Annotated in this window: 39 protein-coding genes (2 of these 39 only partly in view); 27 read left to right on the top strand and 12 right to left on the bottom strand. The window is 65.7% G+C overall.

Annotated elements, in window-relative coordinates; all coding sequences use genetic code 11:
• Positions 1 to 3, top strand: the final stretch of a protein-coding gene (locus FRC96_RS00315; RefSeq protein ID WP_146972053.1) for a type I polyketide synthase. 6,975 nt of this gene lie to the left of the window's left edge; the window shows 3 of its 6,978 coding nt (coding positions 6,976-6,978); its start codon lies off the left edge, out of view; it ends in the stop codon at positions 1 to 3.
• On the top strand, positions 1 to 6,839 hold the 3' portion of the coding sequence (locus FRC96_RS00310) for a beta-ketoacyl synthase N-terminal-like domain-containing protein (protein ID WP_146972052.1). Its footprint begins 1 nt before the window's first position; the window shows 6,839 of its 6,840 coding nt (coding positions 2-6,840); the start codon is cut by the window's left edge — 2 of its three bases fall inside, at positions 1 to 2; its stop codon occupies positions 6,837 to 6,839. Before FRC96_RS00315 ends, FRC96_RS00310 begins: the two co-directional genes overlap by 4 nt.
• On the top strand, positions 6,836 to 12,022 hold the full coding sequence (locus FRC96_RS00305; protein ID WP_146972051.1) for a biotin carboxylase N-terminal domain-containing protein: 5,187 nt from the start codon (positions 6,836 to 6,838) through the stop codon (positions 12,020 to 12,022). The genes FRC96_RS00310 and FRC96_RS00305 overlap by 4 nt, the downstream gene beginning before the upstream one ends.
• A 393-nt stretch (positions 12,023 to 12,415) precedes the next feature.
• The gene (locus FRC96_RS00300; RefSeq protein WP_146972050.1) at positions 12,416 to 13,363 is read left to right on the top strand and encodes a hypothetical protein; all 948 of its coding nucleotides are present in this window, start codon (positions 12,416 to 12,418) and stop codon (positions 13,361 to 13,363) included.
• A gap of 461 nt (positions 13,364 to 13,824) precedes the next feature.
• A complete protein-coding gene (locus tag FRC96_RS00295) occupies positions 13,825 to 14,367 on the top strand; it encodes a PAS domain S-box protein (RefSeq protein WP_146972049.1) in 543 nt (180 codons plus the stop codon).
• Complete coding sequence (locus tag FRC96_RS00290; protein ID WP_349632742.1) at positions 14,286 to 15,338, top strand: PAS domain-containing sensor histidine kinase; 1,053 nt, start codon at positions 14,286 to 14,288, stop codon at positions 15,336 to 15,338. Before FRC96_RS00295 ends, FRC96_RS00290 begins: the two co-directional genes overlap by 82 nt.
• A gap of 225 nt (positions 15,339 to 15,563) precedes the next feature.
• Here FRC96_RS00290 and FRC96_RS22560 read toward each other — a convergent pair whose 3' ends face one another.
• The gene (locus FRC96_RS22560) at positions 15,564 to 17,585 is read right to left on the bottom strand and encodes a hypothetical protein (RefSeq protein WP_146972047.1); all 2,022 of its coding nucleotides are present in this window, start codon (positions 17,583 to 17,585) and stop codon (positions 15,564 to 15,566) included.
• A 202-nt stretch (positions 17,586 to 17,787) separates the two neighbouring features.
• On the opposite strand from FRC96_RS22560, the gene trhA reads away from it, so the two are divergent.
• The 3 genes from trhA (at position 17,788) to FRC96_RS21600 (ending at position 23,493) form a co-directional block, all read left to right on the top strand.
• A complete protein-coding gene (trhA, locus tag FRC96_RS00280; protein WP_146972046.1) occupies positions 17,788 to 18,441 on the top strand; it encodes a PAQR family membrane homeostasis protein TrhA in 654 nt (217 codons plus the stop codon).
• Between the two features lie 354 nt (positions 18,442 to 18,795).
• The gene (locus FRC96_RS00275) at positions 18,796 to 20,814 is read left to right on the top strand and encodes a pre-peptidase C-terminal domain-containing protein (protein WP_146972045.1); all 2,019 of its coding nucleotides are present in this window, start codon (positions 18,796 to 18,798) and stop codon (positions 20,812 to 20,814) included.
• Positions 20,815 to 21,540: 726 nt separating this feature from the next.
• Complete coding sequence (locus FRC96_RS21600; protein WP_230469681.1) at positions 21,541 to 23,493, top strand: DUF7305 domain-containing protein; 1,953 nt, start codon at positions 21,541 to 21,543, stop codon at positions 23,491 to 23,493.
• A gap of 442 nt (positions 23,494 to 23,935) precedes the next feature.
• Here the strand turns inward: FRC96_RS21600 and FRC96_RS00265 are convergent, their stop codons facing one another.
• On the bottom strand, positions 23,936 to 24,370 hold the full coding sequence (locus tag FRC96_RS00265; protein ID WP_146972044.1) for a hypothetical protein: 435 nt from the start codon (positions 24,368 to 24,370) through the stop codon (positions 23,936 to 23,938).
• Between the two features lie 378 nt (positions 24,371 to 24,748).
• Between FRC96_RS00265 and FRC96_RS00260 the strand changes: the two genes are divergently transcribed.
• A complete protein-coding gene (locus FRC96_RS00260) occupies positions 24,749 to 25,870 on the top strand; it encodes an RCC1 domain-containing protein (RefSeq protein ID WP_230469680.1) in 1,122 nt (373 codons plus the stop codon).
• Positions 25,871 to 26,495: 625 nt separating this feature from the next.
• Here FRC96_RS00260 and FRC96_RS00255 read toward each other — a convergent pair.
• On the bottom strand, positions 26,496 to 27,431 hold the full coding sequence (locus FRC96_RS00255) for a LysR family transcriptional regulator (RefSeq protein WP_146972042.1): 936 nt from the start codon (positions 27,429 to 27,431) through the stop codon (positions 26,496 to 26,498).
• 167 nt (positions 27,432 to 27,598) lie between these two features.
• Between FRC96_RS00255 and FRC96_RS00250 the strand changes: the two genes are divergently transcribed.
• The 3 genes from FRC96_RS00250 (at position 27,599) to FRC96_RS00240 (ending at position 30,215) form a co-directional block, all read left to right on the top strand.
• Positions 27,599 to 29,152 (top strand): hypothetical protein, encoded by a 1,554-nt coding sequence (locus FRC96_RS00250; protein WP_146972041.1) that lies wholly within the window; start codon positions 27,599 to 27,601, stop codon positions 29,150 to 29,152.
• Positions 29,153 to 29,724: 572 nt separating this feature from the next.
• Positions 29,725 to 29,952, top strand: a complete 228-nt coding sequence (locus FRC96_RS00245) for a hypothetical protein (protein WP_146972040.1) — start codon at positions 29,725 to 29,727, stop codon at positions 29,950 to 29,952.
• Positions 29,953 to 29,975: 23 nt separating this feature from the next.
• The gene (locus FRC96_RS00240) at positions 29,976 to 30,215 is read left to right on the top strand and encodes a hypothetical protein (protein ID WP_146972039.1); all 240 of its coding nucleotides are present in this window, start codon (positions 29,976 to 29,978) and stop codon (positions 30,213 to 30,215) included.
• A 16-nt stretch (positions 30,216 to 30,231) separates the two neighbouring features.
• Here FRC96_RS00240 and FRC96_RS00235 read toward each other — a convergent pair whose 3' ends face one another.
• On the bottom strand, positions 30,232 to 31,206 hold the full coding sequence (locus tag FRC96_RS00235) for a sigma-54 interaction domain-containing protein (protein WP_146972038.1): 975 nt from the start codon (positions 31,204 to 31,206) through the stop codon (positions 30,232 to 30,234).
• A gap of 258 nt (positions 31,207 to 31,464) precedes the next feature.
• On the opposite strand from FRC96_RS00235, the gene FRC96_RS00230 reads away from it, so the two are divergent.
• The 5 genes from FRC96_RS00230 (at position 31,465) to FRC96_RS00210 (ending at position 34,425) form a co-directional block, all read left to right on the top strand.
• On the top strand, positions 31,465 to 32,376 hold the full coding sequence (locus FRC96_RS00230) for an MBL fold metallo-hydrolase (RefSeq protein WP_146972037.1): 912 nt from the start codon (positions 31,465 to 31,467) through the stop codon (positions 32,374 to 32,376).
• A gap of 3 nt (positions 32,377 to 32,379) precedes the next feature.
• A complete protein-coding gene (locus tag FRC96_RS00225; RefSeq protein WP_146972036.1) occupies positions 32,380 to 32,826 on the top strand; it encodes a YeeE/YedE family protein in 447 nt (148 codons plus the stop codon).
• Entirely contained in the window at positions 32,823 to 33,245 is a 423-nt protein-coding gene (locus FRC96_RS00220) for a DUF6691 family protein (RefSeq protein WP_146972035.1), read from the top strand. Before FRC96_RS00225 ends, FRC96_RS00220 begins: the two co-directional genes overlap by 4 nt.
• A 192-nt stretch (positions 33,246 to 33,437) precedes the next feature.
• Positions 33,438 to 33,905 (top strand): hypothetical protein, encoded by a 468-nt coding sequence (locus FRC96_RS00215; protein WP_146972034.1) that lies wholly within the window; start codon positions 33,438 to 33,440, stop codon positions 33,903 to 33,905.
• Between the two features lie 58 nt (positions 33,906 to 33,963).
• On the top strand, positions 33,964 to 34,425 hold the full coding sequence (locus FRC96_RS00210; protein WP_146972033.1) for a hypothetical protein: 462 nt from the start codon (positions 33,964 to 33,966) through the stop codon (positions 34,423 to 34,425).
• A gap of 264 nt (positions 34,426 to 34,689) precedes the next feature.
• On the opposite strand, the gene FRC96_RS00205 is transcribed toward FRC96_RS00210, so the two are convergent.
• Positions 34,690 to 35,748 carry a hypothetical protein gene (locus tag FRC96_RS00205; RefSeq protein ID WP_146972032.1) on the bottom strand — a complete coding sequence of 353 codons (1,059 nt, stop codon included), beginning with the start codon at positions 35,746 to 35,748 and terminating at the stop codon, positions 34,690 to 34,692.
• Between the two features lie 673 nt (positions 35,749 to 36,421).
• Here FRC96_RS00205 and FRC96_RS00200 point away from each other — a divergent pair.
• Both FRC96_RS00200 and FRC96_RS00195 read left to right on the top strand, forming a co-directional pair.
• On the top strand, positions 36,422 to 36,856 hold the full coding sequence (locus FRC96_RS00200) for a YciI family protein (protein WP_146972031.1): 435 nt from the start codon (positions 36,422 to 36,424) through the stop codon (positions 36,854 to 36,856).
• A gap of 324 nt (positions 36,857 to 37,180) precedes the next feature.
• On the top strand, positions 37,181 to 37,885 hold the full coding sequence (locus FRC96_RS00195) for a hypothetical protein (protein ID WP_146972030.1): 705 nt from the start codon (positions 37,181 to 37,183) through the stop codon (positions 37,883 to 37,885).
• 40 nt (positions 37,886 to 37,925) lie between these two features.
• Here the strand turns inward: FRC96_RS00195 and FRC96_RS21595 are convergent, their stop codons facing one another.
• The gene (locus FRC96_RS21595) at positions 37,926 to 38,522 is read right to left on the bottom strand and encodes a hypothetical protein (RefSeq protein WP_230469679.1); all 597 of its coding nucleotides are present in this window, start codon (positions 38,520 to 38,522) and stop codon (positions 37,926 to 37,928) included.
• 32 nt (positions 38,523 to 38,554) lie between these two features.
• On the opposite strand from FRC96_RS21595, the gene FRC96_RS00185 reads away from it, so the two are divergent.
• The 3 genes from FRC96_RS00185 to FRC96_RS00175 all read left to right on the top strand — a co-directional run bounded on the left by FRC96_RS00185 (position 38,555) and on the right by FRC96_RS00175 (position 43,146).
• Entirely contained in the window at positions 38,555 to 39,523 is a 969-nt protein-coding gene (locus tag FRC96_RS00185; protein WP_146972028.1) for a M23 family metallopeptidase, read from the top strand.
• A gap of 107 nt (positions 39,524 to 39,630) precedes the next feature.
• Positions 39,631 to 41,670 carry a hypothetical protein gene (locus FRC96_RS00180; protein WP_146972027.1) on the top strand — a complete coding sequence of 680 codons (2,040 nt, stop codon included), beginning with the start codon at positions 39,631 to 39,633 and terminating at the stop codon, positions 41,668 to 41,670.
• A gap of 567 nt (positions 41,671 to 42,237) precedes the next feature.
• A complete protein-coding gene (locus FRC96_RS00175) occupies positions 42,238 to 43,146 on the top strand; it encodes a universal stress protein (RefSeq protein WP_146972026.1) in 909 nt (302 codons plus the stop codon).
• A 21-nt stretch (positions 43,147 to 43,167) separates the two neighbouring features.
• Here FRC96_RS00175 and FRC96_RS00170 read toward each other — a convergent pair whose 3' ends face one another.
• The 3 genes from FRC96_RS00170 to FRC96_RS00160 all read right to left on the bottom strand — a co-directional run bounded on the left by FRC96_RS00170 (position 43,168) and on the right by FRC96_RS00160 (position 48,714).
• Complete coding sequence (locus FRC96_RS00170) at positions 43,168 to 45,342, bottom strand: protein kinase domain-containing protein (protein WP_146972025.1); 2,175 nt, start codon at positions 45,340 to 45,342, stop codon at positions 43,168 to 43,170.
• Positions 45,343 to 45,378: 36 nt separating this feature from the next.
• A complete protein-coding gene (gene glpK / locus FRC96_RS00165; RefSeq protein WP_146972024.1) occupies positions 45,379 to 46,857 on the bottom strand; it encodes a glycerol kinase GlpK in 1,479 nt (492 codons plus the stop codon).
• 348 nt (positions 46,858 to 47,205) lie between these two features.
• Positions 47,206 to 48,714 carry an Rne/Rng family ribonuclease gene (locus FRC96_RS00160; RefSeq protein WP_146972023.1) on the bottom strand — a complete coding sequence of 503 codons (1,509 nt, stop codon included), beginning with the start codon at positions 48,712 to 48,714 and terminating at the stop codon, positions 47,206 to 47,208.
• 683 nt (positions 48,715 to 49,397) lie between these two features.
• On the opposite strand from FRC96_RS00160, the gene FRC96_RS00155 reads away from it, so the two are divergent.
• From FRC96_RS00155 to prfA, 3 genes are all read left to right on the top strand, one after another.
• Positions 49,398 to 49,922 (top strand): hypothetical protein, encoded by a 525-nt coding sequence (locus FRC96_RS00155; RefSeq protein WP_146972022.1) that lies wholly within the window; start codon positions 49,398 to 49,400, stop codon positions 49,920 to 49,922.
• Between the two features lie 406 nt (positions 49,923 to 50,328).
• A complete protein-coding gene (gene rho, locus FRC96_RS00150) occupies positions 50,329 to 51,576 on the top strand; it encodes a transcription termination factor Rho (RefSeq protein WP_146972021.1) in 1,248 nt (415 codons plus the stop codon).
• Between the two features lie 103 nt (positions 51,577 to 51,679).
• On the top strand, positions 51,680 to 52,747 hold the full coding sequence (gene prfA, locus FRC96_RS00145) for a peptide chain release factor 1 (protein WP_146972020.1): 1,068 nt from the start codon (positions 51,680 to 51,682) through the stop codon (positions 52,745 to 52,747).
• Positions 52,748 to 52,769: 22 nt separating this feature from the next.
• On the opposite strand, the gene FRC96_RS00140 is transcribed toward prfA, so the two are convergent.
• From FRC96_RS00140 to FRC96_RS00130, 3 genes are read right to left on the bottom strand one after another with little or no spacing between them, the layout of a single operon-like run.
• Entirely contained in the window at positions 52,770 to 54,971 is a 2,202-nt protein-coding gene (locus FRC96_RS00140; protein WP_146972019.1) for a hypothetical protein, read from the bottom strand.
• A 22-nt stretch (positions 54,972 to 54,993) separates the two neighbouring features.
• Positions 54,994 to 55,680, bottom strand: a complete 687-nt coding sequence (locus FRC96_RS00135; RefSeq protein WP_146972018.1) for a hypothetical protein — start codon at positions 55,678 to 55,680, stop codon at positions 54,994 to 54,996.
• A complete protein-coding gene (locus FRC96_RS00130) occupies positions 55,677 to 56,297 on the bottom strand; it encodes a hypothetical protein (RefSeq protein ID WP_230469678.1) in 621 nt (206 codons plus the stop codon). Before FRC96_RS00130 ends, FRC96_RS00135 begins: the two co-directional genes overlap by 4 nt.
• Between FRC96_RS00130 and FRC96_RS00125 the strand changes: the two genes are divergently transcribed.
• Positions 56,296 to 57,483: a hypothetical protein gene (locus FRC96_RS00125; protein ID WP_230469677.1), complete on the top strand. Its 1,188-nt coding sequence runs from the start codon at positions 56,296 to 56,298 to the stop codon at positions 57,481 to 57,483. The genes FRC96_RS00130 and FRC96_RS00125 overlap by 2 nt on opposite strands.
• The last annotated feature ends 188 nt before the right edge of the window (positions 57,484 to 57,671 follow it).

The raw sequence follows: 57,671 nt of genomic DNA, 5'->3' as shown, positions 1-57,671 counted from the left end.
TGAGTCGCCCCACCCCCGTGGCCATCGTTGGTCAGTCTTGCGTCTTCCCCGGATCGCTCTCGCCAGAGGCGTTCTGGCAAAACCTTCTGGCGGGCCGCGATCTTCTCAGCCCTCCTGACCCGGAGCGCTGGCGCGCCGAGCCCGCCCGCGTGATGGGTAAGCCGGGCTGGAACAACCCCGGGGGCTATGTCACGGGCTTTGACGAGGTCTTCAACCCGGAAGACTACGCGCTGGACGCCGAGGTGATGCGCCACATCGACCCTCTGGTGCAGTGGTCGGTGCACACCGCGAAGTTGGCCTACCTTCAGGCCAGAAAACGTGATGAAGGCCGCCTGGCGATCTTTTTAGGCAACCTCTCGCTCCCCAGCGAGGGGATGGCAAAGAGCGTCGAAGAAGACCATCTCCCGGAGGTTTTGCGCGACGCGCGCCGGGCCTCGCGAAGCGACGCGGCGAACTTCTCCCGGCGTCTCGACCGCCATATGAGCGGACTTCCGGCCCATCTTATCGCCCGGGCGCTGGGCCGCCCCGAGGCGCCGGCCGCAGCGCTGGACGCGGCCTGCGCCTCCTCGCTCTACGCCATCAAGCTGGGCATCGAGCGGCTGCGCTCCCACCAGAGCGATCTGGTGCTGGCCGGGGCGGTCAACCGCGCCGACCCCCTCTTTTTGAACATCGGCTTTCATGCCCTTCAGGCGCTCAGCCCCACCGGGCAGAGCCGGCCCTTTCACCGCGACGCCAACGGCCTTGTGCCCACCGAGGGTTGCGCCTTTGTGGCGCTCAAACGCCTCGACGACGCGGTGGCCTGCGGCGACACCATCTTAGGCGTCATCCACGAGGTGGGGCTCTCCAACGACGGACGCTCCGACGGGCTGCTCGTGCCCAGCAGCGAGGGGCAGGTGCGCGCGCTGCGCGCCGCCTACCGCGACCTCGATCTTCGCCCGGACGACATCGGCTACATCGAGTGCCACGCCACCGGCACCTCGCTGGGCGACGGGCGGGAGCTTAAGAGCCTGCAGGCCCTCTTCCCGGATCGCCACGACGAATCGCTGCCCATCGGCTCGCTCAAGTCCAATATGGGCCACGCCATCACCGCCGCCGGCATGGCCGGGCTTCTAAAAATCCTGGCGTCGATGCAGGCCAACATGCTCGCGCCGACCATCCACTGCGACCAGCCCCTCGACGCCCTCAACCAGAGCGCGTTTCGGGTGGTGCGCAGCCCGGAAGCCTGGGAGCCCACCCGCCAGGTGGCCGCGCTCTCGGCCTTCGGGTTTGGCGGAAACAACAGCCATCTTCTCGTCGAGTCCTGGCCCTCCTACGCCCGCGCCTACCCCGAGGCAAAGGCAGGCAACACCTCGATCAGCCGCACCCACAAAGAACTTCCTACAACCCAGGGTCACCCGCATACCCCGCAGGACGCCGAGCCGGTGGAGGTCGCCGTCGTCGGCCTGGCGACCCTTTTGCCCCACGCCCGCACCCCCGGCGAGTGGGCTGCCTCGCTGCTCAACGCCCCGACCGAGGGTCAGAATGGGAGCGAGACGGGCGGCAAACTCCACACGCTGACCCTCCCCTTCAAAGGGCTGCGCTTTCCCCCCCGTGACCTCGAAGTCTCGGCGCCGCAGCAGGTCGCGATGCTTCAGGTCGCTCAAGAGGCCACCGCGCAGGCCGGGGAGCTCAACCGCGAGCGCACCGGCGTGTTTGTGGGTATGCAGACCGACCCCGACGTGGTGCGCCACGGGGTGCGCGCCCGTCAGGCGCACCTGAGCGAGGCCGAGAAAGATGCGATCGCCCCACCCCTCTCCGCGGCCGCGGTGATCGGGGGGCTCCCCAACATCGTGGCCAACCGCATCAACGCCCACCTCGACCTGGGCGGCGCCTCGCTGACCTTGAGCGCTGAGGAGCACTCCGGCGTCGTCGCGCTCGAAGAAGCCGCCCACGCCATCCGGCGCGGCGAGCTCGACGCGGCAGTGGTGGGCGCGGTCGAAGTTGCTGACGATCTTCAGGACGACGCCGCGGTGGCGCTGGTCTTAAAGCGCTCCGATCTCGCGCGCGAGCAGGGAGACACGATTCTAGCCACGCTCCCGACCGAGGCGGACCTGCGCGACGCTGTGTCGCTCGACGCGCATCTTCCCGAGTGCGGCAGCGCCCGCGGACTTCTGGCCATCGCCGCGGCCATCGCGCTCCCGGAGTTCGCCCTGAAGCGAGGTGGAGAAGCCACCGGCCTGCGCGCCTCCGCCGTGATTGCGACCTCCGCCACCGAGGCCGCGCCGCGACGCAGCGCCATCACCCGTTCGCCACTCCCCGTCGCCCTCGACGCCCCCCAGATCCACCGCGTCGACGGCCCCACACCCGTCTTTATCGTCGCTTCCACCCCCGAAGAACTCGCCGACAAACAACGTCGCCTGGCCCGTTTTCTCATGAGCGGCGAGCCGCTCGGCGAGGGCATCTACCCGATGGAGGCGATGGATGGCGAGGTCGCCCAGGTCTTCACCGGGGCGGCGGCCGCCTACCACGGCATGGGGCAGGGGCTTGTGCTGGCCTTCCCCGATCTTCTCGAAGATCTGCGCGCGCGCTTTACGCGCGTCGATGCGGCCACCCGCTGGATGACCCACCCCGACCCGAAGGCCGCCGCAACACCGCTGGACAAGCTCTTTGCGGCCTCCACCCTGGCGCAGCTGCATAACGATCTGACGACCGAGTTTCTGGGCATCGACTTCGACGCCGCCATCGGCTTTAGCAGCGGGGAGACCAACGCACTCTTTGCCACCGGAGTGTGGCGCGACTTCGACGCGCTCTACGACCAGTTCTCCAGCAGCGGCACCTTCACGCGCGCGCTGGGCGGCACCTTCGATGTGTTGAAAAAAGCCTGGGCCGAGCACCTGAGTGAAGACGAAGCGCCGCAGTGGGAGACCTGGCGGGTGGTCGGCCCGCGCCAGGCGCTCGAAGAGGCCCTGTCCGCAGAGCCTCTGGCCTACCTCACGCTCATCAACGCCCCCGACGACCAGACCATCGGGGGGCACGCCCCGGCGATCGCGCGCGTGCTTCAACGCCTTCCCGACCACCGCGCGAGCCACCTCGACTACGACATCGCCGTGCACATCCCCGAGGTCGCAGGTTTTCAGGAGCGCTGGCTCAAGCTGCACACCCGCGAGAGTTTTTCGACCCCACGACGCCTCTACAGCCACGCCTTCCAGAGCCACTACGAGCCCACCAGCGTCACCGTGGCGCAGGCGCTGCTGGGCCAGGCGCTGCGCACGGTGGACTTCCCGGCGATCATCAACGCCGCCTACGACGACGGCGTGCGCATCTTCGTGGAGCACGGCCCCCGCACGACCCTCGGCCCCTGGATTCGCCAGATTCTTGGCGAGCGCCCCCATCTCTGCGTCTCGCTCGATTCGGCGGCCGACGCGGGGATTCGGCCCCTGGCCAACGCGATTGCGCGCCTGGCCGCGGCCGGCGTCTCCGTCGATCTGGACGCTTACAACGCCCGGATGGAGCGCGCTCAAAACCACCCCCTCTTTACGACCCCGGGTCAGCCCTCGACCAGCAACGACGCCACCTTGAGCTTCCCGGCGCACTGGCCCACCTACCAGCTCTCGCCAGCGACGCCCCCCTCCCGGGACGCGACGCAGGCTCCCACATCCGCTCCCTCTTTTGCCCCCGACCCGCCGATGTCGAAGACCACCATCCTGCCCCCTGCGCCTGCGCTTCCCCGGGTCACCGACGCGGCGATTCATGCCCCCGCCCGGGTGCAACCTCCCCTCAGCACGTCAACTCCCGGGCAGGCCCAACCCTCGACTTCGGCTCAACCCTCGGTCGACGCTGCGCCGCAGGCATCCGGCGCACCTTACGCTGCGAGTCCGGCGATGCCTTCGACCTCGGCCTCAAGCCTGCCGCCTTATTTTGAGCTGCAGCGTCAGGCCTATGAGCGCTACCTGGGCGTGCTCGCCACACAGGCAGAAGTTCATAAAGCCTTCTTGGCGCACTCTCAGCGGGCCTGGCAGATGGCGAACCAGCCGGGGCATCACCCGGTGCATCACCCGGCTCAGACGACCCAGGGTCACCTCGGCGCAAGCAATGGCGCCGAATTTTCGAGCGCGGTAGCCGGCGATGTGTCGCACTCCTACCCCGCAAACGCCTCGTCCATGCCCGCGTCACAGACGACCGTAGGTCAGGTGGCGCAGACGCCCCAGGGTCATAGAAACGCGACCCTCGGTCACCCCGAAAACACGACCCTGGGTCACGATTCGGCGACCCTGGGTCACCCCGAAATGACGACCCTGGGTCACCCCGAAAACACAATTTTTGGTTACCCCCCGGAGACGACCCAGGGTCACCCCACCGCTAGCGATAGCGCCGAATTATCGAGCTCACCGCCTGCCCCCACCCCCATCGGCCCCACCTTCGATCGCGGTGATCTGGAGGTGCTCGCCAGTGGCAACATCTCGCAGGTCTTCGGGCCACTCTTCAGCATCCAGGACGACTTCCCCCGTCAGGTGCGCATGCCCGAGCCGCCCCTTCTGCTGGCGGACCGCGTCACCGGCATCGACGCCGAGCCCGGGGTCGTGGGCACCGGCACCATCTGGACCGAGACCGACATCACCCCGGACGCCTGGTATCTGCACCGCGGACACATCCCGGCCGGCATCATGATCGAGGCCGGCCAGGCCGACCTCCTACTCATCTCGTGGATGGGCGCGGACTTCCAGAACCGCGGCGAACGCATCTACCGCCTCCTTGGCTGCGAGCTCACCTACCGCGGGGGCCTGCCGCAGGCCGGCGACACCTTGAGCTACGACATTCACATCGACGGCCACGCCAACCAGGGACCGATCCGCATCTTTTTCTTCCATTACGACTGCCGCGTCGGCGACGGCATCCGCCTCTCGGTACGCGAGGGTCAGGCGGGCTTCTTCTCGGATGCGGAGCTGGCCGAGTCGATGGGCGTGTTGTGGACGCCGGAGAAAGAAGAGCTCGATGAGGCCCCCGAGCACATCACCTCGCTCGTCTCACCGGAGCTCGTCCCCTCAAACTTCAGCGCCGCACAGGTCCAGGCCTTTGCCGACGGCGAGCCGGCCGCCTGCTTCGGGGCGGGCTACGAGCGCCTGCTCACCCACACCCGCACCCCGTCGATCCACGAGGGGCGCATGTGCTTGATGGGCGAGGTCGAAGAGCTGGATCCACAGGGCGGGCCCTGGGGACGGGGCTATCTGCGCAGCCGCCTCGACATCACCCCCGACCAGTGGTTCTTCGACGGGCACTTTAAAAACGATCCCTGCATGCCGGGCACCCTGATGTTTGAGGCCGGCATGCAGGCGATGAGCTTTTATATGGCCGCCTGCGGCCTGACGCTTCACCGCGACGGCTGGCGTTTTGAGCCCGCTCCGGACATCCCCTACCAGCTTCGCTGCCGCGGCCAGGTCACCCCCACCTCAAAAGTTCTCACTTACGAGATCTTTGTCGAGGAGCTCCACGACACGAGCACCGGCGGCCGCCCTGCCCTGCGCGCGCATATTCTGGCGACGGTCGACGGCCTCAAAGCCTTTCACTGCCGCTCAATGGTCATGCACCTCGTCCCGGACACGCCGATGGGCGAGCGCATTGCGTGTGAGGGCACCCCGGAGGAGCGCGATCGGCGGGCGGTGGAGCGCGGAGGCGTGATCCACGACCGCTTCGCCCTGGAGGCCACGGGCATCGGCCCGGCCACCGCCTGCATGGGACCGCTCTACCAGCGCTATGAAGACGCCGGGCGCATGCCGCGCCTCCCGGGCGATCCCTTCCAGTTTATGACCCGCGTCACCAACTTCAGCGCCCAGCCCGGCCACAGCGCCCCGGGCGATGAGGCGGTGGTGGAGTACGATCTTCCCGAGGACGCCTGGTACTTCGATCATAACGATCGCCCCGTCGTCCCCTACGCGGTGCTTCTGGAGGCCGCGCTGCAGCCCTGCGGCTGGCTCTCGCTGACCTCAAAAGCGTTCACCGACGCCGCTCAGCCCCTCTATTACCGCAACCTCGACGGGCAGGCGACGCTGCTGCAGGAGCTTGTGCCGACCGGCGGCACCCTGCGCACACACACGCGCATGACCAACCAGTCGATCTCCGGCTCGATGATCATTCAGAGCTTCGAGGTGCAGTGCACCATCGATCATGTGCCGGTCTACGAGCTCACGACGACCTTCGGATTCTTCCCGCACGCGGCGTTGCAGAACCAGGTCGGGCTGCCGCTCACAGACCTCGATCGCGAGCGGCTCTCCGCGCCCCCCGAAGTGACGCTCGACCGCGAACTGCGGGCCTCATGGTCAACCCAGGGTCGCAGCGAGGACGGTCGGAGCGCAGAGTTGGAGTTACCCCCGGTGGTCGATCTGACCACACCACCCGACGCCGAGCACCCCGGGCTCTGGCCCGACGCGATGCTGCGCATGATCGATCGCATCACCTCCTGGGAGGAATCGGCCACCGGCGTGCGTGTTCGCGCCGAAAAAGACGTCGACCCGGCCGAGTGGTTCTTCAAAGCCCACTTCTTCCAGGATCCCGTCCAGCCCGGCTCGCTCGGCGTGGAGGCGATGATTCAGACGCTGCGCTACGCCCTGCTGCGCCTGGGACTGCATCGCCGCTTTGAGCGCCCGGTGATTGAACCTCTGGCACTTCACCAGGCGCTGACCTGGAAGTACCGCGGCCAGGTCATCCCCGAAAATAAGAAGATCTCCATCCTCCTCGATCTCCACACCGTGGAGGAGCACGCCGACGAGACCCTCCTGGTCAGCGAAGCCTGGCTTCTGGTCGACGGCCTGAAGATCTACCACACCTCCAACCTGGCGTTGCGCGTACGCGAGGATCGCTCATGACTCACCCCGCCCCCCCCATCCCTCGTGTGCTCACCGGTGCGTTTCGGCGCGTGGCGATTCTCAACCGCGGCGAAGCGGCGATGCGTTTTATTCGCGGCGCCAAGACCTGGAGCCGCCGCGAGCGCGTTCCCCTGGAGACCATCGCGCTCTACACCGCCGCCGACGCCGACGCGCCCTTTGTGCAGGCCGCCACCCACGCCGTCGCGCTGCCCGATTCGGCCCCGGGAGCGCCCTCCCCCTACGTCAACATCGAGCTCTTGCTGGACGTCGCCCAGGCCGCCGGCGCCGACGCCATCTGGCCGGGCTGGGGCTTTGTCTCCGAAGATCCTGCGCTGGCGGATGCCTGCCACACGCGAGGCCTGATCTTTTTAGGTCCCCCCGCCTCGGCCACCCTCCAGATGGCCGACAAAGTCAGCGCCAAGCAACTCGCTGAGCGCTGCGACGTGCCCGTGGCGCCCTGGTCCAAAGAGCCCGTCGCCGACGCAGGCGTCGCGCTCCAGGCCTTAGAAACCATCGGCTACCCGGCGCTTCTCAAATCTGCAGCCGGCGGCGGCGGGCGCGGCATCCGCCTTGTGCACGCCCCCGACCAGGTCGAAGACGCCTTCCAAAGCGCCTCAACCGAAGCCCTGAACAGCAGCGGTAACCCCGCCCTCTTTATTGAGCGCTACATCACCGAGGCCCGCCACGTCGAAGTTCAGGTGCTCGCTGACACCCACGGCAACGTCTGGACGCTGGGCACCCGCGACTGCTCGGTGCAACGCCGCAACCAGAAGCTTCTCGAAGAAGCCCCCGCCCCCGGACTTCCCCCGGAGCTCAGCCAACGCCTGGAGTCCTGCGCGCGTCGCCTCGCCAGGGCCTGCGGCTACGTGGGCGTGGGCACCGTCGAGTACCTCGTCCTGCCAACGACCCTGGGTCACACTTCACCCCCGGATTTCGCGACCTCTCACACGACCCTGGGTCACACTTCACCCCCGGATTTGGCGCCCTCTCACACGACCCAGGGTCATCCTTCCCCAACAACCCAGGGTCACCCTTCACGAACAACCCAGGGTCACCCTTCACCTTCACAGAACAAGGGCGATCTGACCTTCGTCTTCCTTGAGATGAACACGCGACTTCAGGTCGAACACACCGTCACCGAGGCGATCTTCGGCGTCGATCTGGTCGCCGCCCAGATCGACGTCGCCCGCGGCCTGGACCTGAGCTCCAGAACCCGCCCCGAGCCGCGCGGCGTCGCCGTAGAGGCCCGCCTCAACGCCGAAGATCCCGACGACGGCTTCGCGCCGCGCACCGGGCAGATCCTGCGCTTCGTCGCTCCCGACGGCCCCTGGATCCGCGTGGATACCGGATACGCCGAGGGCAACACCATCCCCTCGGCCTTCGACTCGAATGTCGCTAAAATCATCACGTGGGGCATCAACCGCCGCGATGCGTTGGCCCGCCTGCACAGCGCCCTGGACGACACGGTGCTCGCCCTGGAGACCGGTCTCTCCAACCGTGCGCTGTTGCGAGAACTTGTGGCGGACTCCGACTTCCACGATGGCCCGGTGACCACCGCCTGGCTCGACGCATTTCTGGCAAACAGACCGGGGGCTCACCAGCGTCACGAGCTCGCCATCGCGCTGGCCGCCGCGGCGATCGGCGATCATCTGGCGACCCGCCGCCAGGAGCTGCGCCTCTTCTTCGCTCAGGCCCTCACCGGCCTTCCTCGGCGGCTCTCCGCGCCCGGCCCCCGAGAGCTCAGCTACCGCGTCGACGGCACCCCCATCGACATCACCATCGCCACCCTCGCTCCGATGACCTACCTGGCCTCCAGCGGGCCCTGGGAGGCTATCATTGAGGCCCGCCCCACCGGCAACGCCCACATGGTCCTGACCATCGGCACCGACACCTACCAGGTCATCCGCGTCGCCCGCCCCGACCATGTGGTGCTCGAAGTCAACGGGGTGGCGCATCGCCTTGAAAAGCGCTCCGACGGCAACATCACCGCCCCCATCCCGGCAGCGATCAGCCAGATTCACATTGCGCCCGGCCAACATGTCAGCTCCGGGCAGCGCCTCATCACGCTGGAGGCGATGAAGATGGAGTTTCCCGTCGTCGCTCCGATCGATGGCGTTGTAGACAGCATCCTCGCCGCGCGCTCGGCCTCGGTTGAGGCGGGCCAACCCCTGCTTCGACTGCAACCCGACAGCGACGCCTCCTGCGACGAGGGCTCCGACGTCTCGCTGACGCTGCCTGCCCTGAGCCGCCGCGCGCTGAGCACCGCCGAGGTCCTGCACGCCCAACTGCTCGGCTACGACGTCGATCCGACGCTGGCCGCCGCCGCGCTCGACACCCTGCTCGACCATCCCGATCGCCTGAAGCGTGACGAGCTCCTCGATCTCTTTGCGACCTATTGCGCCGGCGAGTCCCTCTTCTGGCACGGCCGTGAAGACGACGCGGCAAACTCCGCTGGCGAGTCCAGCGCCGACCAACTCGCCCGCTTTCTGCGTCAACGTCACCTGGACGACGAACATCTCTCCGGGCGCTTTACGGCCAAACTTCGCCTCTATCTGGCCTCGCACGGCCTCAAACGTGACCACGAATGTCGCCCCGGCGAGCGCCTCGATCACGCGTTGATGCGCCTGTTGCAGGCGCGCAAAGAGCGCAAACTTCGCGACCGCCTGGCCACCGAAGTGCTGCGCACCCTGATCAACCCGACGCGCCACACCGAAGACCTCAGAGCACCGTCGCTGCTCCAGCAGCACTTCGGCGCCCTGCACACCTCCCTTGCCACCCTTCTGGAGACCCTGGCCGGTGACACCACCCGACGACGTCGCTGGGAGCTCGCCGCGCTCGTCTGGCAACTTCGCCACGCTCTGGAGTCGACCGCGAACGCCGCACCAACACCGGCCCGGCCGACCTTCTGGGACGACCCGACTCCGGCGCTCACATCCCCCTCGTTCCACCTCACCCCCACACAACCGGGGGTTGTGGCATCGCCCGATATGGCGCTGCGATCGTGGGCCCTCAGCACAGCCGAAGCTCCCGATGACCATCGCCTCTGGGTCGAGGTCTGTGTGGCCCCGACAGCCGGAGATGGCCTCGATCTCCTCTGCCTGAAACGGGCCTTTTTGCAGGCCGCCACGACCCTGCGTCATCACATCGCACATGCCACCGCGCCCCCGTCGTTCAACCGTATCATCCTCAGTTACACGGGCGATCTTCATGCCACAAGCGCCTCGATCACCGAGCTGGCGGAGCAACTCAACGCCCAGAGCGCGGACCTTGACCTCGAGCTGACGCTGCTGCGCTCCAGCGCCGCGATGACGCTCAGCACCCGCCCCTGCAACGCCATCATCTTCGGTCCGGCAACCGGCCTGGGTCCCTCCTTTGCGAGCGTCGAGAAGCTCCCCCCGGCGCCCCTGCTGACCCCGGCGGATCGCGGCGCGCTGCAGGCCCACCGCCGAGGCCTTTTTCACCCCTCGGAGGTCATCACCTGGCTGACCGGGGGTCAGACCTCACCCAGTGTTCATGCGGCAATCGCGCTATCCTCACCGTATACAGGCACGTTTCAGGAGTGGGATCTCGACACCCAAAACACGCTCGCTCCCACCTCCCGAGCTCCGGGCCAGCATCGGGCTAACCTGGTCGTCGGCCTCATCACCAATCAGCTCTCCGAGGGCACAGCGCTAACCCGCGTGCTCATCATCGGCGACGCCACCCGCACCATGGGCTCACTTGGAGAGGCGGAGTGTCGCCGCATCTGCCTGGCTCTCGACCTGGCCCGCGAGCGCAACCTGCCCGTGGAGTGGGTCGCGCTGAGCTCCGGCGCGCGCATCGCCATGGACTCCGGCACCGAGAACCTCGACTGGACCGCACGCGTGCTGCGCCGCATCGTCGAGATGACCCAGGACGGCCATCCCATCCACGTCATCGTCGATGGTCCCTGCGTCGGCGCCCAGTCCTACTGGAACGCCGAGGCCACCATGCTCATGCACTGCAAAGGTGCGCTGATCATGACCCCGCGCGGCTACATGATCCTCACCGGCCGCAAGGCCCTGGAGTTCTCCGGCTCGGTCAGCGCCGAGAGCAACACCGCGCTGGGCGGCGCTCCGATCATGTTCCCCAATGGCGAGGCGCAGTACGAAGCCGATGACCTCATCGACGCCTACCGACTGCTCTTCACGCACTATCGCCTGACGCGGCCGAGCGGTGGGGATCACCGCGCGACTTCGACCCCATCCGCAACCCCCGGTCATCCGGGACAGGCCGAGATCTCGCCGCCACCGTCAACCCAGGGTCGTCCCGGACCGGCCGAATCCAGCGGCGACACAACCCGTTCTACACCATCTTCCGACGCGTCCATTAACGAGCTCGACGCGATCTTCGATCCCGCCTTAAACCCCGGCAAAAAGAAGCCATTTGCGATCCGCACCTTGATGCAAGCGGTGCTCGACCCGGGCGCGCCCACCCTGGAGCGGTGGTCCGATCTGCAGGGGGGCGAGTCGGCGGTGGTGTGGCTGGGAGAGCTCAGCGGGCAATCGGTGACGATGATCGGCGTTGAGTCTCAACCCATTCAGCGCCGTGGACCGGCCCCGGTCGATGGCCCCGACACCTGGATGAGCGGCACCCTCTTTCCCCACTCCTCGCGCAAGATCGCGTGCGCCATCCATGCCGCAAGTGGGGTGCACCCCCTTGTGATCCTCGCCAACCTGAGCGGTTTCGACGGCTCTCCCGAATCCCTGCGCGAGCGCCAGCTCGAGTGGGGGGCCGAGATCGCCCGCGCCGTCATCAACTTTAAAGGCCCCATCCTCTTTAACGTCGTGGCGCGCTACCACGGCGGGGCCTTTGTCGTCTTCTCGCAGGCGCTCAACGAGAACCTCCACGCCACAGCCCTGGAGCACACCTTTGCCAGCGTCATCGGTGGGGCTCCGGCCGCGGCGGTCGTCTTTCCCGGCCTCGTTCAACGCAGGTTAGTCGCCCATCCCGACTACCCGAAGGCCGAGGCCCACGCGAACCCCGCGCAACGCCGCGCCGCCATGCACGCCCTGCGCGCGCGCATCCAGGCCGAGCTCGCCAGCGAGTTCGATCAGATTCACAACGTCCATCGTGCCCGAGAGGTCGGCTCGATTCACGACATCATCGCTCCCCATCGGCTCCGCGCGCATCTTATCGACCGCCTGAGCGACTGGACAAAATAACATCCTCGATACAACCGGGGGTTAGTGATCGTAGCATCATTCGCCGATCTCCCGACGCAACCGAGGGTTGGCGGTCGCAGCATCATTCGCCGATCTCCCGACGCAACCGAGGGTTGGTGGTCGCCGAAAATACAACATCCTCGATACAACCGGGGGTTGGCGATCGCAGCATCATTCGCCGATCTCCCGACGCAACCGAGGGTTGGCGGTCGCCGAAAATACAACATCCTCGATACAACTGGGGGTTGGCGATCGCCCCGTCATTCCGAGGCGACCCGCCTCTCTCTCCCTGCGTCCCATCGCAAAAATAACGTTCTTCAGGCAACTCCTGCAGCGATTCATCGATAATAGAACCTCGTGGTACCACACTGACCTACACCACGGAGCTCATCGATGACGCTTCCTCGACGCCAACTGCCCAACGAAGTCGTCTCCCTTGTCCGTCGCACCCACCGACGCGAATACACGCTCACCCCCGGCGACATGACCAACGAAATCGTTGCCTATCAGATGGCAATCGCTGCCTCAGAGCACCAACAGAGCGTTCATGCGGTCGTGGCCATGTGCAACCACATTCACACGATCGTCCACGATCACAACGCCACACGAAGCGACTTCATGCGCGATTTAAACGCGGGTATCGCGCGCGCGATGAACCGCTCCCTGGGAACCTTTGGCAGCTTCTGGGACAGCGATGGCTACGGCGAAGTGCTCCTGCTCAACCTCACCGCCATCGAACAACAGATCGTCTACACCTGCCTCAACCCCGTCGCCACCGGCGAGGTCGACTCCCTCGATGAGTGGCCCGGATTCATCGTCCGTCCTCGAGACTGGGGCAAACCTGTGCGAGTCTCAAAACCCGAGTGTTTCTACGGCGATGATCGACCCGACGTCGCCGAGTTCACCCCTCAACCGCCTCCCGGCTACGAGAACCGCTCGCTCGACGAGGTGATCGAGTACTTTGAGAATCTGATTGAAGAGGGCCGCCAGAAGCTCCTGGCAGCCCGACCCGAAGCTCGGCCCAAAAAGAAACCATTCACTCCTCCGGCGCCCCATGAGGCCCCCTCAACGCCTGTGTCGCGTGAGCGAACACGTCCTCGCTTTGCGGCAGGCGATCCGGCGCTTATCGCGCAGGCCAGAGAACAATATCGAGGCTTTCTGGAACTCTATCGTCGTCAGCGTAAGAAGTGGCTTAAGGGCGCCAAACCCAGACGGTGCGTCTTCCCCCCGGGAACAGTCTGGTTGCGCAAACACTCTCCCGTGCTCTGCGCGCCTCCTCCTCCGGTCTCACTGGGCGTCTTTCCTCCCCGCCCAACGGAAGCGCCGCCAGTGGCAGCCTGATCGTCAGCAACGAACGCAGGTGGCCCACGGGTAGCGGGCGTCGCTCGTCGGAAGAACGTTCCACAATCAGGACTTCTCAGGTCGCGAGTCGCTTCAGAAGCGAGTTGCCCGGCACATCTCTGCCCGCTGGGAGGGTGCCTTCTCAGAATCCGGGCACAAACGAGACTCCCAGAGCATCAGTTTCCAGCGTTTTCCCCCGCAACAACCTACCTTACGGTCAATTCTAAGACGCCCCCTCATAACAACCCTCGGTCAACCTCCTCCCAACCCACGGTCGCATGCCCCCTCGCGAAACAACCCAGGGTTAGTCGTCGTTGAAAACCCAACAACCCAGGGTTGGGCAACGCACTCCCAACCCTGGGTTGGATAACGCCACGGAAACTCTCTCAGATTTGCCCACCCTTTAACATATTGTTACAATCGCGTTGTAGCTCCTCTCTACCCCTCCCGAGTACACCGCCTTGTCCAACCTCCTCCACTGGCAATCCATCGCCGATGCCTCCCGCGACCCCGCCATCGTCATCGATCGCGACGCCTTCATCCGCTATGCCTCCGCCTCCGCCCGCGAACTCTTCGGTCTCAACCAGCGCCCCGCCCATTCGCGCCCCTTCACCGACCTGCTCCCCACCGATCTCCACGAGATCTTTCTCCAGTCCTACCACGACTTCTTCGAAATCCCCCGCCCTCTCCTCACCAGCGAACTCGCTCCGGTCCGCGGCATCAAACGCGACGGCTCCGAGTTCCCCGCCTACGTCTCCCTCTTCCCACTGGTCATTGCGGGTAAACTTCACGCGCTGGCCACCGTCCGAGACGTCTCCACCCTGATCGAAGCGCAACGCGCCCTGGAACTCTCTCAGAAGTCCCTTCGCGACCTCATCGAAGCCCTCCGGATGGGGTCGCCGTCCACAGCGACGACCGCGTCCTGCTGGTCAATCAACGCCTCGCAAGCGACCTCGGCTACGACTCCCCGGGCGAACTCATCGGGACCCGTCTCAGCGATCTGATCCATCCCACCCATCGCGCCAACGCCTCCGCACGCCTCACCCACATGAACCAGTCCGGCATCTCACTCCCGCCCACCGCCGGGCAACTCATTCGCAAAGACGGCACGATCATGGAGGCCGAAGTTCGCGCCCAGCCGGTCGTCTTTGAAGGCAAAAATGCCTTCGTCGGCATCGCCAGCAACCTCACCTACAAACGGAAGTTTCTCGCTCACGCCATCCGCGCAAACCGACAACTCGCCCTGGCCTCGCTGGCCGCCGGTGCCGCACACGAGATCAACAACCCCCTGGGCTACGCCACGGCCAACGTCGACTTCGTTCTGCGGACCCTTGAGACACTCCCGGATACGACGCTCTCCCCAGAACAGCATCACGTGCTCATCGACGCGCTCAACGACACGCTTATTGGCCTGAAACGTATCGGCGACATCGTCCTCAGCCTCAAATCATACACTGCGCTTGATGCGCCTCCCTCGTCCAACATCGATATCCACCCGGCGATCACCCGCGCCCTCCACATGGTCCGCCATGCCGCACCGCCGGCGATCGAGTTCCGCTGCCAGACCCCGGCCGAGCTCCCCCCGGTCTGCTGTTCGGAAGAAGCGCTTGCCGACATTCTCATTAACCTGCTGACAAACGCCGCCCAGAGCTTTGAGACCGAACGCACGCTCACTTCCGCGGCCCCCCAAACCTGCCCCCCCGTGATCACAATGACGGCCTGGCACCACGATCGCCACGTCTTTCTGCGCGTGGAAGATAACGGACCCGGCATCCCCGAGGATATCCAACCCCGGCTCTTCGACCCCTTCTTCACCACGCGAACCGGCGATCAGGCCGCGGGACTCGGCCTGACCACCGCGAAGAACATCGTCGAGAAGTTCCGTGGCGGCATCGAACTTCAGAGCACCCTGGGCCATGGCACTTCGCTGACCTTCTGGCTTCCTCTATCCCTGGCCGAACCAGCCACATCCTGACGCCCCACCCGGGCGTTTCACCTCACGACGACGGGGTCTGCCGCAACCCTGGGTCACTTCCCCCCGATCCTAGGTCACCCGTACAACCCTCGGTCACCCCCACAACCCTCGGTCACCTCACGCAACCCTCGGTCAACTTCCGCAACCCTCGGTCACCCCCACAACCCTGGGTCACCTCACACAACCGTCGGTCACCCCCACAACCCTCGGTCACCTCCCCCGACCTCACCCGGGATCACACACCCCCTCGCAGAAGCGCTCCACCCTCCCGCTCTCCAAAAACTCCCCGACCTGCGCCCGATACGACTCCAACAGACGCACATCGTTGTGCACGTCATTCTCCTCGGCAGCCACATTGCCCACAGGATGCGCCTCCACCCCCAGATCATAGATCTCATAACCCACCCGCACATCCCCCTCCGCCAACGTCGAGGACTCGACCCGCGGAACCTCCCAGACCTCCTCGACCCCAGGCATCACCTGCGGCACGCCGGCTGCACCCGCAACCCAGCGCGAGACCATATTGGCCACCTGCGAGTCATGCAGCGCCTCCACCACCAGCATCTCCGGCGCTTCGTCCATCCCCTCCAGGCGCTCCTCAAGCAAAAACTCCGCATAGTTCAACGAATCCACCGGATCGAAGATCTGCTGCAACATCGAGACTCCCAGCTGCAGCTCCGCCTGGTTGCGATAGCGCCTGGTAAAAAGCCCCCCCAACGTCGGCCACTGCGCGGCGCGTTGCAACATATGCGACCACCCCCCGCCGGGCACGATCAACGCCCCACGCTTGAGCGCCGGCGATGTACTCATCATCACAAACCCCTGTGTGCCCCCGTTGCTAATTCCCATGTAGGAAATCGCATCGCCATCGAGCGGCCGATACGCCCCCTGCCCGAAATCAACCTCCAGCTCGGCGGCCAGATGATCGCGCAGCATATTATGCACCACCGTAAAATTCGCCTGCGATTGGCGCTGCAGGTCGATCACCCCGGCCAACCCCTGCAACGACTCCGCCGCCAATACCGTTGCCGTATCCGCAAGATCCGCCTCGGCAAAGCCGTAAAAACGCGTGGTCACCGCCGCCATCTCCCACTGCTCTAGCCCATCAAAGAGGTTCGACCAGGTCGACTCTTCGATCGCGCTGAAGAACCCGTGCCCAAAGAGCACCACCGGACGCGTCCGATCGACGCTGCGCGGCACCGTCACCAGAAACTCCACAAAACGTCGCTCCACCACCTGCGGTTGCCCCGCCTCATCAAGCACCACCCGGTCGTCCTCATCGAGGAACCAGGGCACCTCCAGCTCCCCGTAAATCAGCGCCCGATCCTCTTCGTACACAACATCATCGAGGCGGTAGTTCGACGCGTCGGCCTCATTCGCAATCCGCTGCATCGCGATCAGGGCCGAGACCACCTCATCGCGATCCCGCACCCGAAAACTCCACGCCTGCACCAGCCCCTCCGCATCGACCTCCATCACCTCCAGCGCCTCCCGCAGCGCATCGCCCCCCCGCGCCACCCAGGCCTCCTCGGCTTCATCAGCCGGCTCCCCGGCCAGCACGCGCGCCAGGGCCTCCGAGCTCGCGTGCTCCGCGCACCCCTCCGAGGTCGCATCGCTCACACAGGCATAGGTTCGCAGCCCCCGCTTTAGCCCCACCACCACCTGCGCTCCAGCCGGGAAGGGCCGATGCGGTCGAATCAAGAGCGTCGCCTCGCTCGGCTCCCGCGCCGTCAAATCCATCTCAGCGAGCACCGGCCAGCGTCGTGCCTCCTCCCCCTCTTCCACCACGACCACCTGCACCAGGCTCTCCTCGCCAAGTGTCGCCCCCCAGTCATCAGCAGCCGGAAGACCCCGCGGGTCGATCCCCCCCTCCAGCCAGGTCACCATCGGAGCCACCCGGCTCGCCCCGCTCCCTCCGAGCAACTCGCCGTCGAAGCCCGCCGGAATCAAAGCCTCGGCCACGCGCACCTCAACGCCATCCTCCCCCTCCACCTGATATTGTGCCGCCGGCCAGGGCAACAACGCATGCCCCCCCTGCCCCATCGCGTTGGCCATCGCCCAGGGATCTTCGGGCTCTTCGCCAACGTCACCAGCATCCTCGCTGACGTCGCCAACATCTCCGGCATCGCCCACATCGTCGCCGACCTCCACATCGGCGGGCTCCACCGGCTCATCCCCTCCGCACCCCGAGACCGCCAACACCAACCCCAGCACCAATCCGCTGTAAATCTTTGAAAATCGTCCCATCACGCCGCTCCCAGATCCCGTCGCGACGCGCACCTACCATCGGTTCACGCCGCCATATCAATCACTTAGCGCCACCCCGGACTCGACCCATCATAGACCGCAAACCACCGGAGTCCCTCTTGCGAACCCGTCAACTTCAAGCCAGAGTTCAAGAGGTCGTGAACGCCACATCCTTTGCTCCCATCTCACCACCGGACACGCCATGAGTCCAGCCCCCTCCATCGACGCCCCCGAAAAACCCAGCCTCCGCGGCCACATCCACTACGCCTCGGCCTTCGCCGCCCTGGGCGCGGGCATCATGCTCGTCATCTTCGCCTCAAGTCCCGAAGCCCGACTGGCCACGGCCATCTACGCCGCCAGCCTGGTCAACCTCCTGGCCACCAGCGCCACCTACCACATCATCAACTGGCCCCCGAAGGAGCGCGCCCGCATGCGCAAGCTCGATCACGCGGCCATCTTCATCCTCATCGCAGGCACCTTCACGCCCATCTGCCTCCTCGCCATGAACGCTGCCGGCGGCAAAGCCCTGCTCATCCTCGTCTGGTCCGGCGCCGCCCTGGGCACCGTCAAAGAGTTTCTGTGGCCACGCGCCCCCAAGTTCATCACCGCCCTGATCTGCGTCCTGCTGGGCTGGACCAGCGTCCCGGCCGTCCCCCGCATCTACGCCGACTACGGCCTCTTCACCGTCGTCCTGATGCTCGGTGGTGGCGTGGTCTTCACCCTCGGCGCCCTGGCCTACGCCCTCAAACGCCCCAACCCCGCCCCCTCCACCTTCGGCTACCACGAGGTCTTCCACACCCTGGTCGTCATCGCCGCCGCCATGCACTTCGCCATGGTCACCATCGTCGCGACCTGACCTACGGTCACTTCCACACATGACCCTCGGTCACCGAAAGACCGCACAGTTGCTGCACCTCACACAACCCTCGGTCGTCAGATCACACGACCCTCGGTCACCGAAAGACCGCACAGTTGCTGCACCTCACACAACCCTCGGTCACCTCCAATCACGACCCTCGGTCGTCTCAACGTCACGACACCCCCGCCCTTTTCACCGTCACGTAACACAACTTCATCACCCCGAATTTGACGATCCCCCCTCCGGCTCCTACCCTTCTGTCGGCCCGCACAACTGCTCGTCCGAGCGCGACCCCGGTGATCGCGCTCCCCCTATGTTGCTGATTCCCCCGCTCTCCCGATGAGGATACGCATGATGTTGGCTCCGCGGACACCCCTCGCCATTACTCTGACCCTCGCCACCCTCGGCCTCGCCGCCTGCGGCACCGACCCCTACATCTCCCCCTACGCGGAGCCCGTCGCCGAAGACGAAAGCGACGACCTCGTACCGGCCGCTCCCGAACTCACCAAAGAGGGGTACGTCATCCTGGGCGATACCCGCTATCGCTCCGTGGCCGACTTCCACCAATCCGATGAGTTTCGCAACAGCGGTCGCCGCTGCGCCACCTCCCACGATATCAGCGCCGCACAACTTCCCCTGAGCAACCGCTCGGCCGCCTCCTGCGGGTATAACTACACCTCCATCAACCCTCTCTACGCTCCCGACGAGATCCTGGAGATCCCCGTGGTCTTCCACGTCATCCAGCGCACAGACGGCACGGGCTACATCTCCGAGTCCCTGATCCGCAGCCAGATCGACGTCCTCAACGAAGACTTCCGCGCCCTGCCCGCCACCCCGGGTCGAAACGGCGTCGACGCCCGCATCCAGTTTGTGCTCGCCAGCCAGGCCCCCGACGGTAGCGCCACCAACGGCATCAACTACCACACCAACAACTCCTGGTTTGTCGACCCGGGCTACGGCGTCACCCCCATGAAGGCCGCCCTGGCCTGGGACCCCGAGCGCTACCTCAACATCTACACCAACGACGCCAGCGGCGCGCTCGGCTACGCCACCTTCCCCCAGACCTCCGCCGGCGACGGCGAAGACGGCGTCGTACTCGCCTGGAACGTCGTGGGCCGAAACGCCCCCCAGGCTGGCATGTTCAACCAGGGCCGCACCGCCACCCACGAGGTCGGCCACTACCTGGGCCTCTTCCACACCTTTCAGGACGGCTGCGGAAGCGCCTCCAGCCCCTACTCCACCGGCGACCTCATCGCTGACACCGTCGCCCACCGCGGCCCCGACTACGAATGCCAGGCTCGCCCCAGCAGCTGCGGCGGCGGCAACAACCCCATCCGCAACTTCATGAACTATACCCCCGACGGGTGCATGACCGGCTTCTCCGAAGAACAGGTCAACCGCATGCGCTGCTCGCTCATCAACTTCCGCGACGAGCTCTTCACCACCGCCGGCAACACCCCGGCGCTCCCCCCCGAGGCCGACTTCACCGGCAGCGTCAACGAGCTCACCGTCACCTTCTCCGACCAGAGCGCAGCGGGCGACTCCAACATCACCTCCTGGCTGTGGAACTTCGGCGACGGGCAGTCTTCCAGCCAGCCCTCCCCCACCCACACCTACGCCACCGCGGGCCAATACACCGTCACCCTCACCGTAACCGACGCCGACGGCGACACCGACTCCGCCTCGGCCTCCGTCACCGTCAACGCCCCGACCCAACCCCAACCCTCCGACGCCCTGATCGACGGACAGCCCCGCACCAACTTAAGCGGTGCCGCCGGTTCCCAGCGCTTCTTCTACATCGACGTCCCCGAGGGCACCGAAAACCTCCGCATCGAGTCGGCCTCCGGCTCCGGTGACGCGGATCTCTACCTGCGCTTCGGCAGCCGCCCCACCGAGTCGACCTACGACTGCCGCCCCTACGAGTCCGGTAACAACGAGGTCTGCACCATCGACAACCCCCAGGCGGGCCGCTGGCATGTGATGCTCGACGCCTACCAGCCCTACCAGGGCCTCACCTTGAGCGCCGATCTCACCGAGGCTCCCTCGCAAACCCCCGGCCCCTCGCCCGAGCCCACCGTCGCCGAGCTCACCGACCTCTCCGCCGGCTCCGGCCAACAGCTCCGATACACCATTGAGCTCCCCCAGGGACTGCAGTCGGCCACCTTTGAGACCATCGGCGAAAACGGCGACGCCGACCTCTACCTGCGCCTCGGCCAGGCCCCCACCACCTCCACCTTCGACCACCGCCCCTTCCTCTACGGCAGCAACGAGTCGGTCACACTCGAAAACCCGCAAAGCGGCGAGTGGCACATCCTGATTAACGCCTACGAGGGCTTTAGCGACCTCACCCTTCGTGTGACCTACGAATAACCACACCTCAGCACCTCACACACCGAGAGCCACGTCCCCGGCGACGTGGCTCTCGTCATTTCTTGCCTTCCCATTCGCACTTCCCCCGTCTCAAAACGACCCTCGGTCGGCTCGCAACCGCATAATTACTCAACATCCCGCAACCCACGGTCGGCTCGCAACCCAACCCTCGGTCGGCTCGCAACGCGACCCTCGGTCATCTCCCCACGCAACCCTCGGTCGGCTCCCTACGCAACCCTGGGTCGTCCCTCACCCGCATAATCACCTAACATCCCGCGACCCTCGGTCGGCTCGCAACGCGACCCTCGGTCATCTCCCCACGCGACCCTCGGTCGGCTCGCAACGCAACCCTCGGTCGTCCCTCACCCGCATAATCACTCAACATCCCGCGACCCTCGGTCGGCTCGCAACGCGACCCTCGGTCGTCTCCCCACGCGACCCTCGGTCGGCTCGCAACGCAACCCTGGGTCGTCCCTCACCCGCTTAATCACCCAACATCCCGCGACCCTCGGTCGGCTCGCAACGCGACCCTTGGTCGTCTTCCAACCCAACCCTCGGTCACGTCGTAGCCGACGCCCCATGATCCCTTCAGCCATGCGCCGTTACATCATCTTACGCCCTCGCCTCTTGAGATCTCCTACAACATCCTCCACCATCGATCTCAGACTTTTCGTCTCACAACTCGCCGATCCCCCAACCTGATCGTTGAACGGGCAGGAGCAATGTATGTTGAATTCACGCGCTCTCCTCACCTTATGCGCTGTGCTCTCACTCACCCTCACCCCTCTGGGATGCTCAGATGATGTGACCGACAGCGACACCGGCACCGGCACCAGCGCCGACTCCGGCGACCCGGGTGACTCCGGTGACCCCGACGCCACGCCTGATGCCTCCGGCGACGCCGACGCCACGCTTGATGCCTCCGGCGATCCAGACACCACGCCCGATGACTCCGGCGACCCCGACACGGACTCCGGCCCCACCACGCCGACTGAGCCCGTCGACGATCCCGACCGCTTCGCCTGTGCCGGCGAATACCAGCTCATCTGCGACGACGTCTGCACCAGCCCCAAGACCGACCCGGACAACTGCGGCGGATGCGGCATCACCTGCGGCGAAAATGAAGCCTGCTCCGGCGGCTTCTGCCTCGAAGAATGTCGCCCCGGCGAAAACGTCTGCGATCGCGAGTGCGTCGACTTCCGAACCGACAACACCAACTGCGGTGGCTGCGGCATCACCTGCGGCGAAGGCGAAGGCTGCGTCGAGAGCGCCTGCGTCCCCGCACTCGCCTTCGACGAGCCCGCATTCTGCGCCGGCGGCGGCCCCCCGGTCCGTTTTGATGAGGTCAACGACGACCTCTGCTCCGGCGATGTCGCCGAAGAGACCTTCCGCTGGGCCATGTGCATCTGCAGCGACGCCCGGTTCACCGCAGGCCTCGCCACCGACGCCTTCGACAGCCGCGAAGGCCCCTACCTCCCCGGCTCCCTCGGCGGCAGCGTCGGCGCCAACAGCGAGCTCAACACCAACAGCACCGTCGACATCGGCGGCTCGGTCTGGGTCGGCCCCAACGGCTCCCTGGGTTGGAACGCCGCCCAGAATGACATCCGCGGTGAGCTCCACGTCGGCGGCGTCTCAGCCAACTCCTCCAACACCACCACCGTCGCCGAGAACGCCTACATCGCCCAGAACATCTCGGGCTCCTTCGCAATCGACAAACGCCTGACCATCCCCGACTCCGGCACCATCGGCGGCGGGGTCTCCTACGGAGAGCTCGTCCGCGCCCCGGTCTCCGTGCCCTCCCCCTGCGGCTGCGAAGAAGACGAGCGCGTCCCCGTCGAATCCCTCGTCGCCCGCCGCGCCACCTTCAACGACAACGACGTCATCGGCCTTGAGCCCGACGCCATGATGGACGGCTCGGTGCGCCGCCTCGAGCTCCCCTGCGGCCAGTACTACCTCGACGGCATCAACACCGGCGGAGAAGTCGTCATCCATTCCACCGGCCGCTCGGCGATCTTTATCGGCGGCGACATCAACGCCGGCCGCCTCGTCATCAAAGCCGACCCCGACGCCGAACTCGACGTCTTCATCGACGGCGCCATCAACGCCTCCGGCATGGAGCTGGGCTCGCCGAACTACCCGGCCAACACCCGCTTCTACATCAGCGGGGAGCGCCTCCAGATCACCAGCGACGTGCTCGTCGGCGGCTTCATCTACGTCTACCCCGGCCGCGTCCAGATCGTCGACAACGTCGAGATCTTCGGGGGCATCTTCGCCAACGAGGTTCAGATCACCGCCCCGGTCTCCGTCCATTACGATCGCCAGGTGCAGCGCTCCGGCGAGGTCTGCGAGATCCCCGTCGAAGACCCCGACCCGGATCCCGACCCCGCCGACCCCAACCCCGACGCCGGGGACACCGACCCCGATCCCGAAGACGGCGGCACCGATCCCGATCCTGACGCCGGGGACACCGACCCGGACCCCGATCCGGAGCCGGTCTGCTCCAGCCTCGATGAGGCCTGCTCCTCAAGCAGCGACTGCTGCGCCCCGCTGAGCTGCGAGGAAGGCTTCTGCGGCACGGCCGCCTGTCGCACCGCCACCCAGTCCTGCGTCTACAACAGCGACTGCTGCAGTGGCATGTGCGCCCGCTCCGGCGACAGCGGCATCTGCATCGTCGGCTAACCCCCGACGCCTTCCCATCCACGTCGTACCAACGCCGCGAGCCGCGCTCTCCCAGGAGCGCGGCTCGCGGCGTTTTGCCCCATGCTGGCCCGGACTTGCGGCCCCCCGCGACACAACCCCAAATCGCACCTCAGCCGCATGAATACTCAACCTCCTGCGACCCTGGGTCATCCGAACACGCGTCCCTGGGTCATCCGAACACGCGTCCCTGGGTCGTCCATACACGCGTCCCTGGGTCGTCCTCTCCCCCTGGATTTCGTTCATCTCCAAACGACCCGGGATCACACCTCAACCGCATAAACACACAACATCTCGCGACCCACGGTCGCTCATCTGCCCCCTCACGCATCCCCCGCCCCAACACCCCGACAACAAAAAACCCACGCCCGAATCCGGACGTGGGTTCCACTTCAAACCACCTTCTATACCTCCTGAATGCGTCTCAGAGGCGGTTGCCATTCGCACTCAACGTCAACGTCCCGTTGGGCGATGAGAGCGTCGCGTTCAACGTAAAGATATCTCCCACTACCGTGCCGTTCCCCTGGGCCGTCACCGAAAACGCGTTGCCGTTCTCATCGGTCAGGCTCACGCTCTGCGAGTCGATCGAAAACGACGTATCGCCCTGAATCGTCGCCCGCAGATTTCGCATATCCGAGACCGTCACCAGCAAGTCAGCCGTCGTCCCCGCCGTCACGACGATATCGGCCGTGAACGTCGGGGAGCCCGAGCCACTCAGCGTCGCCGTCCCCTGGTAGGTCCCTACAAAATGATCGGTGTTGGGCTCATCCTCAGCCACCTCGCCACACCCGGCAGCAAGCATCAACGTCCCCATCATCACCATCACGAGAAGCCGACTCTGCAAACCTTCCATACGCATACCTTTCCCCACTGAAAGTCGCGCCAACCGCACCCGAGGCGGCTGACAAGGTTGACCACGTTGTGTTTCGATACCTTAGCGTTAGCCAACTCCCCTCAGGTCGTCAACTCCGACCAGGCGCCGCGCCCTCCTGCCTGTGCGATACGTCCCGGTCGTTTCGCTCCGGGCGTCACAGAGCGCAATGACCCTGGGTCGCCGAGCACCCGCATAAACACACAACCTTTCGCATCCCCCGCGCATCGAAGCGCCCCCCGACGCCATCCTCAACGCCCCCTCCTCTCCCGCCCCCCTCGCTCCCTCGACCTCCTCCGCCAGCATGGTACATTGGCGCTCCGCCCCCACGCGCACAACCTCTGCCCACCGACCGCGATGCTAACCATGGCCCCTCCCACGTCCCGCCCACGCGCCCCTCTCCTGACCTTGCCGGCCCTGCTCGCCAGCATCGCCCTGCTCACCGCCTGCGAGCGCAACACCATCACCACCGCCGAGGAGCCCCCGCGCCCCGCCACCTCCCTCTTCCTGATGTCCGCCGAACACGCCTGCGCGCTGGCCTCCGACGGCCAGGTCTGGTGCGCCGGCGCCAACGCCGCCGGACAACTCGGTGACAACACCTATACAACCCGCGCCGAACTCCAACCGGTCGAGGGCCTCCAAGACGCCGCCGGCCTCGCCATCTCCCCCCTTCACAACAGCTGCGCCTGGGACACCGAGGCTGCCCTCTGGTGCTGGGGCGGAAACGAAAGCGGCCTGCTCGGCCCGGCCACCGAAGCCGACAATAGCCCCATGCCCGTGCGCATCGCCGAGCTTCCCCCGGTCACCTCCGCCACCCTGGGCGCCTACCACGCCTGCGCCCTGACCACCGACGCTCAGGTCTTCTGCTGGGGCGAAAACCGCCGCGGGCAACTCGGCCGGGGCGCGGCCTCCCCGCCGGATCCCACCCCGCAGCGCGTTCAACTCGACGAGAAGGTCATCGCTCTGACCGCCGGCCTGGAGCACACCTGCGCGCTCACCGAGACCGGCGAGGTCTTCTGCTGGGGCCATAACCGACACGGCGCCCTGGGCACCACCACTGAAGGCGACATCGCCCCCGCCCCGCGTAAACTGCAACTCTCCGAGCCTGCGCACGCCATCGCCGCGGCCGGCTACCACAGCTGCACGGTCACCGGCCCCGAACGCACCCTGACCTGCTGGGGCGACAACACCTTCGGTCAGCTTGGCCTGGGCGACCGCCTCCCCCGCGCCGAGCCCACCCCCATCCCCGGTGCCATCGCCCTGGCCGAGCTCGCCACCTCCGGCGCAGCCGTCTGCTTCCGCAACATCGACGCCACCGTCTTCTGCGCCGGCGGCCCGCCCGACGCCCCCGCCGAACTCGCCACCCGCTTCAACGCCACCCCCCTCCTCTCCCGAACCCGCGCGATGCACGGAGCCATGGGCGGCATCTGCGGCATCGAGGGCGACCATCAGATCGCCTGCCGCAAACTCGAGAACGCCACCGACTAATCGTTTTATTTATCCCCCCTCGCAACCGACCGTGGGTCACGTCACACCCGCATAAACAGGGCACATCCGCCAACCCACGGTCATCCCCCTACCCCGCTGCATCCCCCGGTACCACCACGATCCTCGGTCATCTTTTGATTTTATAATGGCTCGCGATCACACGACCCTGGGTCACCCCAATACACACCACCCAGTCATTCTTTAAACGCTTGAATTCACGACCCTCGGTCGCCTCCCTACACGACCCTCGGTCATGTTTTGACCTCCCTCCAACACGACCCTCGGTCGTCTCACAACCGCATACGCACTCGCTCTTAAGCGACCCTGGGTCATCCCAAAACACGACCCTCGGTCATGTTTTGACCTCCCTCCAACACGTCCCTCGGTCGTCTCACAACCGCATACGCACTCGCTTTTACGCGACCCCGGGTCACCCCAAATACACAACCCTCGGTCACACCCAAACACAACCCTCGGTCATCTTCCGACCCCATATGGGCTCGCGATCACACAACCCTCGGTCACACCCGAACACGACCCTCGGTCATCTTTCGACCCCATATTGGCTCGCAATAGCGCGACCCTCGGTCACACCCAAACACAACCCTCCCCCCCAACCGCACCATCACGCCCTGAGCAAAAGATCCTCGCGCACCCTCCGCCCCACCTCCTCCAACATCTCCCGCGCCCCACTACGCCCGACCTCCTGCTCGCGCACCGCCCCAAAAATCCGAATTCCCTCCAACCCCTCAAACCCCACCCGTCGTAACTCCCCCCGATCCACCCAGTGGCGAGCCGCCACGTCCGGCAACACCGTCACGAACCTCCCGCTCCGACACACCTCCACGTTCGTCGTCAACAACGTGATCTGCATCCCCACTCGCCGCGCCACATCCACCGGCCAACCGTCCATCACCTGACCGCTATCGCCCACCTGCGGCACCGAGAAGGGCCACCTCAACAGCTCCTCCTCCCCCACCTCCTCCGCCCGCTCAAAAAGCGGATGCCCCTGACCGCAATACACCGACGCCCCAATCCGACCCAACTCCCGGACCTCCACCCCCGGCGCGCTCAACCCCTCGTAATAAAACGCCACATCCAGCTCCCCGCGCCAGAGCTTCTCATTGGCCTCCCGCGGCCGGTGATTCTCCAGCATCGGCAAGAGCTGCGGATACCGCGCGCTCAACGCCAGCGCCGCCGGCAACACAAAAGAGTTGGTCAACACCCCCAACGAGCCCACCCTCAACCTCCCGCCGACTCCCTCAACCTGCACCTCCTCCACCACCCGGCTCAGCCCCCCCATCGCCTCCTGCACCGCCGCCAACAGCTGCTCGCCAGCCGTATTGAGCACCAGCCTCCGCCCCACCCGGTTGAACAGTTCCACCTCCAGGTGCTCCTCCAACAGCCGCACCGTCCGCGAGAGCGCCGGCGCGCTCACATGCAGACGCGCCGCCGCCGTCGGCAGATGCTCCGCCTCGGCCACCGCCCGAAACGCCGGCAACCAGTTCCAGATCGCCTCCAGACTCACCCCCGCCCACACACCTCCAGCTCCCTCGACCACGCGTTCACCTCCCTCTCAAATCCAGCGACGACAAATCATAAACCAATCCTGAACAACACATCAAAAACATTCAAATTTTATTCAGACCATCTCTTCCGCACACTCATCTTCAGACGCAACCAACCCGCGCGCTCCCCCGGAGACGTCGCCCGCCTGGAGATCCCGCCATGAACCCCTCGCCAGCCGCACACATCGCCGCCCTCACCCTCCTCGCAGGCCTCGCCGCCTGCGGCCCCGCCCCCTTGCCCCCATCCCCCGACACCGACTGGAGCCTCGACGAGCCCGCCACGCCCGCCGCACCGACCTGCCTCCCTCAACCTGAAACGAGCAGCCTGCAGCCGCCGCCCGAGTTCACCGGCAGCCTGCCCGACTGTCAGATGCCCGCGCTCCCGGGAGACTTCTTCCCGGCGGTGACCTGCGATGAGCACTCCCTGACGCTCGTCAACATCTTCGGCACCACCACCTGGCACTTCGCCGACCCGCAGGGCAGCCGCATCGTCCACATCGAATTTCAAGACGCCCTCGCCGACGACGAAGTCACCGTGGCGCGAACCTGGACCTTCGACGACCGGGAGCGCCTCATCCACGAGTCCCAGGTCCTTACGCGCTTCGTTGGCCCCCCTCAGATCACCGAGCTCACCCACACCTACGAGGACGATCGCCTCATCCGCATCGAACACCTCAACGACAACGCGCTCACCCGCACCCTCTTCGACTACGACGAGCAGGGACGCCTCACCCGCGCCGCCCGCACCTTCCCCGACAACGCCGACAACGCCGACGAAGTCGCCTCCTGGACCTACCTCAACGGCCGCCCCACCGAGCTGATCCGCGAGCGCAACAACGAGCCCCTGGTTCACATCCGCTGGACCTTCTCCCCCGAAGGACACCTTCAATCGATGCACGTCGACGCCGACGTCACCTCACCGGCACCGGCCGCTCTCGACGCCTACGCCCACCACCCCGACTGGCCCCACTTCATCGGCACGCCCTCCAACAACGGCGCCTGGTCCCCCCGGCAATCGTCCGACGAGCCCTGCGCGCCACTCCCCACCTCGCTGACCTACGGTTACCCCGAAGCCGACGAGGTCTACACCCTGCTCGGGCCCGCACAAACCCTGGAGCTCTTCCACGTCTCCACCGCCTACCAGGGCTACGGCCTCTTTCTGCGCTTTGGCCTCGACCACTGGGTCGGCCACGACGGCGCAGGCTACGCCTGGCCTGCCGCCATAGAACCCGGCGACCACTGGCAGACCTCCCGCCATTTTGACGCCTCCGGCCACATGGTCCGCGAAGAGCTTCTGCGCTTTAACGAGGGCCAACGCATCGAGCGCGCCGAACGCCGACGCGAACATCAAGACGGCCGCATCCTCTCCGACCACCTGGATCGCACCCTCACCGCCGACGCCCGCACCCTCCCCACCCGCACGCTAAACTTCGACTACCACGCTGACGGCCGACTCGCCGCCCGCACCCTGACCTCGGCCGATGGCACCACCCTCCAGCGCGCCAGCTGGCATTGGGAAAACAATCGCCTCACCGAACACCATGTCGATTCTCAGCTCGATCAACCCCACCCCGCCGACGCCTCCTACCGCCTCGACGACACCACCGAAGCCCTCCCCACCGGACGCTTCACCCTCGGCGATACCGAACATCACTACTGGCTCGGCCACACCTCACCACCGCAGGAATTCACCCAACCCATCCAGACCCCATAACGCCCCCTCCTCCCATGACCCTGGGTCACCTCTCACCCGCATAAATACGCCACCCGAGACGACCCTCGATCACCCGGATTCATGACCCACGGTCATTCAAAAACTCGACCCTGGGTCACCTCTCACCCGCATAAATACGCCACCCGAGACGACCCACAGTCACCCGGATTCACGACCCACGGTCATTCAAAAACTCGACCCTGGGTCACCTCTCACCCGCATAAATACGCCACCCGAGACGACCCTCGGTCACCCGGATTCATGACCCACGGTCATTCAAAAACTCGACCCTGGGTCACCTCTCACCCGCATAAATACGCCACCCGAAACGACCCACGGTCAAAAAAACCTCGACCCACGGTCACCCTCACTCCCCATCACAACTGCCCCGCCTCCCACGACCCACGGTCACCTCTCACCCGCATAAACACAGCGCCTTCCCCAACCCCCGGTCATCCCCCTACCCCGCTGCATCCCCCGGAAGCTCCCTTCATCTCCCGCACTTGCCCTCGCCATGACTCGTCCCCACGTTCAACGCGCTCACCCTCTCCCCCCTACTGCGGAGCGCGCCCATGCACCCTCTTCACCCCTTTCGAAATATGCGAAATATCTTCCTCGCCAGCGTGTTTCTTGTCTGCGCCTCCACCTCCACCTCCGGCGCGGACGAGGAGCCCGCACCTCCCCCTCCCTACACCGACCCCGGGGAGGGCGTCCCCGAACCCGGCGTCGACGAAGACCCCGCCGAACACGAACCCGACCCCGACCACCCCATGGAAGTCGAGCCCCTTGAGGGCCCCTGACCCCCTCCCCACCAGGCCTGCCGATGTACCGCTCGCCAGCACCCTCCCTCGCCATCCTCCTTCCCCTGGCGATGCTGCTCTTGAGCCCCACCCTGGGCGCATGCGCCACCGCCTCACCCGCCGGCGCCCAATCCGAGCAAAGCGCCGAAGAGCCCACCAAAAAACGCCGGCGCTTCTACGACCCCTGGGGCCAGCCCTACGAGGAGAACACCCCCGACGACTCCCCGCCCCCGGTCGAATACGAGGAGTCCGACGAGCTCTGAGCTCGCTGCGCCGCGTTCAATCCTCGATCCCGTACTCCTTCATCCGCCGCCATAACGTGGTGCGGCTGATCCCCAGCGCTCTCGCCGCCTCCTCCCGGCTGCCTCCGGCCGCACGCAGCGCCGCCACGATCTCCTGGCGCTCACTGCGCCCGCTCTCCCCTCCACCGCGCTCCAGCTCCCGACTGTCCACCGGGCCCTCCCCGCGCAGCTCCGGCGGAAGATCCCCGTACGCCAACACCTCTCCCTCCCCCACCACAAAGGCGTACTCGATCACATTGCGCAGCTCCCGCACATTGCCCGGCCAGCGGTAACTCTGCAGCGCCTCAAACGCCTCCTCGCTCAACCCCTCAATGCGCCGGGGCATCCCATCCCGCGCGTTGAACTCCTCGATAAAATGCCACACCAGAAGCTCAATATCGCCCGCTCGCTCCACCAGCGGCGGCAAAAAGATCGGCACCACGCGCACCCGGTACATCAGATCTTCGCGAAAGCGCCCCTGCTCCACCTCCCGACGCAGCGCCTTATTCGTCGCCGAGATCAGCCGCACATCCACCTTCACCGCATCAGTCCCTCCTACCGGCACAAAGCGCTGCTCCTGGAGCACCCTTAATAGCCGGGCCTGCACCTCCAGCGGAATCTCGGCGATCTCATCGAGAAACACGCTCCCCCCGTCGGCCAGCGCAAAGAGCCCTCGCCGATCTTTAACCGCCCCGGTAAACGCCCCCCGCACATGCCCGAAGAGCTCGCTGGCCAAAAGCTCCGAGTTAAAGCTCGCGCAGTTCACCGCCCGAAACGCCTTGCCCTGTCGCGGGGAGAGCTCGTGAATCGCCCGGGCCACAAGCTCCTTACCCGTGCCCGTCTCCCCGCGCACCAGCACGCTCACATCGGCCCGCGCCACCCGCTCCAACAACCCGAAGAGCTCCTCCATCTGAGGCGCTCCGCTGATCATCCCGAAAAAGTTTCTCCCCCGTCGCTGCGGCCTCTTGATCATCCTCTCCTCTCCAGCCTCTCCTACCAGGTTTCACGCGTGTTGCATCCGTTGCACCACGTTTCGTTTCAACATTTAAACGATTTCGAAACAATAGTGGAACAAAAATCCCCTCCCACACCTTCATTTTCTCAGGCGGATCCCCGAATCACCGCATAGAATAAGCACATACGTGTTTTTCGCGCATATTGGCACGCATCTGGCAAATGGTAGAGTTCGACAACGCCTCGACGGCGAAAACACCCAACTCGGAGGTTTCGCATGACTATCAAAACCCAGCCTTTCTACGACGCGCGTACCAACACCCTGACCTACGTCGTCTACGATCCCCAGACCCGCGACGCCGTGCTCATCGATCCGGTCCTCGACTACGAACCCCACGCCTCGGCGATGTGGACCGAGTCGGCCGACCGCGCCGTCAACTTCCTCAAAGAGCACAAGCTCACCCTCCATTATATCCTGGAGACCCACGCCCACGCCGACCACCTCTCCGGCGCCCAGCACGTCAAAGTGCACTTCCCCAAAGCTCGCCTGGCCATCGGCGCCCGCATCACCGAGGTTCAACAGATCTTCAAAAAGGTCTACAACCTCCCCGACGACTTCCCCACCGACGGGCGCCAGTTCGATGTGCTGCTTGAAGAGGGCGAGGTGCTTGAGGCCGGCTCGCTGAAGGTCGAGACCATCTACACCCCCGGGCACACCCCGGCCTGCTCCACCTACCACATCGGCGACGCCATCTTCACCGGCGACACCATCTTCATGCCCGACTTCGGCACCGGCCGCTGCGACTTCCCCGGCGGCTCCAGCCAGGCCCTGCACCACTCCATCACCGAAAAGCTCTACAAACTCCCCGATGAGACGCGCGTCTTCGTCGGCCACGACTACCAGCCCGGCGGCCGCGAGGTGCAGTTCATGAGCACCATCGCCGAGCAAAAGGCCCACAACGTGCAACTCCCCGAAGGGCGCTCCCAGGCCGACTTCATCACCATGCGCGACTCCCGCGATAAGACCCTCTCGGCGCCGAAGCTCCTCTTGCAGAGCCTGCAGGTCAACATCGACGCCGGCTCCCTGCCCCAACCCGAAGACAACGAGAAGCGCTACCTGCGCATCCCCGTCAACGCCTTCCGCCCGGCCTCCACGCCGGACGCCGACCTGACCCTCGAGGAGGTCTGATTCATGGAAACGATGTTCACCCCCATCACCGCCGCCCTCGGCGGTGTGCTCATCGGCCTGGCCGCCACCCTTCTTCTGGCCACCGAGGGGCGCATCGCCGGCATCAGCGGCATCCTCTCCGGGCTCTTCAGCAAAGACTCCGAGCGCCTGGGGCCGCTTCCCTGGCAGGCCCTCTTTGTCGGCGGCATGGTCGCTGGCGGCATCCTCCTGGCGCTCTTCTTCCCTCAGTTTGTCACCACCGAGGTTGACTTAAGCGCCGGATGGCTCGTCGCCGCCGGACTGCTCGTCGGCGTGGGCACCCGCGTCGGTAACGGCTGCACCAGCGGCCACGGCGTCTGCGGCCTCTCCCGCTTCTCGGCCCGCTCGCTCGTGGCCACCCTCTCCTTTATGGCCGCCGGCTTTTTGACCGTCTTCATCACCCGCACCCTCGGACTGGGAGTCTTCGGATGATTCGTCACCTCGTTATCGCCCTCTCGGGCTTTATCTTCGCCATCGGCCTGGGCGTCGCCGAGATGACCCGCCCCGAAAAGGTCATCGCCTTTCTCGATCTTTTCGGCGAATGGGATCCTTCGCTCGCATTCGTCATGGGCGGAGCGGTGCTGGTCTACGCCATCACCTTTCCCATCATCAGCAAACGCGACCGCCCCTTCTTCAGCCCGCGCTTCTACCTGCCCGAACGTCGCGATCTCGACAAACGCCTCATCATAGGTGGCGCCCTCTTCGGCATCGGCTGGGGCCTTGGCGGCTTCTGCCCCGGCCCGGCGCTCACCGGGGCTGCCGCCGGTCTAACTTCGGCGTTTATCTTCGTGCCGGCCATGCTCATCGGCATCCTCATCGCCGACCGCTTCCTGCAACCCAAAACGGCCTGATGCTCTCGCTTCGCCCCATAGGGCGAGCGCATGAACACGATAAAGCCCGCGACCTCCCCACAGGTCCCGGGCTTTTCTTTTCACCTCCACCATCTGGCATAGCCTTTGCTAGTTAATCACGGCATACGCCGGTGGCCCCTCCTCACTGGCTCTGCAAATCAATGTTTTGACGACGCCATCTCGGAGCACACCATGATCAGCCATCCCAACTGCTGGCTTCCCATCGCCCTCGCCATCACGATCTTCGCAGGCTGCGCCGAAGACGCTGAACCCACCTTAAAAACCTTCGAGAACGAGGGCGATGTCTGCCTCAACCGCTTCAGCTTCGATGACCAGAGCGCCATTGAGGCCGAGGCTCCCATCGAGGTGATCGTCGAGCTTCCTGTCTGCCTCTCATCGAGCTGTTCCTCAGACGCTCAGGCCACCTGCGAGGTCGAGCTCGACGCGGCCACCAACACCATCACCCTCACCTCCCAGGGCTCCTACCTGGACACCAGCGTTGTCGATGGCACCTGCACCGCCGACTGCGGCCTGCTGCACGCCGAGTGCGAGATCCCCGCCCTGCCCGAAGGCCAGTACACCCTGACCCACGGTCAGACCACCTACACCTTCGAGGTCCCCTCCCAGCCCGAGGGTTGTCTGCAAGCCGATGCGTCCTGAGCCCGACGCAACCTCAATCTTCTGAGCCTCCCCGCACACATTTCTGAAGGATCCCCCCATGCTCTACGCTCGCCGCATCGCCCTGAGCCTGCTCGCCATTCCCCTCATCGCCGCCTGCAGCCAGGCCGACGACGAACCCGAACGCGTCTCCTTTGAAAACGAAGGCACCGTCTGCCTGCACCTGGCCGACGACCCGCAGGACTACAGCGAGCGCGAGATCCCCTCCCTCAGCGTCACCCTGCCGGTCTGCCTCTCCTCAAGCTGCTCCAAAGAGCCCCAGGCCAGCTGCCAGGCAAACGTCGAGGGCACCACCATCACCCTCACCTCCAGCGCCTCCTACCTCGACTACAGCGTGACGATGCGCGCCTGCACCGAAGACTGCGGCCAGCTCCAGGCCACCTGCGCCATCCCCGCCCTCGAGCCCGGTGAATACACGGTGGTCCATGGCGAGGAGAGCTTCACCTTGCAGGTCGACGGCGAGCAGGAACCCACCGTCTGCCATGGCGAGCAGTACTTTTAACAACCCCATCGACCGGCATCTCAACGACCCTGGGTCATCTCGACCAACGACCCTGGGTCATCTCGACAAACGACCCTGGGTCATCGGATCGAACGACCCTGGGTCATCGGATCGAACGACCCACGGTCGCCTCTCACCCGCATAGATACCGGGGATCAGACGACCCTGGGTCATCTCGACAAACAACCCACGGTCACCTCTCACCCGCATATTTACTGGCGATGACGCGACCCACGGTCATTTCCCCCCGGCGATGATCTGAGCTCAGCGTTTACGCACCGCCGCGCCCGTCGAGAGCATGATCAGCACGTTGGAATCTTCCGGCTCAATGCGCTCGGTGTGGCTCTGCTCCAGGTACACGAACTGACTGGTGCGCTCCTCGGGAAGGTACTCGGTAAGCTCGGCCGGGATCACGTAGCGCCCGTTGTCGGCGACCTCACACACGATCGTCACATGCGAGCCATCCGCACCACGCGCGTCCACATCCAGGCGCACCTCCGAGGCGTCCGGGTTGGGCGTCCAGCTCAGCACCATCTCCTCACCCGGAGCGATGGGGTCGTGGGTAAAGTCGGCAGGTGCGATCGTCTGGATAGTGCGGTCAAAGGCCGGAAACTCCGCCTCAACCTCCCCCTCGGTCCCCGCTGAGACCACCCGCAGCTCCGCCTCCCGCTCAAACACAAATTGCGGGTTCAAGCCCTGGGGCGGCGAGTAGCAGGAGCCGTACTCGCTGGGAGAAAAGGGCGCCGTGCTGACTTCATTGAGCCCAAACACCGTAATCGGACCGGCGTCATAGGCCGTGATCTCCGGCGGCTCCGAGAGCCCTTCGCCATACACCCGGCAGCGCTCTCCCTGGGCCAGCGTCTCGCGCGGCAGACTTCCGTTATTCTCACTGGCGCTGGCGCACACCATCATCCCGCGCATCTCCGAGGCCAGCGCCCCATCCACATAGGACTGCAGATCCTGGGTGTAGACCAGGAGCGTCGGCACCACCTCGCACGCCCCACTGGTCTTGTTGGCCCGCTGCCCCGACGGGCAATCATCGGGCACCACCACATCGCCGGCGTCGTCTTCCACATCGGCATCGGTCCCGGCGTCGTCTTCGACGTCCGCATCCGGGTCGGCGTCCTCGTCGGCATCCTCGGTCGGATCGGTATCTTCGCCCGCATCCTCAACGCCCCCATCGCCGGCGTCCCCGCCCACGTCGGCAACATCGCCCACATCCTCCCCGCTCACGTCGTCCTGGCCCACCTCGCCATCACCACAGCCGGCCACCATCACCGCGCCGCTCAACACCGCGGCCATCCACCACATCTTCTCTCGCATCCTCTACTCCGCGCGTTTTCTTCAAAAGTTGGTCGCCCCCCCACGTCGGCGCCCAGCTTGCTACGCGCCGGGAAAATGTCAAGCACGCCCCAGACACCGCGAATCCCCCCAAAAACCACACGACCTCAACCGTTTAGCGCCCCAAGACCCAACATGACACCGACGTCCCATTCCTTCCCTCTTACGCTCGCGCTGCACCCGACCCGGGGTGATTTTTTCAACGACCCTGGGTCACCCCCAAACATGACCCTCGGTCATCTCCAACAACGACCCTCGGTCATCCCCAAACACGACCCTCGGTCACCTCCCAACCGCATAAATCCTCGATCTCACGCAACCCTCGGTCATCTCGTTCAACGACCCTGGGTCACCCCCAAACATGACCCACGGTCACCTCACACCTCGACCCTCGGTCACCTCCAATCACGACCCTCGGTCACCTCCCAACCGCATAAATCCTCGATCTCACGCAACCCTCGGTCATCTCCTTCAACGACCCTGGGTCACCCCCAAACATGACCCACGGTCACCTCCAAACACGACCCTGAGTCACCCTCCCTGATCGAAAAATCTGGCCTCCCTGTCGATCCCACCGCATCTTCTTCGACATACCGGCAACCCACTCGCCCGACCCCACTCGGGCCCTCTTCCACCCCTGAGCCACGGAGCACACATGCGCGTCATGGTCATTGTCAAAGCCACCCCCAACTCCGAAGCCGGCCACATGCCTACCGAGGAGCAACTCACCGCTATGGGCAACTACAACCAGCAGCTCGTCGACGCCGGCATCATGGTCGCCGGCGAGGGCCTGCACCCGAGCCGCAAAGGGGCGCGGGTGCGTTTTACCGAGGGAGGCACCTCCGTCACCGACGGCCCCTTTGCCGAGACCAGAGAGCTCATCGCCGGGTTCTGGATCTGGCAGGTCGACTCCATGGAAGACGCCATCGCCTGGGCCCGCAAGTGCCCCTCCCCCATGCCTGGCGAAGAGGCCGAACTGGAGCTTCGCCCCATCTTCGAAGATGAGGACTTCGGCGAGGAGTTCACCCCGGAGCTGCGCGAGCAGGAGGCGAAGATGCGCGAAAAGCTCCAGCAGAACCCGCCCTCCTGAATCTGCGAGTCACGCCCTGTCGCGATGCCCCTGGGTCGCCCCACACCCGCACAAAACCTTGTGCTTCGGCAACCCAGGGTCATCGCTCGCAACGACCCTCGGTCACCCGTCGCAACGACCCTGGGTCACCTCCAAACACGACCCTCGGTCACCTCCAAACAGCATGTCGCCTCGCGATCAGACGACCCTCGGTCACCTCCAAACTCGACCCTGGGTCACCTCCAAACACGACCCTGGGTCACCTCCCTCCCCCATCCCCGGCTGGCATCCCCCCACCCTCCGTGCCAATCTGTGCGCCTCACAGACCCCGCACCCGAGCACACGATGCCCCTCCTGCCCCAAGCTCCCCGCCAGACCGCCCTCCTCCTCCCCCTCATCGCCTTCATCACCGCGCTGACCCTGCTCAACGTCCCTCAGCCAGCCCACGCCCAGACCGCCTCCAACTCCCGCTGCCAGACCGTCGCCGCCATGCCCACCCCCGCCGACCTCTCGCCGCTGGCCGAGCGCCTCGACGCCGAGCACCCCACCCGCCAGTCCATGCAAACCCTGGATGCCTGGCGCACCCGCGCCCTGGCCGACTGCGACGCCACCGGCGAGCTGCACAGCGACGCGGATTTGACCGCGATGCGCCACCGCGCCGACTTTCTGCGCGAGGCAAGCGCCGCGCTGCCGCGCCTGGAAGACTACCTCCAGCGCCGCCACGAGCTCCTCGACCAGGCCCTGGCCACAGGCGATATCACCGAGGCCACCCACACCCGCTTTCGCACCGAGCTCGACGCCTGCGTGGACCCCACCTTCGCCAACCTCCCCCCCGGCGAAGGCGGCGCCGCCGAGTTTCACGCCTGGAACACCCCCATCGAGCGCTGCCTGAGCACCCTCGACATCAAACTGCGCGACCTCTCCGATGGCGAGCCCTCCTCCGGCACCCTCTTCTGGCTGCTCCTGGCCGCCACCCTCGGCCTCTCCGCCGCCGGCGTTGCACTCGCCTACGCCAAACACCGCAAAAACGAACGCCAGGCCCAGCCCTGACCCGACCCCGCGCCCCCTGGACTGAACGGCCGTTCAAGATTTAGGATGGCAGACATGCCCTGAAGCACCTCTTTCTCGACGCGATGAAGCGCCCGAAGGCTCCCGAGCCCTCAAGCCGCTCCTCCGATCCCGAAAAAAACGCTCTAAAGCACTCAAGCCGCTCCTCCCATCCCGAGAAAAACGCTCGAAAGCACTCAAAACGCTCCTCCATGATCGAAAGAAAGGACTCCCGAGCCCTCGTCTCGCTCCTCCGATCCCGAAAAAAACGCTCTAAAGCACTCAAGCCGCTCCTCCCATCCAACACCGAGACCTCACGAGCCCTCAACCCAACCGCCATCATAAACGCCGAGAGCACCTGCACCTGCACGAGCACCAGCACGAGATCGAGACCGAGATCGAGATCGAGACCGAGATCGAGATCGAGACCGAGATCGAGATCGAGACCGAGATCGAGATCGAGACCGAGATCGAGATCGAGACCGAGATCGAGATCGAGACCGAGATCGAGCCCGAGATCGAGCCCGAGATCGAGATCGAGATCGAGACCGAGATCGAGATCGAGATCGAGATCGAGATCGAGATCGAGACCGAGATCGAGATCGAGATCGAGATCGAGATCGAGATCAAGCCCGAGCACGCCCCCCCCAAAAAAAGAACCGGAGCCCCCAATTGCCCTCTCTCGACACCTCGCCACTCTCCATCCCCGAAATCTTCGGCCTCACCAACCCCTCGCAACGCCTGCGCGAGGCGATGCTCATGCTCCGCGGCGATCCCCACACCCCGCCCAGCCGCTTCGACACCACCAGCCTGAAGATCTTACACCCGCGCCTGAGCCTCTCCACCTGGCTGGGCCTCACCCGCAAAGACGGCCTCATTCCCATCTACAACCTCTTTAACCACACCCCGACTCCGGTCGAAGACGGCTGGTCGGTGCGAGTCACCCGGGTCACCGACTACCGCGGCAAGGAGCGCACCTACGACAGCCACAACGGCACCGACTTCGCCATTCCCGTGGGCACCGTCGTGGTGGCCCCGGCGCCGGGCCGCGTCGTGCGCGTCTCCAACGAGTTCCACCGCGGCGGGCTCAAGGTTGTGATCGACCACGGCCGCGGGCTCATCACCACCAGCAACCACCTCGGGCGCGCGCTGGTCACGCCGGGCCAGATGGTCACCCGCGCCCAGCCCATCGCCCTGGCCGGCGGCTCCGGCGTCGACATGCTCGCCGCCTTCCCCTGGTCGGCGCCGCATGTGCATTTTAACACCTGGCTCAACGGCCTCCCCATCGATCCCTTCGCCCGCGAGACCACCGACGAGGCCTCCATCTGGCGGGTCTACAACGATCCCAAACCCTACCAGGGCGATCTGCCCGACGAGGAGGTCGAGCCCACCGAATGGGACGAGGACGCCCTGAGCGCGGCCATCGACGCCTGCACCGACCCCGCGCTTCGACGCCACCTGCGCGCGTTGCGCGGCACCGACTTCCGCGCGGCGGCCACCATCTTCCACATCAACTACTTCCCGACACGCTTTCCGCTCAAGCCGATGATCTACGCCAAAACCTTCGCGCGCGAGCCGCGCCTCGACCTGCCCTTTCGCGCCGAGGACTTTCGCGGCATCATCCACCGCGAACACATCTAAGCGCCGGGCCTACGGTCCGGCCCTCCCCTGAAGCCCTCCGACGCCTGCGTGTTCGATGGTGATGCGTGCGTCGGCGCGTCGAAACGTTGCTGATCGAAGGAATCGTTATGCACCGCACCCACCTGCTCTGGCCTCTGGCGCTGACCGCACTGCTGGCGGCCTGCTCCGAGCCCGCCGACACCGAGACCCCGGACGCCGATCTTGCGGACACCTCCGAAGACGCCGGCCCCGACACCGACGGCGACACCACCCCGGACCCGCTCCCCACCGCGCGCACCACCGACTGCGACGCGCTGATGCCCTCGTACTGCACGCTGCCCTGGCCCTCCAACCTCTACCTTAAGGAAGACGCGAGCCGCCCCACCGGCTACACGCTGGACTTCGGCGCCGAGAGCCTCCCCGAGAGCCGCGACGGTCATATCGATCCGGCGGCCTACCGCCGCCTCGACGGCTACGGCCTGGGCACCCCCATCACCGTGCTCTTCCCCGGCATCGACACCTCCCAGATGCCCGCCGAAGACTCGATCGAGCGCTCCCTGGAAGACGACGATCGCCAGATCCTGCTTTTGCGCGTCACCGACGAGGGCGTCGAACATGTGCCCTTCTGGGCCGAGCTCGACTCCAAGGCGACCTCACCCGAGACGCAGGTCCTCTTTATCCGTCCGGCGGTGATCTTAGAGCTCAACAGCCACTACATCGTGGCCATGCGCAACCTGCAAACCACCGACGGCCAGCCCTTTGAGCCCTCCGAGGCCTTTGAGGCCTACCGATCTGGCGAGGCCGCCGAAGATCCCGAACTCGCCTGGCGCCAGCCCCGCTTCGACCGCCTCTTCGAGATCCTCGAAGACGAAGGCGTCGATCACGACGAGCTTACCCTGGCCTGGGACTTCCACACCGGCAGCTCCGAGAGCCTCCACGGCGACGTGCGCGCCATGGTCACCGACGCCCTGAGCGCCATCGAGGAGACCCCCGTCCAGTTCACCGTCGACCGCCTCGTCGAAAACACCCCGGAGGAGCACCCGCACATCGCGCTCGACATCCTCGGCACTTTCACCGTGCCCTCCTTCGTCACCCGCTCTGAGCGCGCCCCGGCCCGAGGCTTTCTGCTTAACCGCACCCCCGAGGGCGACATCACTCAGGACGGCACGCTTGAGGCCACCTACTGGCTGCGCATCCCCCACTCCGCCCTCGACGGCACCCCCCACGGCCTTGTCACCTACGGTCACGGCATGCTCGGCAGCGGCGAAGAGATCACCTACGGATCGAACGACACGGCGAAAATCGCCAACGAGAATAACCTGATCTTCTTCGCGACCTCCTTCTCCGGCTTCTCCTCCGACGACATTCCCCTGGCCGGCTTCGCGCTGCAGCACGCCACCTACTTCGAAGAGCTCGTCGACCGCATGCACCAGGGCATCGTCAACTACGCCGTGCTCACCCGCGCGATGCGCGAGGGTCTTAGCGAGATCGACGAGCTCCAGCCCTACGACATCACCGTCAACCCCGACGAGCACTACTACATGGGCATCTCCCAGGGCGGCATCTTCGGCGCCACCTTCCTGGCGTTGACCCCCGACATTGAGCGCGGCCACCTGGGCGTGCCCGGCATCAACTACGCCATGCTCATGGAGCGCTCCGTCAACTTTGGCACCTACTTCGCCTTCCTCAACCTGGGCTACCCCGACCGCGTCGACCAGGGCCTGGCCATCGCCGCCATTCAGCTGCTCTGGGACACCATCGACCCCATCAGCTACATGCGCCACATCAACCACGCCCCCTTCTTCGAGAGCGACAAACGCGCCCTGCTCGCCCCGGCCAAAGGCGACTACCAGGTCGCCGTGGTCACCAACGAGATCGTCGCCCGCACCGACATCGGCATCCCGCTCCTCGACAACTACGACGTCGACCGCCAGCCCTACGCCGTGCCCACCACCCCCTACCCCCATGAGGGCTCCGGGGTGGTCCTCTACGACTTCGGAAACCCCTGGCCCGCCATCGGCCCCCAGCCCCCCGAAGACGAGCTCGGCGACCCCCACGGCCTCCCCCGCCGCCTGGAAGAACACCAGCAACAAATGATCGAGTTCTTCCGCACCGGCACCATCGTCGACGTCTGCCAGAACGCCCCCTGCGTCTTCCCCCGCGACTGATCTTTTCAACCAGCAAACCCGCATCACAAAAGGCCGGAGCCCGCTCCGGCCTTTTTTTCATGCGCCTCCCAACCCGAGCGCATCCAGGGCGGCGATGACAAGGAGCAAGGACGACGCTGTGGCAGCGCCACCGCGAGGACGCAGCGACGCCGTCAGCGTCGTCCTGGGGCGCTCGGCACCCAACCCGAGCGCATCCAGGGCGGCGGATGACAAGGAGCAAGGACGACGCTGTGGCAGCGCCACCGCGAGGACGCAGCGACGCCGTCAGCGTCGTCCTGGGGCGCTCGGCGCCCCTCAACCACCCAACCACAACCCGCACACCCCCCAACGCCCTCACGAATCGCCCCACACCGCGAACCCCCGCGCCCCACAACCACCTGACCACAAATCGACCCACACTCGCGAACCACGGCGCCCCACAACCACCTAACCACAAACCGCACACCCCCCAACGCCCTCACGAATCGCCCCACACCGCGAACCCCCGCGCCTTGGGTAATTATCGACCGTGCCCACCTTCTAAAAGCCTGCGCAACCTCATCGAAACACCCGACGCCGAGGCCCCCGATGAAGATCCTCCTGGCCACCGACCTCTCCCTGGAAGCCGAAAGCGCCGCACGCTGGGCCCTCGATCTACGCGATCGCATCCTCACCTCCGATCGCCCCGCCTCCCTGAGCGCCCTCTATGTGGCGCCGCCGGAGCACTACTCGGTGCGCTCCGGGGAGCCCCTCTCCGAGAACCCCGACTTCAACGCTCGCCAGACCCACCAGGTCCGCGACTGGCTGCGCACCTTAAGCCCCACCACCGACGACATCGACATCCTCCTCGAAGAAGGCAATCCCGCCGCCGTCATCACCGACTTCTGCCAGAAGCACCACGTCGACTGGCTCGTGCTCGGCACCAGCGGCGCCGGCGCCATCAGCCGCGCGCTCCTCGGCTCCACCGCCATGAAGCTCGCCCATCGCGCCCCCTGCAAGACCGTGCTGGTGCAGCCCGACCACGACACCTTAAGCGCCGCGCCACGGCTGAGCGTCGCCGTCGACTTTCTGCCCGGCTCTCAGGCCGCCCTATTCAGCGGCGCGCACCTGGCGCACCTGACCGGCGCGCAGCTTGATCTGGTGCACATCCTCCACGACACCCCCACCCCCACGCTCAACACGGGCCTGGTCAATTACCTCTCCCCTCAAGACCTCGATCAGCTCACCGAGCGCACCCGGGAGTGCCTCATCGAGCTCGGCGTCCAGGTCAAGACCCTCTACCCCGAGCTGACCTTCGCCTCCCACGTCTACGCCGGCCCCACCGTCGCCACCCTCACCCACCACTGCGAGACCCAACCCGTCGATCTTCTAATCCTGGGCAAAAAGAGCCGCTCCGCCCTTCAGGACCGCGCCCTGGGCTCCATCGCCAGCGCGATGGCCCGGAAACACCCCACCTCCCTGATGCTCGTGCCCCCCGAAGATCACCTGGACCGCTGATCACCCCGCAAGCCAGCGCGGCTAGACGTGCTCCGGCGGCGTCTCCGCCCCGCTGCGCCCCGCACGTTTCTCAAGGCCCCGGGGAGGCTTCACCTCCAGGGTCACCTGCATCGCCAGCTCACCGACATCATCGTCGGGCTTGGAGTCCACCGCCTCCGCCGCTGGCACGAGCTTCGCCCCGTGACGCTCCCACCACGCCTTCGCCTGCGCCGCATCCCAGCGCTCGCTGGCCGCACACGCCTCCAGCGCCTCGCCAAGTGCCTTCATCGTCGCCGGACGCTCCGCCGCCTTGCGGCTCAAACACAACATCACCAGCTCCTCAAGATCCTGGTCGATCGCCCGCCCCAGCACCTCCGAGGGGCGCGGCGGATCTTCGTTGATCTGCTTGAGCATCACCTTCACCGCCGAGCTGTCTTCATAGGGGTGCTGACCGGTCAACAACACGTAGGCCACCGCCCCCAGCGCAAAAATATCCACGCGCACATCATCAGCCCCCTGCCCCAGGATCACCTCCGGCGCCATAAAGCCCGGCGAGCCCTGCAGGATGTCCTGGCCGGTCAGCTGCACTTCGCGCGGGGCGTGAATGTCTTTCACGAGCCCGAAATCCAGCACTTTCACAAAATCCCCCAGCCCCCCGCGATCGCCGACCACAATATTGCCCGGCTTGATATCCCGGTGAATCAACCCGGCCTCATGTGCCTCAGCCAGCGCCCCGCACACCTGCCGCAACAGATAGATCGTGCGCCCCTCATCAAGCGGCCCGCAGAAGTTGATCAGCTCCAGCAGCGTCACCCCGCCGAGCAGCTCCATCGCATAATAAAAGACCCCCTCGGTGGTCCGACCGTAGTCGTAGATCGTGATCGTGTTGGGGTGCGTCAGCTTGCAGGTCAGCTGCACCTCCCGCTCAAAACGCCGCACCGACTCCCGGTCGTAGAGTTCCCCCTTGAGCAACTTCACCGCCGTGGGCCGCTGCAACATCGCGTGGCGCGCCCGATACACCGTGCCCATGCCCCCCTCCCCGATCTTCGTCTCCAGGGTGTACTGCCCCAGGCGCTGGGCGGCGTCGATCACCTGCTCAAAGCGCCGCCTGTAGGAGCGCGAGGTCCGCACCCCCACCAGCACCGCGAGCCCCAGCGCCAGCAGCGTCAACCCCAGCGTCACGTTGCGCTGCCGCTCGATCACCCCGGTAAAGTCCGCGCGCGGCACCACCGTAGCGATCGTCAGATCGCGCTGCCCCAGCGCCACGGCCCGAAATCCCGTCCAGTAGCGCTCCCCGGAGGCCCGCACCTCCACAAGCCCCTGCCCGCTCCCACCCTCGCGCCAGCGCGTGAGCGCCTCCTGCAGCTCCCACAACCCCAGCTCCGAGATCGACTTGAGCACATCGGCCCGGATCGCCTCCTCAGCCTCGTAACGCCCCCGCGCCGGAAGGCCCATCACCGTCTCATCGCCGGCGAGCACCGCCACATAGCCGCGCTCGGTGGGGCGGATGCCGGTGGAGAAGGCCGAGACATCGCTGAGCAACACATCCAGCGCCACCACCTGCGCGCCGCCATCGGGCGCCTCAAAGCGCGTCGACGCGGTGATGCCCGGGTCTTTCGTCGTAAAAAAGGTATAAGGCTCAGTCCAGTGCACCTGACGCACGCCGGCCGACATCGCCCCGATGTACCAGGGGCGCTTGCGCGTCTCGTAGTCGCTCTGCTCCTCCCAGCGCTCCACCACCTTGCCGTCGGCGTCGCGGCGCACCCAGCGCACCACATCGCCGCGCCTCCCCCGGTCGACCAGCCGGTTGACCCAGCCCTCGCCCTGCTCCAGCAGCAGATATTCGCGCCCCTCGGCGTCGGCATAGATCACCGACGTCACCTGATCGAGGCGGCTGAGCACCGGCATCAGCCGCGCGTTCATCGCCTCAACATCCTCCTCATTGAGGCTCAACTCTCCGCTGGCGCCCCAGTCGGCCAGCACCTTAAGCTGGGTGGAGACCGGCACAAAAAAGCGGTCGAGCTCGGCATCCGCCCGCTCCACCGCCTGATCGATCGCCTGCTCCGAGAGCTCCTCGACCGCCCGGTACGACCCGATCAAAAACACCAGCGCCACCGCCCCGGCCGTCAGCAGGGTGAGCAAGACGAGGTTGCGCACCAGCTGGTGCCGCAACGTCGTATCCCGCTTCCCCACGCCGATGTCCTCCAGGCGACTCATCTCACTCCTGACAGCGATGGCATCTCACCCAACCCATCAAACCCGCTTCAATCCCTCTTCCCACAACTCCAGATGCATGTTGCGCCGCTGCTGGCTCATCGCCGGCTTAAAGCGCGCATCCTCCTGCCACGTCTCGCGGATCTCTTTGAAATCACTGAAAATTCCGGCACCAAGCCCCGCCAGAAGCGCTGCCCCCAGGGCGGTGGTATCCGTCATCTTCGGGCGCACGATCTCCCGGTTCAAAAAGTCCGCCTGCAGCTGCATCAACAACCCGTTCGCGCTCGCCCCACCATCGACGCGCAGCACCTTGAGCTCTTCGCCCAGATCCTGCTCCATCGCCTTGAGCAAGTCCACGTTCTGCAGCGCGATGGCCTCCAGCGCCGCCCGCGCGATATGCGCCCGGGTCGTCCCCCGGGTCAGCCCCCAGATCACCCCGCGCGCGCCCGGATTCCAGTGCGGCGCGCCCAGCCCGGCCAGGCTCGGGATGAGCACCACGCCGTCGCTCGACTCCACCTTGCCGGCCAGCTCCTCGATCTCGGCCGCCGTCTCAAAAAAGCCCAGCCCATCGCGCAGCCACTGCACCAGCGCCCCGGCGATGAACGCGCTCCCCTCCAGCGCGTAGGTCATCTTCCCGTCGATCTTCCAGGCCGCCGTCGAGAGCAGACGATGCCGACTCATCACCGGCTTATCGCCCGTGTTCATCAACAAAAACGCCCCGGTCCCATAGGTGCACTTGGCCTCGCCAGGCTGGTAGCAGACCTGCCCGAAGAGCGCCGACTGCTGATCGCCGGCCATCCCGCAGATCGGCGTCCCGTCGGCCAGCCCCTCAATGCCCTCGACATGCCCGTAGACCTCGGCGTTGCCCACAATCTCAGGCAGCATCGCCCGCGGCACCCGAAAGAGCTCCAGCAAATCGTCGTCCCACTCCCCGGTGTGCAGGTTCATCAAAAGCGTGCGCGAGGCGTTGGAGACGTCGGTGGCGTGCACCTTGCCGCCGGTCAGCCGCCAGAGCAGAAAGCTATCGATCGTCCCGAATTTAAGCTCTCCCTTCTCCGCGCGACGCCGCGCCCCGCCCACCTGATCGAGGATCCACTCGATCTTCGTGCCCGAGAAATAAGGATCGAGAATCAGCCCGGTGCGCTCGCGCACCATCGGCTCATGCCCATCGTCGGCGAACTGCTGAATCCGCCCTCGGGTGCGACGATCCTGCCAGACGATCGCGTTATGAATCGCCTCGCCAGTAGTGCCATCCCAGACCACCGTCGTCTCGCGCTGATTGGTGATGCCCACCGCCACGATCTCCTCGGGCCGCACCCCGGCCTGCGCCACCGCCGCCTTGATCGTGCTGCAGGTCGAGCGCCAGATCGCCTCCGGATCGTGCTCCACCCACGAGGGTTTGGGAAAGATCTGCTCAAACTCCTCATTGACTCGCCCCACCACATGGAGCGCGTCATCCAGAATAATGACCGTCGTGCCCGTCGTACCCTGATCGATGGCGCAGATATAACTCGTCATGCTCTCCCCGCGTCGCGGTTATTTAAAGGATCCAATAAAGGCTCTGAGGTGGCCAACCATACCAGCTGGCAAACCCACTGACTATAAAAGCGCTGGCTGCAGAACATAAAAATACGCCCCCCGAGTTCATGGAACCCGGGGGGCGACACATCACAGCATGCGCATAACATCACGCGATGACGTCTTACTACGCCATGAGCAGAAGGTGACGTCGATGGCTGCGAGATTGAGAGCTTCTCGGGCAAAGCGCGAAACGCAGGCGATGCATTAGCATCGTCGAGGCTTTGCAACGCTGCCCGAGGTGCTCTCAACGCAGCAGACACGGCGTCGACGATAGCTCACGGCGTATTATTTGGCGTCGGCGATCTCAAAGTTCTCCGGGTGCTTGTCGCGCTGACCCCGCAGGTGGATCTTCTTCTCGAAGGTTTTTTCCAGATCCTGGATCGTCTTACGCTCCGCGCTGAGCATGTACGAAACGACCTCGGAGTTGGCCTCCACATAGACGTCTTTGTTGGCGAAGGCGCGCGCCTCGCGGCGGATCTCGCGCACGATCTCCGCGCTCACCGTCTCGGCGCTCTTCACATGCCCTAAGCCCTTGCAGCGCTCACAGGGGTCGCACATGTACTGCACCAGCGACTCCCGCACCCGCTTGCGCGTCATCTCCACCAGCCCGAACTCCGAGATGGCCAGCGAGTTGGTCGTCACCCGATCTTTTTTGAGCGCAGCCTCCAGCGTGCGGTAGACCTTCTCGCGGTTGCGGGCATCCTCCATATCGATGAAGTCGATGATGATGATGCCCCCGATGTTGCGCAGCCGCAGCTGGTAGACGACCTCCTCGGCCGCCTCCAGGTTCGTGCGCAAAATCGTCTCCTCAAGGTCCGAGCCGCTGCCCACGAACTTCCCGGTGTTCACATCCACCGCCGTGAGCGCCTCGGTCTTATCAAACACCAGGCTTCCCCCGCTCGGCAGCGGCACCTCCCGCGCCAGCGCCCGGTCGATCTCCACCTCGATGCCGTAGGCATCAAAAATGGGCTCATCGGCGCCGTACATCTCAATATTCTCGGCAAACGAAGGCATATAATGCTTCGTAAACCCGCTGACCCGCTTGTAGGCCTCCTCATCATCGACGATGAGCTTGCCCACATCGGTGGTGAAAAGATCGCGGGCCGCGCGCAGCAACAGGTCCGGCTCCTCATTGAGCAGGTAGGGCGCCTTGACCTGATTGGCCTTATCCAGGATGTCGGTCCACAGCTTGACCAGCAGCTGCATGTCGCGCACCAGCTTATCCTCGCTGATGTTCTCGCTGACGGTACGCACGATAAAGCCGGTGCCCGGCGGGCGGTTCTCCTCGACGAGCTTGCGCAGCCGCTTGCGCTCTTTCTCCGACTCGATGCGCCGGCTGATCCCCACATGCGAGACCGTGGGCATGAACACCACGTAGCGCCCCGGCAGCGAGATATGCCCGGTGAGCCGGGCGCCCTTGGTGCCCATCGGCTCCTTGGCCACCTGCACCAGCACCTCCTGCCCCTCTTTGATGCAGTCGGAGATGTTGATCTTGCGGCTGATCTTGCCGCGGGAGGGCGGCGGCCACTGGTCGCCGTCTTCTTCCAGAAGGTTGATATCCTTCTCGAAGTTGTAGAAGTCGCTCACATGCAGAAAGCCCGCCTTCTCCTGGGCCACATCCACAAACGCCGCCTGCATCCCGGGCAGCACGCGCAACACCTTCCCCTTATAGATGTTGCCGGCCACCCCGCGATCGCGGCGGCGCTCCATATAGATTTCGCTCAAGAGCCCGTCCTCGATCAGCGCCACGCGCGTCTCGGAGCGGGTCGAATTGACCACCAGAATATTGGACATGTCACCTCATCGCGAACCCCCGCGTGCCTTCGATCATCTCACCGGCAAGCCGTCCTCCTCGAAAGCGCCCGCGACCTGTAAGAGGTCGCCGAACGCCGCCGAGAAGACGCACCGAAGCCGGGCGTCGATCACGACACACAAAAGCTCGTCTCTATCGGGTTGAATCGCGCTCAAAATCGTCACATATCACGCAGGCACCTCAAAAAATCGCCAGCCCGACCGACGTCACCGCCCTGCGGACCGGCACCCTTGCAGGCGCCCATAACATCTTGAAAATGTTTGACAAACTCGCTACCCACAGCCCCCGACATCACCTCATCCGGGACGCCAAAAGGCCCGTCGCAGCGCGCTCTTCTCTTCACCCCGAGCTATATCACAGCCCCAGATCGCCGACTAGCCACGATCCTTTTGCCCAACCTTTTTGCCACCTCTGGAGTAACGCTTAACCATCCGGACAGGCCCCGCCTCCCCTCAACGCCCGATTTCCCCCGAAATCCGCGCTGGCACGCCCCCTGCATTACTCCTCCCCACCTGAGACGGAGCGGCGAATGTTCCCCAACACTCCAGAGCGCTCCCGGGTTTGCGACGGGCACCCCGCTCCCCACGGGGTGCCCGCGCCTTTTCTTGTTTTTTCAACGACAAAACAACGACCGCATCCAGCGCATCTCCACCTAATCTAACGCGTGCCCCCAAACCCGACCGCATCCAGCGCTCTAACGCGTGCCCCCAAACCCGACCGCATCCAGCGCTCCACCGCCTGTCTTACGCGTGCCCCCAAACCCGAGCGCATCCAGCGCATCTCCACCGCCTATCTCACGCGTGCCCCCAAACCCGAGCGCATCCAGCGCTCCACCGCCTGTCTCACGCGTGCCCCCAAACCCGAGCGCATCCAGCGCATCTCCACCGCCTATCTCACGCGTGCCCCCAAACCCGACCGCATCCAGCGCTCCACCGCCTATCTCACGCGTGCCCCCAAACCCGAGCGCATCCAGCGCTCCACCGCCTATCTTACGCGTGCCCCCAAACCCGAGCGTATCCAGGGCGACGTCTGGCAAGGAGGCAGGGATGAAGCTGTAGCAGCGCTACCGCGAATCCCTGACGACGCAGCCAGCGTCGTCCTGGGGCGCTCGGCGAGGAAGCTGTGGCAGCGCTACCGCGAGTCCGCAGCGACGATGCTAGCGAAGCTCTGGGGCGGTCGGCACGGTTGACAAGTTGAAGCGAACGCTCTAAAGATTGAAATTATCGTCATCGCGAATAGTTCGCCCCTCGACGGTGTTCACCTCCCACGAACACCTCGAAGCTGGCACCGGCCTGTCGCGCTCGTCGACGATCCAACACGCTTCAATCCTCCGCGCCGCCTCGCGCTGGGCTGCCCGCCATCCTCGGCGTAACGCCCTCGCAAATGCTTTTCGGCGCAACCCCCGCTCGACCGCCTCACTCCCCTTCTTCCACCCCAGATCCGACCCGCGCGCCCCCATCAACGGCCCCCGACCTCGTCACTGCGGTCTGCATGCCCTGATCCTCAAAGGCGCCCCGGCCCCCTCGCGTTTCCCTACCCTTTTCTGATCCTGACCTGTCTGTCTTTAAGACTCCCCTCCCAAGGAGAACCCCCCGATGAATTTGAAAGAGCTCAAGGAGAAAAAGATCGGCCAGCTTACGCAGATGGCCAAAGAAGCCGGCATCGACGATGCTGGCAACCTGCGCAAGCAAGAGCTGATCTTCGCCCTCCTCCAGAAGCAGGCCGATAAAGAAGGCTCCATCCAGGGCGAAGGCGTCCTGGAGATCCTGCCCGACGGGTTCGGATTCTTGCGCGCCCCAGACTACAACTACCTGCCCGGGCCCGACGATATCTACGTCTCGCCAAGCCAGATCCGCCGCTTTAATCTGCGCACCGGCGACACCGTCAGCGGGCATATCCGCCCGCCCAAAGAGAGCGAGCGCTACTTCGCTCTGCTCAAAGTCGAGAAGGTCAACTTCCAGGATCCCGAGCACGCCCGCGAGAAGATCCTCTTCGACAACCTCACCCCGCTCTACCCCGAAGAGCGCCTGAAGATGGAGACCAAGAAAGACGAGTTCTCCACGCGCATCATCGACCTGCTCACCCCCATCGGTAAGGGCCAGCGCGCGCTGATCGTCGCCCCGCCCCGCACCGGTAAGACCGTGCTGATGCAGGACATCGCCAACGCCATCGGCGACAACCACCCCGACGTCGTCCTCATCGTGCTGCTCATCGACGAGCGCCCCGAAGAGGTCACCGACATGCAGCGCTCGGTGCGCGGCGAAGTCGTCTCCTCGACCTTCGACGAGCCGGCCCAGCGCCACGTGCAGGTCGCCGAGATGGTCATCGAGAAGGCCAAGCGCCTGGTCGAACACAAGCGCGACGTGGTCATCCTCCTCGACTCCATCACTCGCCTGGCCCGCGCCTACAACACGGTGGTGCCCCCCTCCGGCAAGATCCTCTCCGGGGGTGTCGACTCCAACGCCCTGCACAAGCCCAAGCGCTTCTTCGGCGCGGCCCGTAACATCGAAGAGGGCGGAAGCCTCACCATCATCGCCACTGCGCTGATCGACACCGGCAGCCGCATGGACGAGGTGATCTTCGAAGAGTTCAAGGGCACCGGTAACTCCGAGCTGCACCTCGATCGCAAGCTCATGGAGAAGCGCATCTTCCCCTGCCTGGACATCAACCGCTCCGGCACGCGTAAAGAAGAGCTGCTCATGGAAGACAGCCAGCTCAACCGCGTCTGGATTCTGCGCCAGCTCCTCCACCCGCTCAACGTCGTCGACTCGATGGAGTTCCTCATCGACAAGCTCGGCAAGACCGACTCCAACGCCGACTTCCTGCAGTCGATGAGCGGCTGATCTCTGGCATCATCTTTAGAACGCCCCGGAGCCTTGCTGCTCCGGGGCGTTCTCATTGCGCTGACCTTTCCCCTGTCTGCTTGTTGGGCCTGAGCCGAATCCCATGTTCGAAAAACTCAAAGAAGTCGAGGCGCGCTACCACCAGCTCAACAGCCAGCTGGCCGACCCGGAGGTCGCCTCCGACCCCAACACCTTCAGAAAGATCGCCAAAGAGCAGGCGCTGCTCCAGGAAGTCGTCACCACCTACCAGCGCTACCAGAGCGTGGAGGAGGAGATCGCCGAGAACCGCGAGCTTCTCTCCGAAGATGATGACGACGCCATCAAACAGATGGCCAAAGACGAGCTGGAGCGACTCAACCCCGAGCTCGACGCGCTGGCGCAGACCCTCAAACGCCTGCTCCTTCCCCGCGATCCTCTCGACGATAAGAACACCTACCTGGAGATCCGCGCCGGCACCGGCGGCGACGAGGCCGCGCTCTTTGCGGCCGACCTCTTCCGGATGTACGCGCGCTATGCGGAGCGGATGGGCTGGAAGATCGAGATCGTCTCCACCAACGAGACCGACCGCGGGGGCTTTCGCGAGGTCATCGCCCTGATCGAGGGCGATAACGTCTACAGCCGCCTCAAGTTTGAGGCCGGCACCCACCGGGTGCAGCGCGTGCCCGACACCGAAAGCCAGGGCCGCATTCACACCTCGGCGGTCACCGTGGCGGTGCTTCCCGAAGCCGACGATGTGGAGATCAACATCCAGGACAACGATCTCAAGATCGACGTCTACCGCTCCTCCGGCCCCGGCGGGCAGTCGGTCAACACGACCGACTCCGCGGTGCGCATCACCCACCTTCCCACCGGCCTTGTGGTGATCTGCCAGGACGAGAAGAGCCAGCATAAGAACCGCGCCAAGGCGCTGCGCGTGCTCCAGGCGCGACTTCTGGAGCGCGAGCGCGAGGAGCAGCGCCAGGAGATCGAGGCGGAGCGCCGCGGTCAGGTCGGCTCCGGCGACCGCTCTGAGCGCATCCGCACCTACAACTTCCCGCAGTCGCGCATCACCGATCATCGCATCTGCTTTACCACCCACCGCCTCGATGATGTGTTAAGCGGCAACGTCGATGAGCTCATCGATCCACTGATCGCCCACCACCAGGCCGAAGCTCTGCAGAACCTGGAGTAAGGCGCCCAAAGCCAGGCCAGCCCTACTCCAGGCGGCGTTTGATGCGGCCGGTGCTCCCGTCTTCCGCCTCCACGCGCCCGGCCCAGGCCACCCGCAGCTGCGAGCTCTTCTCAACCTCAGCGCGGTTATCCACCATCGCCTCCGGCCGACGCACGTCCAGCGTAAGCGGAAAGCTCGCCAGGGCCTCCCGGTTGCCCAGGCACACCCCGCCGCCGGCCTCCCCGGCGATGTTCTCGGCGATCTTCACATCCTCAATCACCACCCGGAAGGGCAGCTCGTAGCCCGGCTCTCCGATGCGCCCGGCCAGCTCCCGATCCGGGGCGCTGACGGCCAGAATCCCGCCGCCGCTCTCGCCGGCGCGGTTCTTAAAGATCCCGCACCCGAGCATCACCTTCACGCTCGCGTTGATCGCCGCGATGGCCCCTCCCCCGCCCGAGGCCTGGTTGGTGCTGAAGACCACCGACTCAAATTTTGCCTGCCCGCCACCACGCACCAGCACGCCGCCGCCATGCCCACTGCCAGCGCGATTCTGGCTGACCTCGCCACCTTCCAACTGCACCACCGCGCGGCCCACCGCGGCGAGCCCGCCGCCGTGCTCGGTGGCCAGGTTGTTGAGCACCGCGACGTCGTGCGCCTTCACCAGCGCGGCCTTGCCGTCACGCCCGATCGCCACAATCCCCCCGCCCAGCTCGGCGCGGTTCTCAAAGATCAGGCAACGCCGCTCTCCGGTCGCCCGGATCACAAGTCGCCCGCCCATCACCGCGATCGCCCCGCCGGCGCCCCGCGCGTCATTGCCATCAAAGACCGTATCGACCACCCGGGCCAGGCCCCCATCGAGCCCCAACGCACCTCCCCAGCCCCGGGTGGTCTCGCTGTCTTCGGGCCCGCCAATCGCCCCCAGCGCGCGGTTGCGCTGCATCATGCAACGCTCGATCACCAGGGGCTTGGCGAGTTCCTCGGCCCAGATCGCGCCGCCCCGCCCCGCTCGGTTACTATCAAAAATACTCGCAACCACCCTCACCACGCTGCGCCTTATGCGCAGCCCGCCCCCACGCTTGGCCGACGCATTGCTCTTCCACACACAGCCCACAAAGCTCACATCGCGACCGGGCAGCTCCTCGCCGGCGTCCTGCACCTTGACCGCCCCCAGCGAGAACCCCTCAAAGGCGCAGTTGATCACCGCCAACGCGCGACTTCCCATCACCTCCATGCCCCGCTGCGCCACGCCCTCGCGCCCTACCAGATAGCAGCCCACCACCCCCTGCGACTGCCCGGCGCGCACCTTGAGCGCGCAATGCTCCTCACTCGGCGCAAGAATCGTCACCCGCTCCTCATGATCGGGCATCACCTGGGCGCGCAACCACGCCAGACGCTCATCGACGCTCTCCACCCCGGGCATGCAGTCGTTGACGATGACGACCCGGTCGGGCACCTCCAGCGCCTCCTGATAGACCCCGGGACGCACCCGCACCACCACCGCCTTTTTCTGCTTGAGCACCTCCGAGAACGCCCGCCTCACGCCCTCGGCCAGCGAGGTAAAGGGCCTGCGCAGGCTTCCATCCGAGACTTCCCCGGGCTCCCCTTCAAACGCGACATCGACATAGACCACTGGAGCAAGCTCCATGCCCGGCGGCACATAATAGTCGAGTCGTTGCGCCTCCTCGCGCACCTGCTGGCGAACCTCCTCTTCATACTTCGCGCGCCGCTTCTCGCCCACCTCCCCATGCACAAACGCCATCACCGACTCGCCGGCGCCCTCCTCGGCGAACACGACCTCGGCCGGGGGCTCACCGAAGTCGAGCTCTTCACCAACCTCAATGGCCTCGGGCACCTCATCGTCGCTGCCGGCGAGCATGTCGGCGCGCAACATCGGGGTGCGCTGCACCTCGCGCCCCACGTGCTCGACGCGCCGCTCCAGCTCCTCGGCGTCTTCGGCACGCTGGCGCGCCACGTCGCGAAAGATCACGCCGACACCCAGGCTGGTCATCCCCCCGAAAAAATACAGCGCCGCGCTCCCCAGCGGATGCCCGCCCACACACTGACTCCACCCGGCGCTCTCCAACGCCAGATACTCCGGCATCACCCCGGAGAGCGCCGCCGGAAGCAGCCCCTCACTGCCCAGCCAGCACCCCATCACCGGCACCAGCCCCACCGCCATCAGCAGGGCCCCCAGCCCCAGACAGCGCCGCATCCACGCGCGCGCTCTCTGCTCTGCCACACCCATCATCAACTCCCGACCGCGCCGTTCAAAAGCGCCTCCTGGCAAGCATCCACATCGACATCACCACACCCACCACGCCCGTCATCGCCACCGCGGCGAGCCGGCTCGCCCCGGCAAACACATCGACCGCATCGCCTCCGAACGCCTCTAAACTCGCATACGCGTTGGAAACTGGCACCCACCAATTCGCACCGGTCCACCCCAACGCCGCAAGCTGCGCTCCGATCACCCCGAGCAGCACCGCCCAGGCCGCCGGACGTGCGCGCATCGCGGTCGCCACAAAAAGTCCGCTCCCCAGCCCGCTGAAGAGCAGCGCCAGCAACACCAGCGCCAGCCACCCCACCGGCGGCGACGAGGCCCCCCGCATCACCGCCACCGCCACGAAGCCCGCCGTAAACACCACCCCCAGAATGCCCGTGGCTCGCAACGCCCCCATCACCTGCGAGCTGGCGCCCACGCCCAGCGCCCCCTCCCGGGCCCAGCGCCCCCACTCCGACCGCACCTCCCCACAGGCCACCCACGCCCCGGTCCCATAGACCACCGCCGACATCGCCCCCCACGCCTCCTCCACCCCCGGCGTCAGCCCCATCACAGCCAGCGCCAGCAGCGGCCCGGCAGCCACCCACGCCCAGCTGCGCGCCCCGCCGGCCAACAACGCCTCCAGCCGTCGATCCGCAAGCACAGCGGCCTCATACCCATCCCGACTCATCACGCCACCTCCCCGGCCGCATCGATTCCCTCGGCCTCACCGCCTACCACATCGAAACCTTCGAGCCCCTTAGCGCTGCTGCTGATCACGAGCACCGCCCCACCTCGCCCGACCGCCTTGAGCACCTCGAGCTTCGCCTTACGAGCGGCCTCATCCCCCTCGATCACCACCACCCAGTCGCGCGCGCCCAGGAGCGCACACTCGCCAAGCTCGACCTTCCAGCGCGCCAGCGGGTCGATCTCACGAAGGCGCCGCGCGCGCACCTCGCTCAACCCCAGCGTCGTCAGCATTGCCTCAACTCGTTCCCCTCGCTCCTGCACCGGCTCCTCGCGCAGGCCGAGCTCGGCGGCGTAGCCCAGCATCCGCTCCACGGAGAGCCCTTCATAACGTCCCCCCACCTCGCCAGACACATACCCCACCGCATCGCGCTGGCCCGACTCCCCCTGATCTCCTTTCGCCGCAGCCCGCTGCGCCATGAGCCTCTTCATCACCACGCCAACAGCCTCACTACTCCCCCCCACGAGCAGGCGCATCTCACCGGTAGCAACCTCAAAGCTCACCTCGCCAGCCCGGTCTCCTGCCGCCTCGCCCACCCTGAGTTTTGTTGCCCGAATCACCATGTTACCCTCCGCGGCGCGCCGCACCGGCCGCGCCGCTCTCACGTCTCCCTACGCCACCAGCCTGACTGCTATGACCTCTCGCGACCAGCTCCTCCAGACCCTTCACGACGCCATCGCCGCCTGGGACCCGATCGACGATCCGCTCACCTGGCCCGAAGAGCACCTCCTTGAGCTCGCCAGGCCACTCTTCGAGTACCAGTACACCCACAACCTCGCCTACCGCACCCTCTGCCGCAACCGCGGCGTGGGCCCCTCGGCCGATCTGCGCCTGGCGCAGATCCCGGCGGTCCCCACCGACGCCTTCAAAGCCCTCGATCTTTTCAGCGGGCCGGAGCGCGTGCGCACCTTCCGCACCAGCGGCACCACCCAGGGCGCGCGCGGCCAGCACCACTTCGCCACCCTGGAGCTCTACCGCGCCGCGATGCACCCGACCTTTGTGCGCTTCTGCAACCCCGAGACCTCCGCGCTGCGCCTGATCATCCTGGCCCCCTCCCCGGCCGATCTTCCCGACAGCAGCCTCTCGTTTATGCTCGGCGAACTCATGGAGCGCTGGGGCGCAGCTGGAAGTTCCTTTGTGGTGGAGCTTCGTGAGGGCGCCTGGCACCTCGACCCCAAAACCCTGGAACGCGCCCTCCATGAGGCCTGCGCTGACGCCACCCCCACCATGCTGCTGGGCACGGCTTTCGGGTTTGTGGAGCTCCTCGATCGCACCGACGCCTGCTGGCAACTCCCCGAGGGCTCGCGCCTGATGGAGACCGGCGGCTTTAAAGGGCGCTCGCGCACCGTCGACAAGGCCGACCTCTACCGCCTCTTTGAAGAGCGCCTGGGCATCCCGGCGGGGCGCTGTATCAGCGAATACAGCATGACCGAGCTCTCCAGCCAGACCTACACCGACGCCCTGGCAAGCCCTGAGCCCACCGGCCGCCTCTTTGCCCCGCCCTGGCTCAACCTCTCGGTGGTCGACCCGCTCACGCTCCAACCCTTAAGTGAGCCCGGCGCCACGGGACTGATCCGATTTGTCGATCTCGCCAACCTCGACAGCGTCATGGCCGTGCAGACCTCCGACCGCGGCATCCTCCACCCGGACGGCTCGCTGGAGCTGCTGGGGCGCGCGCCCGACGCCGAGCTGCGGGGCTGCAGCCTGACCATCGAAGAGATCGTCGAGGGGGTCGACCCGCGCCGCTGAATCGGCATAGGAGCTCAGAGCTCGGAGCACTCCACCACCCGGACCCAGCTCAACAGGTTGGGCTGGCCATCGTGCCACCAGCGCAGCGGCACCTGCTGCATCTGGCCGGCCGGCGCCACGCGCGTCGCCCCCAGCGACGCGACGCGCTCCACAACGCCCGGCCTCTCGCGCCAGGCCCCGGCCAGCGC

This window comes from Lujinxingia vulgaris (assembly GCF_007997005.1).
Taxonomy (GTDB): Bacteria; Myxococcota_A; Bradymonadia; order Bradymonadales; family Bradymonadaceae; genus Lujinxingia.
The sequence above is the reverse complement of the archived record's forward strand: the minus strand, read 5'-3'. Positions and strand labels throughout refer to the sequence as shown.

Excerpts from the sequence above, each read along its gene's own strand:
- FRC96_RS00305 (WP_146972051.1), top strand. The coding sequence starts at position 6,836 with ATGACTCACCCCGCCCCCCCCATCCCTCGTGTGCTCACCGGTGCGTTT.
- FRC96_RS00300 (WP_146972050.1), top strand. The coding sequence starts at position 12,416 with ATGACGCTTCCTCGACGCCAACTGCCCAACGAAGTCGTCTCCCTTGTC.
- FRC96_RS22560 (WP_146972047.1), bottom strand. The coding sequence starts at position 17,585 with ATGGGACGATTTTCAAAGATTTACAGCGGATTGGTGCTGGGGTTGGTG.
- trhA (WP_146972046.1), top strand. The coding sequence starts at position 17,788 with ATGAGTCCAGCCCCCTCCATCGACGCCCCCGAAAAACCCAGCCTCCGC.
- FRC96_RS00275 (WP_146972045.1), top strand. The coding sequence starts at position 18,796 with ATGATGTTGGCTCCGCGGACACCCCTCGCCATTACTCTGACCCTCGCC.
- FRC96_RS21600 (WP_230469681.1), top strand. The coding sequence starts at position 21,541 with ATGTTGAATTCACGCGCTCTCCTCACCTTATGCGCTGTGCTCTCACTC.
- FRC96_RS00265 (WP_146972044.1), bottom strand. The coding sequence starts at position 24,370 with ATGCGTATGGAAGGTTTGCAGAGTCGGCTTCTCGTGATGGTGATGATG.
- FRC96_RS00260 (WP_230469680.1), top strand. The coding sequence starts at position 24,749 with ATGGCCCCTCCCACGTCCCGCCCACGCGCCCCTCTCCTGACCTTGCCG.
- FRC96_RS00250 (WP_146972041.1), top strand. The coding sequence starts at position 27,599 with ATGAACCCCTCGCCAGCCGCACACATCGCCGCCCTCACCCTCCTCGCA.
- FRC96_RS00245 (WP_146972040.1), top strand. The coding sequence starts at position 29,725 with ATGCACCCTCTTCACCCCTTTCGAAATATGCGAAATATCTTCCTCGCC.
- FRC96_RS00240 (WP_146972039.1), top strand. The coding sequence starts at position 29,976 with ATGTACCGCTCGCCAGCACCCTCCCTCGCCATCCTCCTTCCCCTGGCG.
- FRC96_RS00235 (WP_146972038.1), bottom strand. The coding sequence starts at position 31,206 with ATGATCAAGAGGCCGCAGCGACGGGGGAGAAACTTTTTCGGGATGATC.
- FRC96_RS00230 (WP_146972037.1), top strand. The coding sequence starts at position 31,465 with ATGACTATCAAAACCCAGCCTTTCTACGACGCGCGTACCAACACCCTG.
- FRC96_RS00225 (WP_146972036.1), top strand. The coding sequence starts at position 32,380 with ATGGAAACGATGTTCACCCCCATCACCGCCGCCCTCGGCGGTGTGCTC.
- FRC96_RS00220 (WP_146972035.1), top strand. The coding sequence starts at position 32,823 with ATGATTCGTCACCTCGTTATCGCCCTCTCGGGCTTTATCTTCGCCATC.
- FRC96_RS00215 (WP_146972034.1), top strand. The coding sequence starts at position 33,438 with ATGATCAGCCATCCCAACTGCTGGCTTCCCATCGCCCTCGCCATCACG.
- FRC96_RS00210 (WP_146972033.1), top strand. The coding sequence starts at position 33,964 with ATGCTCTACGCTCGCCGCATCGCCCTGAGCCTGCTCGCCATTCCCCTC.
- FRC96_RS00205 (WP_146972032.1), bottom strand. The coding sequence starts at position 35,748 with ATGCGAGAGAAGATGTGGTGGATGGCCGCGGTGTTGAGCGGCGCGGTG.
- FRC96_RS00200 (WP_146972031.1), top strand. The coding sequence starts at position 36,422 with ATGCGCGTCATGGTCATTGTCAAAGCCACCCCCAACTCCGAAGCCGGC.
- FRC96_RS00195 (WP_146972030.1), top strand. The coding sequence starts at position 37,181 with ATGCCCCTCCTGCCCCAAGCTCCCCGCCAGACCGCCCTCCTCCTCCCC.
- FRC96_RS00180 (WP_146972027.1), top strand. The coding sequence starts at position 39,631 with ATGCACCGCACCCACCTGCTCTGGCCTCTGGCGCTGACCGCACTGCTG.
- FRC96_RS00175 (WP_146972026.1), top strand. The coding sequence starts at position 42,238 with ATGAAGATCCTCCTGGCCACCGACCTCTCCCTGGAAGCCGAAAGCGCC.
- FRC96_RS00170 (WP_146972025.1), bottom strand. The coding sequence starts at position 45,342 with ATGAGTCGCCTGGAGGACATCGGCGTGGGGAAGCGGGATACGACGTTG.
- glpK (WP_146972024.1), bottom strand. The coding sequence starts at position 46,857 with ATGACGAGTTATATCTGCGCCATCGATCAGGGTACGACGGGCACGACG.
- FRC96_RS00160 (WP_146972023.1), bottom strand. The coding sequence starts at position 48,714 with ATGTCCAATATTCTGGTGGTCAATTCGACCCGCTCCGAGACGCGCGTG.
- rho (WP_146972021.1), top strand. The coding sequence starts at position 50,329 with ATGAATTTGAAAGAGCTCAAGGAGAAAAAGATCGGCCAGCTTACGCAG.
- prfA (WP_146972020.1), top strand. The coding sequence starts at position 51,680 with ATGTTCGAAAAACTCAAAGAAGTCGAGGCGCGCTACCACCAGCTCAAC.
- FRC96_RS00140 (WP_146972019.1), bottom strand. The coding sequence starts at position 54,971 with ATGGGTGTGGCAGAGCAGAGAGCGCGCGCGTGGATGCGGCGCTGTCTG.
- FRC96_RS00125 (WP_230469677.1), top strand. The coding sequence starts at position 56,296 with ATGTTACCCTCCGCGGCGCGCCGCACCGGCCGCGCCGCTCTCACGTCT.
- FRC96_RS00130 (WP_230469678.1), bottom strand. The coding sequence starts at position 56,297 with ATGGTGATTCGGGCAACAAAACTCAGGGTGGGCGAGGCGGCAGGAGAC.